Here is a 56,280-nt window from a genome sequence, read left to right as displayed (position 1 = left end):
TCTGGCGATGCGACTGTCGGTGGGAACGGTGATGGTCACGGTCGTGCCGTTCTCAGCGGTGGACGTTTCCAGGTGACCACCGAGTTGCGCGGTGAAAATGCGGATGAGCTTGGAGCCGAGTCCTCCGCCCTTGACCGGGCCATGCATGCCCAGGCCATGGTCTCGCACCATGACCCGCAGTCCCCCGTCGCCTGTGCGATCGGCACGTACTTCCACCGGCCCGGGAGCGCCTGCGTAGGCATATTTGGCCGCATTGGTCAGTAGTTCGGTGACCAGCAAGGCAAGGGTCACGGCGGTCTGGCTCGGGATAGCCGTATCGGTGGCCTCGACCGCCACCCGGCCGGACCAGCCATCGCCCCACGAAAACATGAGGTCGGCGCACAGCTCCCTGAGGTACGGCCCCAGCCGGACGTTCTGCGCATCGCTGGACCGCCACAGGTGCCGATGCACGGCGCTCACGGCCATCAGCCTGTTGACGGCCCCTTCGAACTGATTACGCACTTCGCGATCGCTGGTCTGACGCGCCTGCAGTTGCAGCATGGAATTGACGATCTGCAGGCTGTTCTGGACCCGGTGATGCACTTCCTGCATGAGCACGTTCTTTTCCGCGACCAGCGATTGCTGCTGAGCCAGCGTGTCCCGCAGCCGATCGTTCAATCGACGCAGGACCTGTTGCTGGAACAGCGCCGCCAGCGAGCGCCCCAGCTGCCGCGCGGCGTTGATTTCGGCACGGCTCCAGCGGCGGGCCGTCTGGTGGACGGTCTGCTGCCAGCTGTCGAAGGAGGACCGTGGGCAGAGCGCCGCTGGCCGGCTCTCGCCGTCGCTGTCGCATCCATCGTGAGGGGTGCCGGCCCAGGTGACGCGGGTGATTTCCTCGGCCCGGAACCACAGCAGAAGCGTGGGATCGGATTCGCCGACCGCGGTGGCCAGCACGCCGCTTGCTTGCGTTGCGTAGGGCGCTGCCGCGGCCAGCTCGCCGGCAAGATGGTGGGTGGCGAACACTTTCCGGTGCAGCGACTGCGCCAGCCAGGCGGCGAGTGCTGCCGTTTCTGCCGGGTCGGGGGTTTGTCCGTGCAGTTCGACGCGTCCGGGCGACACCAGTGCGACCCCGTTGCAAGGGACCATGCCTGCCACCCGCGCCAGGTCCAGCTCCAGCGGACGATCGGCATCCAGCGCCACGCGCAGATCGCCCAGCCACGCGGTCCGGAGGGCCCGCAGGCTGCTGCTCTGGCGACGGTGCCGGGCCTTTTCGCGGGCCTGGATCTGATGGGAGAACTCCCGCCCCAGTTGCCGACAGGCCTCGCGCACCTCGTAGGCCATATGCCTGGGCGCGCTGTGATGGCAGGCGACCAGTCCCCAGGGCTGGTTGTCCACCTCGATCGGAATGGACATCGACGAGGCCACGCCCATCGCCCGCAACCACTGCAGATGGATGGGCGAAACGCTGCGCAGGGAACAGTCGCTCATGTCGAGCGGCTCCGCGTTTGCCGAGCCCGCGGTTCGCAGGGGAGCAGGCACGTAGTGCGCGTCGGGGATGATCCTGACCTGGTTGCGCAGGTAGAACGCACGCGCCTGCCCTGGGGCGCCGCAACCCGGAAAGCGGTGGTTGAGAAGAGAGGGCAGGGCGTCGGCGCGGGCTTCCCCCACCACTTCCCCGGCTTCGTCGTCGAGAAGCCGGTAGACGAGGACGCGGTCGTAGCCGGTGAGCCGGCGTACTTCCGCCGCCATGGTGCCGAACAGCGCGTCGGCTTCTTTCGGCAGCTCGAGCGAGGCAATGGCGCGCGCCAGTTCCGAGATGCTCTGGGCAGACTCGGCCGGTGGCATGGCGGCGGGTTCGAATTCGATGATGGCGCCTTTGGATTTCGGATGGACGGTGATCTCCCAGGCGCCGGCTCCCGGTGGCTGGGGATGCCACTGGGCGACGTAGCCCGGCATCGGAGGGTCGAGCTCTTCCATCAACAGTGCGAGCGCGCGCCCCTTGCTGTCGACCAGCGCATCGATGGGCTTGCCGAGCAAGTCTTCGGGTACCAGGCCGATGGCCCGACACGTGTCTCCCGCGAGCTGAGTGACGACGCCCCGGCCATCAAGCGACAGCAAGGCGCCGTGAGGCTGTATCGCGGCCGGAAGATGAAACGGCTCCGGTTCGCACCCGCTGGCATGATGTACGTCGGGGGAAAACCCCATGGGCTCGGCCTGTGAGACCGCTTGGCGCTTGCGGTGTGGGTTGCGGGCGTACGCTTCGCCTGGTGCTTTCTACGACGGGCGTGGCGAGGAATGTGCCCCCGACTGTAGGCGAGTTTCCGCGCGAAGTATGTTCAATTGTGGACAGTGCCCTGACGGTGCGCTCACGCCGTGGTGACGTGTATCATCTTGAAATAACGTCATAAATCCGTGGGCAACGGTTTCCGCCGTGTGCTTTGTCACGGCGTCAGGGGTCTGCATGGCCAGCCAGCACGAGCGCGCGCAATCATCGGGCGAGTTGAGCGAGATCGCGCCGCCCAACAACCTGTTGCGGGCGCTGCACCAGGATGATCTGGTCCTGCTTCAACCTCATCTGGAAGCCCAGCGGGTCGAGGCGGGCCAGGTGCTCTACGAGCCCGGGGACCAGGTGCGGCATGTGTATTTCCCCTGCGGCCCGACCCTGATTTCCTTCGTGGTGCTGCTCGAAGACGGGCGCGGCATCGAAACGGCGCTCGTGGGTCGCGAAGGCGCGGTCGGCGGCATCGTCAGCCAGGGGCGGCTGCCGTCGTATTCGCGAGCCGTGGTGCAGTTTCCCGGGCCGGTGCTACGGATGGGCGCGCTGGAACTGGAACAGGCCAAGATGCAGTCGCCGACCCTGCGCAACCTTTTCGCACGTTATGCCGACTGCCTGATGGCGCAGGTGTTCCAGTCCGTCGCCTGCAATGCGGCGCACTCCATCGAGCAGCGGACCGCCAAGTGGCTGATCGCGGCCCTCGATCGCACGGGTGACCATGACGTGCCGCTGACCCAGGAGCAACTGGCTTCCATGCTCGGCGTCGGGCGCAGCTACATCAGTCGCGTCATCAAGCAGCTCAAGGACCGTGGCATCCTGGAAACCCGCCGCGGCGGCGTGCGCGTGACCGCGGCAGGCGGGCTGGATCGCGTCGCCTGTGGCTGCAACCAGGCGGTACGGTCGCATTTCGAGGAAGTGCTGCGAGGCGTCTATCCCGGGGAAGAGGAAAGTGCTGCGATCAAGGCGGAAGCCGGCGATCGGCAACCGGGGTCACGCATGGCTGGCTGACGGCCGCGGCGAGGTGCTGCGCTCGCGCGCCGGCAGGCGTTGGCAATCGCCCCTGTCATCGCCGGGAAAGAAACAGCAGGCAAGCTGCCGCGCTTTCGGACCGGGCCCGGCACATGCACATCGACGAATGGTTCGACCTTGCCGGCTTGCTGGCAACGCTTGTCCTGGTCGCACTGGTACTTGGCTGGCTCGCGTGCTCGGTCGCCGCCCCTCTGGCGTGATGGTGGCGCGGGGTGACCCGGCAGCTGTCTGCGCTCACGCCAGGATCAGAATTCCCCTACGGCGGCCGGCTCGGCGGCCGCTCATACTTCGCGCCGATCGGACCCGGCGGATGCCGACCAGGTGTCAGGGGTCACCGACAAGCCGTCCGGCCGCAGGAGCGACCGCCTGTCACAAATGCCGCGTAGCATGGGCGTCCCGCGGGCCGCCCGGTGTATGACCATGGTCCTTGACGAGAAGATCCAGGCAAGGTTGGCCGAAGCCCATCGGTTGCTGGTGCTGGAGATCGAGCATCGCGACCGCGTGCGCGCCGAGCGCCTGGACGACTCCGACGCGGAGAAGGCGGTGCGGCTGCGGCAGGCCTGCATCGAGCGCATGCAGCGGGTGCTTGCCCGGCATCATCCGGTCATCCGCCTGCGCCCGGGTTGAGCTTCGGATCGGCCGGATAGCGCTTGAGCAACCACGCCAGCACCGGCGGCGTGACCATCGCGGTTAGAAGCGACATCGCCACGATGATCGCGTAGATGCGGTCGCTGAAGACGCCGGCTGCCAGGCCCAGGCTCGCCACCACCACGCCGACCTCGCCCCGGGGCACCATCCCGAAACCGACGATGGTCGCGGCGCTGCGCCCGAGCGACAGCGACCCGAGCCAGCCTCCGGCAAGCTTGGAGACCACCGCGATCAGGGTGACGATCGCCAGCGTCCCCACCGCATCGGGGCTGGCCAGCTGGGCCAGGTCGATCTTGCTGCCGGTGACGACGAAGAAGAAGGGCGTCAGCAGGGCCAGCAGCGGCTGGGTCTGCTTTTCGAGCGTGTGCTGCTGGCGCGTTTCCGAGGCGATCATGCCGGCCAGGAACGCGCCGATGATCGCGGCCAGGCCCAGCAGGGTGGACAACCACGCCAGCCCGAGGCAGATCGCGAGCACGATGGCCAGGGGCGAGTGGGCACTGTGCGGTTTTTCCAGCCAAGCCGAATTCCATCGCATCACCCGCGCGCCACCCAGCCCGACCAGAACGACGAAGCCGATCGCGCTGCCCAGGACGGCCAGCAGCTTCACCGGTTCGAAGCCTCCGCCCCCCTGCAGCGACACCACGACGCCGAGCAACAGCATGGCAAGGATGTCGTCGATCACCGCGGCGCCCAGGATCACCTTGCTCTCCACCCGTTGCAGCGCCCCCAGCTCCTGCAGCACGCGCGCGGTGATGCCCGCGGACGTTGCGACGAAGGCAGCGGCGATGAACAGCGACTTGCCCCAGTCAAAGCCACTGCCGTGTGCCCATACGCCGCCCATGCCGAAGGGAATCAGCACGCCCAGCACGCCCACCAGGAAGGCGATCTTGCCGACCCGCTTCAGGTCCTCCAGCCGCGTTTCCAGTCCAACGGAGAACAACAGGAGCACGACACCGATCTCCGCCAGCACGTCCAGCGGCGTGCCCGGCATGACCTGATCGGGACTGATCCACCCGAGCAGGGAAGGGCCGATCACGCAACCGGCCGCGATCTCGCCTACCACGCCCGGCAGCTTCAGGCGTTGGGCGATCTCGGCGCCGATCTGGGCGGCAACGAAGACCAGGAAAAGGGTGAGCAGGATGTCGCTGGCGTGGTGCATGGTGTTCCTTGGTGACGCGGATCATGTGCGCGCAGGTGGCGACCGGAACAACACGGGCGCGCACAAGTGTGCCCCCTGCAAACCTGCTACGCGCCGTTGAGGGCCAGGTGCAGGGCGATGCTCGCTGCATAGCCGAGTGCGATGGCCCAACTCCAGCGCAGATGGCTCATGAACGTGTAGCGGCCACCGGATGCTCCCATGAGCGCCACGCCCGCGGCCGAGCCAACCGAGAGCAGGCTGCCGCCCACGCCGGCGGTGAGGGTGATCAGCAGCCACTGTGCCTCGTCCATCGGCGGGTTCATCTGCAGCACGGCGTACATGATCGGGATGTTGTCGATCACCGCCGAAAGCACACCCATGGCGGTGTTGGCCAGGGTCGCGCCGAACGTGCCGTAGAGCGTGTGGGACGCCAGCTCCAGGTAGCCCAGCGCCGCCAGCCCGCCGACGCAGCCGAATACGCCGTAGAAGAACAGCAGCGTGTCCCATTCGGCGTTGGCGATGATCCGGAAGATCGAGTAGGGCTCCTCGTCCATGCCTTGCGCCAGGGCATAGCGGCGCTGGCTGCGGTCGATGCGCGAGGCCAGCAGGTTGAGCAGGGCCAGTCCGGTGAGCATGCCGTAGGCGGCGGGCATGCCAAGCCATTGCTTGCCCAGGACGGTGATCGCGATGGTCAGCGCGAAGGTCAGGCAGATGCCGATGCCGCCGGGCTTGAGGCGCACGTTCCCCGGCACGGACTCGGGCAAGCCCCTCGGCAGCGCGAAATGCATCGCGACGGCCGGAACCAGCCAGTTGGCCAGCGCGGGAAGGAACAGCCGGAAGAAGTCGAAGAACTCCGCCTTGTGTGCCTGCCACACCATCAGCGTGGTGATATCGCCGAACGCGCTCCACGCGCCACCGGCGTTGGCGGCGACCACCAGGTTGATCAGCGAGAGCGTGGCGAAGCGAACCTGCCCACCGCCGACCGCCAGCACCACCGCCGACATCACCAGCGCGGTAGTGAGGTTGTCCAGCACCGGCGAGAGGAAGAAGGCGATGGTGCCGGTGATCCAGAACAGCGCGCGGTAACCCAGTCGCCGGCGCGTCAGTTGCGCGCGCAACGCTTCGAACACGTTGCGCTCGCCCATGGCGGCGACGTAGGTCATCGCCACCACGAGGAAAAAGAAGATCTCCGCGTACTCCAGGAACATCGCCTGGAACGCGTTGCGTGCGGCGCCCGAGCCGCCGCTGGCATCGCGCGTCTGCCAGGCGATCAGGCCCCAGATCAGCGCGGCGGCGAGCATCACCGGCTTGGACTTGGCGATCCGGATGCGCTCCTCCAGCACCACCGCCACATAGGCGAGCACGAACAGCGCCAGCGCGAGCCAGCCGGCAGGATGGCCGGTCAGGTGGAAGTTCGCGCCCGCGTCGGCAGCGAGGGCCGGACCCGGGAGACCGCCAGCCAGGGTGGCGAGGAGCAACATGGACCGCATGGAGGGCTTCCTGGAAAACGCCCGCCAAGCCTATCAGGCGCGCGCCGTCCTCAGGCCGGCACTTCCCTGCGCGCCGGACGGTCGGCGCTGAGCCGCCCGAACACACGGCTGGCCGATGCGGTGACCACCGCCAGGATCAGCACCGTCCAGCGGAACGCGGCGACGTAATCCGAATGCGCGTGGCCTTGCAGCAGCCACTCCATCAGCAGCGTGGCGAGCGCGATACCGAAGCTCATCGACAGGTACTGCGCCGTGGAAGCCATCGACGAGGCCATCGAGGCGTGCCTGATGTCCAGGTCGTGGTAGATCAGCGTGTTCATCGCGGTGTATTGCATGCCGGCGAAACCGCCGTACAGGAGCACCATCGGTGCGATCACCCAGATCGGCGTGGTGCGGCCGAACAACGCGAACGAGGCAAGCAGCACCGCCACGATCAGGGTGTTGCCCAGCAGCAGGCGACGGTATCCGAGCCTGGCCAGCGCGCGGTTGACGATCCACTTGGCACTGATCGAACCGAGCGCCTGCGGCACCATCATCAGGCCCGCCATCAGTGCCGACCAGCCGCAGCCGACCTGCAGGAACAGCACCAGCAGCAGGAACATGCCGGAGATGCCCAGCCGGGTGAACAGGTTGCCGGCCAGCGCCACCCACACGCTGCGCACCTTCAGCAGCGAGAGGTCGGCCACCGGGAACGCGGTGCGCCGGCTGTGCCAGACATAGATGACGCCGGTCAGCAGCGCCAGCGCCGTGCACTCGCCGATGCGCGACCACGCCACGTGCTCGGCGCCGACCAGCTCGGAGGCGGTCAGCAACAGCGCCGAAGCGGCGGCGAACAGCAGGAAGCCCGGCAGGTCGAAGCGGTTGGCGTGCTGCATGCGGTACTCGGGCATGTCCTGCTTGTTCATCCACAGCCCGCAGATGCCGACCGGCACGTTGATCAGGAAGATCAGCCGCCACGACGTGAACTCGACCAGCGCACCGCCCAGCAGCGGCCCCAGCACCGAGCCGAGCAGGCCGAAGGTAGCCACCGTACTCATCACCGCCACGAACTCCCGCCTGGCGATGCTGCGCACCAGCACGTAGCGGCCGACCGGCATCAGTGCCGCGCCGCCGACGCCCTGCATCACGCGCGCGGCCACCAGCTGGGGCAACGTCTGGGAAACGCCGCAGAACAGCGACCCCACGCCAAACACCGCGATCGCGGCGCCGAACACCTTGCGGGTGCCGAAGCGGTCACACAGCCAGGGACTGGCCGGGATCAGGATCGCCAGCGTCAGGACGTAGCTGGTGAGCGCGCTGCGCATGCCCAGCGGCGTGACGCCGAGTGCCTCGGCCATGGCGGGCACTGCGGTGTTGACGATGGTCGAATCCAGCGCCTGCATGAAGAACGCCGCCGAAACCAGCCAGATCAGGCCGCGATAGCGCTCGCGCGAGGACGCCTCGACCGGCTCGCCCGCGTGCAGGGGAGGGGCGGGCGTGACGGCGTCGTTCGGCATGGGGGCGCATGATACGGGCCCGGGTGCATTCGGTGCATGCATCATCGCCGGTCCGTGGCGGGCTTGCGTTTTTGCGCCGGCGTCACCAGATTCCGGGGAGAAGCCCGCGCTTTTTGCGCAGCACCTTTTCGCCTGTCCCGACCTGCCGGCACGTCGCCGGTTTTTTCCGTGGAGAACCCCATGAGCCGGCCCGCCATCGTCCTTTCCCGTCTGGATGTCGAACGCATCGAGAACATGCTCGATCGGCTGCCGGCCGGTGAAGCACAGCAACACGCGTCGCTGCGTGCGGAACTGGATCGGGCGGAAGTACGGGAACCGGGCGACATGCCGGCCGACGTGGTCACGATGAATTCCACGGTGACCTTCAGCGAGGAAGGGACCGGCGAGCGCATCACGATGTCGCTGGTGTATCCGGGCGCGGCCGGCAAGCCCGGCACCGTGTCTGTCCTCGCTCCCGTGGGCAGCGCGCTGCTGGGACTGGCGCGCGGCCAGGAGATCGACTGGCCGATGCCCGGCGGCCGGCCACGGCACCTGCGCGTCATGGAGATCGACTACCAGCCGGAGGCTTCCGGGCACCTTCATCGCTGAGGGCCGGCGCAGGTCCCGCCTACGGTTTGAAGTGGTGCACGTAGCCTACGCTGAACCCGCCCGGTAGCCAGCCGACGATCAGCGGCGAATCGCGCCGACTGGCCCACAGGCCGACGCCGGTACCGACCAGCGCGCCAACCAGCACGTCGCTCTGCCAGTGGGCATGGACTTTCATGCGCGCCACGGCGTCATAGGCGGGCAGCAGGGCCAGCGCATAGACGGCCGGGTGCTCGTCGCCGTAATTGGCGATGAAGGGCGTGACGGCGGCGGAAAGCGCGGCGACCTCGCCGCTGGGAAAGCTCTGGCCGTGCGTGAAGAAGCGGTTCGGGTCGTCCGTCTGCGAGGGGCGCTCGCGGCGGAAGGTGTACTTCAGCGCCTGGGTGCCCACGCCGGTGATGACCATGGCATCGACCGACCGCCAGAAGGTGTCGCCCAGCTTGTTGTCGTCGCCGAAGGCGATGGCGCCGGCGCCGACCGTGACGATGCTGCCGTACAGCAGGACCTTCTGGTTGCTGCGCTTCCAGATGCCGGCGTTGTCGTAGTGCAGCCGGTGGTCGATACCGAGCGGCCCGCCGTTGGCGACGGCGGTGCCGCAGACCAGGAAAAGCAGGCAGGCAAACCATCGGAACGGGCGCATGAGCTTTTCTCCCGCGGCGGTTCTGGGCCGTCGGCACCGGCACGCTAGCGCGGTGTCCTTTCGGCTTCCTTAGCGGCGACGTGCCGCGTCGATGGGCCTGTCGCTACACTCCCGCCATGCATCCGAACACTTCCGACTGGCAGGCCCGGGCCGCCGAACTGCGCGAGCGGATCGAGCAGGCGAACTACCGCTACCACGTCCTCGACGACGCCGACATCACCGACGCCGAGTACGACCGCCTGATGCGCGAACTGGAGGCGCTGGAGGCCGCCCATCCGGAGCTGGTCACGGCCGATTCGCCCACCCGCCGTGTGGGCGCCCGCGCGCGTGGCGGCTTCGCCGAGGTGCGCCACGCCTTGCCGATGTTGTCGCTCGGCAACGCCTTCGAGCAGGAAGGCGACAGCGAGCGCGAGCGTTTCCGCGAAATTGTCGAGTTCGAACGGCGCGTCGAGCAGGCGCTGGATCGGCGCGAACCGGTGTTCTCGGTCGAACCGAAGCTGGATGGTCTGGCGATCAGCCTGCGCTACGAGCAGGGCGTGTTCGTCCAGGGTGCCACGCGTGGCGACGGCGAAACCGGCGAGGACGTCACGGCGAACCTGCGCACCGTGCGGGCGATCCCGCTGAGGTTGCGCGGCACCGGCTGGCCGCGGGTGCTGGAGGTGCGCGGCGAAGTAATCATGCTGCACAAGGATTTCGAGGCCTTCAACGCGTACGCCCGCACGCACGGCGAAAGACCGCTGGCCAACCCGCGCAACGGCGCGGCGGGTTCGCTGCGCCAGCTGGACGCGGCGATCACCGCGAAACGCCGGTTGAGCTTCTTCGCCTACGCGGTCGGCGTGGTCGAAGGCGGCGAGCTGCCGGCCACCCATTCGCAGACGCTGGCGCGACTGCGCGAATGGGGCTTCCCGGTCTCGCCGGAGGCGGACGTGGCGCGCGGGTTCGATGGGCTCATCGCCTACTACCAGCGCATCGGCGCAAAGCGCGCCGAACTGCCGTACGACATCGACGGCGTGGTCTACAAGCTCGACGATTACGCGGGCCAGCGCGAGATGGGGTTCGTCTCGCGCGCGCCGCGCTGGGCCATTGCGCACAAGTTCCCGGCGCAGGAGCAGAGCACCGAGGTCGAGGCGATCGAGATCCAGATCGGCCGAACCGGCGCGGCGACGCCGGTCGCGCGCCTCAGGCCCGTGCAGGTGGCGGGCGTCACCGTCACCAACGCGACCCTGCACAACGCCGACCAGATCGCGCGGCTGGACGTACGCGTGGGCGACACGGTGATCGTGCGCCGCGCCGGCGACGTGATCCCCGAGGTCGTGCGCGTGCAGACCGAACGCCGCCCGGCCGGCACCCACCCCTGGACGATGCCGGCGCACTGCCCGGTATGCGGCTCGGCGTTGATGCGCGAGGAAGGGGAGGCCGCCTGGCGTTGCAGTGGCGGGCTGGTCTGCCCGGCGCAGCGCAAGGAGGCCCTGATCCACTTTGCCTCGCGCCGCGCGATGGACATCGAAGGCCTGGGAACCCGCTTCGTCGATGCACTGGTCGAACTGGACATGGTGCGCACGCCGGCCGACCTGTACCAGCTCACGGTCGAGCGCTTCGTCGCCATGAAGCAGGCGATCGACGAGCGCGAGGGCACCACGCCGGAGACGGTCAAGGCCGGCAAGATCGCCACCAAGTGGGCCGAGAACCTGGTCGAGGGCATCGACGCCAGCCGGCGCACCACGCTGCCACGGTTCCTGTTCGCGCTGGGCATCATGCACATCGGCGAAAGCACGGCGCGCACGCTGGCGACCTGGCTGGGCAGCCTGGAGAGGGTCCGCAGCATGCCGGCCGCCGTGCTGCGCGTGCTGCCGGACATCGGCGAGGAAGTGGCCGCTTCGATTGCCGGGTTTTTCGCGCAGGAAGGCAACCAGCGGGTGGTCGACGCGCTGCTGGCCGCCGGCATCACCTTCAGTGACGAGGCGGCCCCCTCGCCGCGCCTGCGCGAAAGGCTGGGACTGGCCGCGCTGCTCGATCACGCGAAGGTGTCCAAGCTTGGACCGAAGAGCACGCAACTGCTGGTCGAGCACTTCCCAACCCTCGAGCGCCTGCTCGCGGCCGGGGAAGCGCAATGGATCACCCACGGCCTGCCGCAGGCTGCCGCCACGAACCTGGCGGCTTTCCTGGCTGACCAAACCCACCTGGCGCTGCTGCGCGAAGCCGAGGCCGCCATCCAGCGGCTGCTGGCCGCCGTGCCACAGTCCCGGGGTACCGCCGCACCGCTGGAAGGCCAGACCGTCGTGCTCACCGGTACGCTCCCGACCCTGAGCCGTGACGAGGCCAAGCAGCGGCTGGAGGCGCTGGGCGCCAAGGTGGCCGGTTCCGTCTCGAAGAAAACCTCGTTCGTGGTGGCCGGCGAGGCGGCCGGTTCCAAGCTCGACAAGGCGCAGGAGCTCGGCGTGCCGGTATGGGACGAGGCGCAACTGCTGGCGATGCTGGCCGGGCACGACACGCCATGAAGGGCCCGGTGATGCGCGTTGCTCGGGCGTGCCGGGACATCGACGCCATCGGCGCGCAGTACGTCGGCGGCCTCGGCCTCGAAGTGCTTTCGACCTTTCGTGGCCACGACGGTTTCGACGGCGTGATCCTCGGACATCCGAAGGGGGCCTACCACCTGGAGTTCATCCACGATCACGGGGCACCGCCTGCACCGTCGCCGCCCGAGGAGCAACTGCTGGTCTTCTATCTGGAGGACGAGGAAGGCTGGGCCGCCCGCTGCCGAGCGATGCTCGCGGCAGGCTTTACCGTCGTGCAGAACGCCAATCCGTTCTGGGAGAGGAACGGGCGTACGTTCGCTGACGCGGAAGGCGGTCGCGTGGTGCTGCATCGAGGCGGCTGGCCCCGATGAATACCTGCCCGCCACAAGCGGCCTTGCGCCTGCGTGCCGAACTTTACCGGCTGCTGAGAACCTTCTTCTTCGAACGCGGCGTACTGGAGGTGGAGACGCCCATCCTGTCGGCGGCCGGCAATACCGAACCGAACATCCAGAGCTTCACCACGACCTTTCGTGGCCACGTCGATGCCGGCACGCCCGAGCGTTGGTTGCGCACGTCCCCCGAGTACCCCTTGAAGCGTCTGCTCGCTGCCGGCGTGGGCGATTGCTACGAGCTGGGCCGGGTTTTCCGCAACGGCGAGGCGGGTGGGCGGCACAATCCCGAGTTCACCATGCTGGAGTGGTACCGGGTCGGCTGGGACCACGGGCGCCTGGCAAGGGAGGTGGAGGACCTGGTACAGGCGGCGCTCGCCCTCGTCGGGCGCCGCGCCGAAGTGCGGGTGTGCAGCTATCGGGAGCTGTTCCTGGACAAGCTGGGTCTGGACCCGCTCACTGCAGCGCTCGACGCACTTCGGCAGGCGCTGGGCGAATCCTCCGTCGACCCGGAAGGACTGACGCGCGACGACTGGCTGGACCTGCTCATCACGCACCGCCTGCAGCCGGATTTTCCGCGCGATCGCATCACGGTCATCCACGACTACCCGGCGAGCCAGTGCGCGCTGGCCCGGATCCGCCACGACGATCCGCCGGTGGCCGAGCGCTTCGAGCTCTACCTCGGTCCCCATGAGCTGGCCAACGGCTATCACGAACTCAATGACGCGGCCGAACAGCGTGCCCGCTTCGAACGCGACAACGTCGTGCGCCGCGCCCGCGGACTGCGCGAGGTGCCGATGGACGCGAACCTTCTGGCGGTACTCGACGCGATGCCCGACTGCGCCGGTGTGGCGCTGGGCGTCGAACGGCTGCTGATGTGCCTGGCCGGTACCGATACGATTGCCGACGTGCTGGCCTTTCCGTTCGCCCAGGCTTGAACAGCACGTTGACGGGCGCCGGCGGCATGCGCACAGTGGCCGCTTCCTTTCCTGCGAGAAAACCGATGCGCCCCAGCGTGCCCGGCATCCTGCTCATCGTCATCGGCCTGCTTTTCCTGTTGCGCAACCTGGGCTTCGACCTGCACCTGGGTGAGCTGTTCGCCACCTGGTGGCCGCTGGCGCTGGTGGCGCTCGGGGTCGGCATGATGTTCAAGAACCGCCGCGCCTGACACCCGATGAGCGCGACCCTCGTCGGCAACACCGATCGTCGCCTCGGACGTTCGGATCTGCGAACGCTGGCACTGGCGGCGCTCGGCGGGGCGCTGGAGTTCTACGACTTCGTGGTGTTCGTGTTTTTCGCGATCCCGCTCAGCAAGCTTTTCTTCCCGGCCGACAGCTTGGCCTGGCTGGCCCAGGTGAAGGTCTACGGCATTTTCGCCGCCGGTTACCTGGCGCGGCCGCTGGGCGGCATCGTGATGGCGCACTACGGCGACAAGCTCGGGCGCAAGCGGATGTTCACGCTGAGCGTGTTCCTGATGGCGTTGCCCACACTGGGCATCGGCCTGCTGCCGGTGTATGCGCAGATCGGCATGCTGGCGCCGCTGCTGCTGTTGCTGTTGCGGGTGGTCCAGGGCATCGCCGTGGGTGGCGAGGTACCGGGGGCATGGGTATTCGTCGCCGAGCACGTGCCGCCGCGGCGGATCGGCTTCGCCTGCGCCAGCCTGACATCCGGCCTTACCGTGGGCATCCTGATCGGCTCACTGGTCGCCGCAGGCCTCAACCGGTCGTTATCGCCGCAGGCGCTGCTCGACTACGGCTGGCGCTTGCCGTTCCTGATCGGCGGGGTGTTCGGCTTCCTGGCCGTCTGGCTGCGCCGCTGGCTGAGCGAGACGCCGGTATTCGAGGCGATGCATGCACGGCGGGAACTCGTCGCAGGGTTGCCGCTGGCGCAGGTAGCGGCCCGGCATCGACCGGCAGTGGTGCTGTCGATGCTGGTGACCTGGATGCTCACTGCGGCGATCGTGGTGTTGATCCTGATGACGCCTTCGCTGGTGCAGTCGGCGTTTGGCGTCGCCGCGGCCCGCGCGTTCCTCGGCAACAACGTGGCGTCGTTCGCGCTAGCAGTGGGGTGCCTTTTCTACGGCGGCCTGTCCGACCGGATCGGGCCGGCGCGGGCACTGCTGTTCGGCGCGGCCGGGTTGCTGGTGGCCGGATACGCGTTGTACCTGGACCTGGCGGCGGGCGGTACGCATTTCGTTGCGCTGTATGCACTGGCTGGATTTGCCGTGGGCGTGGTCGGCGTGGTGCCCGTGCTGATGGTGCTGGCGTTCCCGCCCGCGGTGCGGTTTTCCGGGCTTTCGGCCTCGTACAACGTCGCCTACGCGCTGTTCGGCGGGCTCACGCCGCCGCTGATCGGGCTCTTGGTGAAGCGCTTCGGCGTATTGGCGCCGGCTCACTACGTCGCTGCCACCGCCGTGCTCGGGATGGCGGTGGCGATGGTGTTGCTGCGTCGGCAGCGATCGACCCTGTAGGAGCGCACCTGTGCGCGACCGCGGACACCCCGGTCGCGCACAGGTGCGCTCCTACAGGAAGCCGCGACTAGAACTCGAGCTCCTGCGCCGCGCACAGGTAGTCGACCATCGGCGCGACACGCTTGAAGCTTTCGACCGCCCACGGCAGCAGTTCGGACGAGCAGGCGAACGCGTCGTCGAAGTTCTCGCCCGCGGCATAGTCCTTGCGCTTGAGGTCGTCGACAAGTTCGTGGCCGGGATCGAAACCGCGCGGCGGGCGGCTCAGGCTTTCGCCCCAGAAGCTCAGGCCTTCGAAGGCCTTGCCGCGGGTCGCACGCTTCCACGCCTCCGGATTTTCGGCCAGGAAGCCGCGGATGTTCTTGAGCGTGTCGGACTCCGGGTGCCACATGCCGCCGCCGGTGAAGCAGTCGCCCGGCTCGATGTGCAGGTAGAACGAGGGCGCCGGGATCTCGTGGCGGCGCGCATGGAAGAAGCGCGAGCCTTGCCAGGTCTTGTACGGCAGCTTGTTGTTGGAAAAGCGCGTATCGCGATGGATGCGGAACAGCGAGCCACCGTTCCTGCGTGCGTCTGCGCGGTAGTGCGGGCTGATCTTCGCCAGCGGGGCGGCCATGTCGGCGATCAGCGCCAGGAACGGCTCACGCACGTGGCGCTCGTAGTCGGGCTTGTGCGCGGCGAACCATTCGCGGCTGTTGTTGCGGCCCAGGGCACGCAGGAAGCGGAAGGTGGCGGGGGTGAAATAGGGCATCTGCCGATTATCGGTCATCCGTGCCCGCCTGGAGGAGCGCCGGCGGGCGCGACCCCACCGGTGGCGCGAGGCGGAGGTCCCGCGGGTCGCGCCCGAGGCACGCCTACAAGAGGTCGACGGCCATCGCCGGGATCGGAGCGAGTTCACGACGCCAGGCTTCGAGCTGGTCGAGCAGGGCAGTCTGGTCCGGCCGCTCCTGGCGCAGCACGGCGATGCGCGCAAGGTAATCATCCAGCGTGCGTGCGGTGAGCGGGGTGGGGCGTGTGAGACGCCTCAGCCTGAAGGCCTCCCAGCGCGCCTGCTCGTCCGCATCCAGGCTGTCGGGCCAGTTGCGTGCGCGATAGCGGAACAGAAGCTCCGGGTAGCGCGGGTCGCGGAACGGGAAGCCGCGCCGGCCCAACTGCTCCGGCGGCGTGGCGCGGACCTCGGCCAGCAGGCGCTTGTCGGCATCGGGCAGGAAGCCGCCGTAAAGCGCGAGTTCCGGATCTTCCGGCGCGGCCATTTCGGCAGAGCGGGCGAATACCCGGCGCAACTTGTCGACAAGGCCGTCGGCCGTGCGCAGCAGAGCGTGGTGGCGCAGGCAGCGCGGCAGGTCGAGCTTGAGTCGACCATGGTCCAGATCACGCAGCACCGACAACGGAGCCAGCGCCGGAGCACGGTTCGCGCGCACGGTGCGCAGCGGGATGCGCTCGATGCCCTCGGGCAGGTCCGCCCGCGCTGTGAAGATGCGGTCGGCGATGTCGTCCTCGTCCAGGTCGATCCAGGTCGCCGGGTCGGTGTCCAGGTCGTAGACAATCACCTCGCCCGCGCGGGAGGGATGCGGCGCCAGCGGCGCGATCACGGCCAGGCAGTGCCGGCTGGACGGGTAGCGCGAGGACACGTGCACCAGCGGCGTCATGCCCGCCACGTCGAGCAGGCCGAACACCTTCTGCTTGCGCCGGAGGTCGAAATGCCACTCCCACAGGCGCGGCTGGCGCACGCGGATCAGCCGCGCCAGGTCGATCAGCGCGTAGACGTCCGACAGCGCGTCGTGCGCGCGCTCCTGCCTGAGGTGGTTGGCCGTGGCCAGGTGTTCGAGCTTGAAACTGGGCGTGCCGTCCTCGCGGGTGGGCCAGACGATCCCTTCCGGGCGCAGCGCCTGGCACATGCGCACCAGGTCGATCAGGTCCCAGCGCGAGTTGCCGTTTTCCCATTCGCGCCCGTACGGATCGAAAAAGTTCCGGTACAGCAACTGCCGTGTGAACTCGTCGTCGAAGCGCAGCGAGTTGTAGCCCACGCCGCAGGTGCCAGGTGCGCCGAGCTGTTCGTGCACGCGGGCGGCGAATTCGGCCTCGGACACGCCCTCGCGCTCGGCCTGCTGCGGCGTGATGCCGGTGATCAGGCAGGCGTCCGGATCCGGCGCCATGTCGCGCGGCGGGCGGGCGAAGAACATCACCGGCTCGCCGACGATCTCCAGCTCCGCCGTGGTGCGGATGCCCGCGAACTGCGCCGGCCGGTCGCGCCGGCTGTCGGCGCCGAAGGTTTCGTAGTCATGCCAGAGGAAGGTCTGCATGGCTTCGATCATCGCATGGCACGGGGCCGTGGGCGGGCGCCTGCGCTAGACTGCGCGCTCCAAGGAGGACGCATGAACCAAGCGAACGACGACAACCTGATCTGGATCGATCTGGAGATGACCGGCCTGGATACGGACAACGATTCCATCCTGGAAATCGCCACCATCGTGACGGACAAGGAATTGAACGTGCTGGCCGAGGGGCCGGTCTTCGCGATCCGCCACGAGGTCGACCGGCTGGAGTCGATGGACAGCTGGAACCGCAACCAGCACAGCAAGTCGGGCCTGTGGCAGCAGGTGCTCGATTCGACCACCGACCACGCCCAGGCCGAGCAGGCCACGCTGGAATTCCTCAAGACGTGGACGCCGGCCGGCAAGTCGCCGATGTGCGGCAATTCGATCTGCCAGGACCGGCGCTTCCTGCACCGGCAGATGCCGCGCCTGGAGCGGCACTTTCACTACCGCAACCTCGACGTCTCGACACTCAAGGAGCTTTCGCGTCGCTGGTCGCCGCAGATCGCGCGCGGCCTGAGCAAGGAGTCGGCGCACACGGCGCTGTCGGACATCCGCGATTCGATCGACGAGCTGCGCTATTACCGCCAGCACATGGGCGCCCTGGGCGGGCAGGCCTGAGCGATCGATGTTCGACAACCCCTTTGCCACCGTGCTCGACTGCGCCGGCCGCGACCTGGTGCTGGATCGCCCGCGCGTGGTCGGCATCCTCAACGTCACGCCTGATTCGTTCTCCGATGGCGGCGCCTTCGCCGATACCGACGCAGCCCTGGCGCATGGCCTGGCGATGGCGGAGCAGGGCGCGGACATGCTGGACGTCGGCGGCGAGTCCACGCGGCCGGGGGCCGACGACGTCCCGGTCGAGGAGGAATTGCGCCGTGTGATCCCGGTGATCGAACAACTGGTCGCACGCACCACGCTGCCGATCGCCATCGACACCTCCAAGCCCGAAGTGATGCGCGCGGCGGTCGCCGCCGGCGCGGGCATGATCAACGACGTCTATGCGTTGCGCCGCGAGGGTGCGCTCGATGCGGCCGCCCAGCTGCGCGTGCCGGTCTGCCTGATGCACATGCAGGGCGAGCCGCGCAGCATGCAGGACGATCCGCAGTACGACGACGTGGTCGGCGAAGTCCACCGCTTTCTCACCGACCGCCTGTTCGCCTGCGAACTGGCCGGCATCGACAAGCGGCGCGTGCTGGTCGATCCAGGTTTCGGTTTCGGCAAGACACTCGAGCACAACCTGGCGCTGCTGCGTGCGCTGGAGCGTTTTGCCGACCTGGGCGCGGGTGTCTACGTGGGCCTGTCGCGCAAGTCGATGATCGGCACGCTCACCGGCCGTCCCTCCGGCCAAGCCCGCGCGGCCGGTTCCGCTGCCGCGGCGTTGATCGCCGTACAGCGTGGCGCGCGCATGGTGCGTGTACACGACGTCGCGCAAACCGTCGATGCGCTGGCGATCTGGCGTGCAGTGCGCGAAGGCGACACGCCGCCGCGCCGTGATACGCGTCCGCCGGCTCCACGCTGGCCAGACGAAGACTGAGATATCTAGGTGACGCCCGCCCCGTGGCGCCACCACAAGGAAAGCTGATGAGCACACGCAAGTATTTCGGCACCGACGGAATCCGTGGCCAGGTCGGGCAATGGCCGATCAGTGCCGATTTCATGCTGCGCCTGGGCCGCGCGGCCGGCGCGGTGCTCGCTCGCGGGTCGACCCGCAAGCCGATGGTGTTGATCGGCAAGGACACGCGCGTGTCCGGCTACATGTTCGAGGCGGCGCTGGAGGCGGGCCTGGTCGCCGCCGGCGTGGACGTGGGCCTGCTCGGCCCGATGCCGACGCCCGCCGTGGCCTTCCTCACCCGCTCGATGCGCGCGGCGGCCGGCATCGTGATCAGCGCCTCGCACAATCCGCACACCGACAACGGCATCAAGTTCTTCTCGGCGATGGGCGAGAAGTTTTCCGACGAGATCGAACAGGCAATCGAGGAGGAGCTGGACGCCGAGTTCGTCACGGTATCTTCCGAACAGCTTGGCAAGGCAACGCGGGTGGCCGATGCGGTGGCCCGCTACGCCGAGTACTGCAAAGCGACCGTACCGGAGGAGTTCACTCTGCGCGGCACGAAAATCGTGCTCGATTGTGCGCACGGCGCGACCTACCAGGTGGCGCCCAAGGTATTTGCCGAACTCGGCGCCGACGTGACCGCCATCGGCGACAAGCCGGACGGCTTCAACATCAACCGCGACGTCGGCTCGACCCATCCGCAGGCATTGCAGCAGGCGGTGCTGGCGCAGAGCGCCGATGTCGGCATCGCCTTCGATGGGGACGGCGACCGCGTGATCCTGGTCGACCGCAACGGCACCATTGCCGACGGCGACGACATCCTCTACGTGCTTGCACGCAGCCTGTTCGCGCGCGGTTGCCTGCGCGGGCCGGTGGTCGGCACGTTGATGAGCAACTACGGCCTCGAGCAGGCGCTGGCGGAACTCGAAGTGCCGCTGATCCGCGCCAACGTCGGTGACCGCTACGTGCTGCAGCAGCTGAAGGCCAATGGCGGCATGCTCGGTGGCGAGACCTCCGGCCACATCCTGTGCCTGGATCGCGCCACCACCGGCGACGGCATCATCGCCGCGCTGGCCGTGCTGGAGACCCTGGCCGCGTCGGGCCAGGACCTGGCGCTGGCGCGCCGGGGTCTGCAGAAGCTGCCGCAGGTGATGGTCAACGTGCGTGCGCCCGGTGCGCGCGAGGCACTGGCAAGCGATACCGTGCGCCATGCGCTGACCGAGGTCGAGCGCACGCTGCAGGGACGCGGGCGCGTCGTGCTGCGCGCGTCGGGTACCGAACCGCTGGTGCGGGTGACCATCGAGGGTGCCGATGCGGGCGAAGTGCAGCAGTTGGCCGGCTGGCTGGCCGACGCCGTAAAATCCGCCGCGCATGTGCACATGACGGAAAACCCATGAAGCAAGTCCCCACGCTCGACATCCGCCGCTACGAGACCGACCGCGACGCCTTCGTCGCGGAACTGGGCGCGGCCTACCGCCAGTTCGGCTTCTGCTGCATCAGTGGGCACGGCATCCCGCGCGAACTGATCGACGGCGCCTACCAGGCTTTCGAGCAGTTCTTCGCGCTGCCGGCGGAAACCAAGATGAAGTACCACGTGCCCGGTTCCGGTGGCGCGCGCGGCTATACCCCGTTCAAGGTCGAGACGGCCAAGGACAGCCGTTTTCCCGACCTCAAGGAGTTCTGGCACGTCGGCCGCGAGATCGCCCGCGACTCGAAGTTCGCCGACGTGATGCCGCCCAACCTCTGGCCCGAAGAGGTGCCGCAGTTCAAGCCTTTCGGCTACGGCCTGTACGAGGCGCTGGACCATCTCGGTACGCGCGTGTTGCGCGCGCTGGCGCTGCACATCGGCTTGTCCGAGAACTACTTCGAGGACAAGACCGACCAGGGCAACTCGATCCTGCGCCCGATCCACTACCCGCCGATCACCGAGGAAAACATTCCCAACGTGCGCGCAGGCGCCCACGAGGACATCAACTTCATCACCCTGCTGGTCGGCGCCAGCGCCGAGGGGCTGGAAGTGTTGAGCGAGGGCCAGTGGCTGCCGATCACCACCGAGGGCGATGCCATCGTGGTCAACATCGGCGACATGCTGCAGCGCCTGACCAACCATGTGTACCCGTCGACCTCGCACCGCGTGGTCAATCCGCAGAACGAGAACGCGCGCAAGCCGCGCTATTCGGTGCCGTTCTTCCTGCACCCGAATCCCGACGTCGTGCTCGACCCGCTGCCCGAATGCGTGACGCCGGACAATCCGAGCCGTTACGACACCTCGCTGTCCTCGCACGAGTACCTGATGCAGCGGCTGCGCGAGATCAAGCTGATCTGACGAGACCGCGCTGAAGGATCCCTCCCCCCGCACGCGGGGGAAGGATCCCGAAGGGCGGATGGGGCAACCGAGCGCGCGCCACCAGACTGGCGGCAGCGAAATGAGCTAGCGCTGCGAAGGTGGATCGCGTCGAGCAGTTGCTGGCGGCACCTTCCCCCATCGGGGGTAGAAGGCTCGCCAGGGCATCCGGCCCGCTACCTGCCCGCTACGCCATCCAGAAAAACACGGCGGTCATGCGCTTGCTCGCCATGTCCTCCAGCCCCCAGTACGCACTGGCGCTGTGCACGATATTGGCCTTGTAGACCAGCAGCCGGTTGAACCGGTGGGCCACGCGGACATCCTCGGCAAACGCATTGGGCATCACGAAACGGTTACCCAGCGCATCGACCAGGTTGCGATGCGGCGGCGCCACCATGTTGCCGCCCAGCTGGCCGTTGGGCATGCGTTGGCGGAAGAAGCTGGTGCCGCAACTGTCGGGCACCGCGGGGTTGAGGTACAGCACGGCCGCGTAGCGGCAGAGGTTGAGCGAATCGGTGTGCGGCTTGACCGCGCCTTCGACCGCGCCGACCACCTGCACGCAGTTGTGGTTGAGCTTCTGTCCGGCCTCGGTCTCGCCGACCCAGAGTTTCTTCGCACCGGTGACGCGCCTCACCTGGGCCTCGACGATAGCCAGTTCGTCCAATTCCAGCGCCGGCATGGTGCGCATCCCGGGCCAGACTTCGCCGGTGGTCGGGAAGCCGTACTCCCAGTCGGTCCGGGCCAGGCAGCGCTCGCGTACTGCCTTCGCGTCGGGCAGGACATCGTCGATCACCCAGTAATCGCGACCCTCGGTGGGCTTGCGGTAGGGAAGCGGGCGCATCTGGGTCGGGAACAGGCTCATGGCGGTCTCGCGAGCGGCAGGCGGGGGACGTTAGCGCAGTCGAACGGCATTGGCGCGTCAATCGAGTTGTCGGTAGCGACGGGACTCGCGTGCCGACAGCCACAGTGCCAGGCGGTCGGGCGTCAGCTTGGCCAGCGCCTTGATCGCCCGGTTCACGCGCCCGGTGACGTGCACGGCCTTGCCGCGCTCGACCGCTTCGATGCCCTCGCGTACCACGGTATCGGCGTCCTGCCACATGAAACGCGGCAGCTTGCCGACCAGCGCGCGGGTGCCGGTCACGTCATGGAATTCCGACCGGGTGAAGCCGGGACACAGCGCACAGACGTGCACGCCGTTGTGCCGGTTCTCCAGCGCCAGGGATTGCGAGAACTTGATCAGGTATGCCTTGCTGGCCGCATACAGCGTGTGGCCGGCCGATCCGGGCACATGTCCCGCCAGCGAGGCCACGTTGAGGATGCGGCCGTAACCACGCTCGCGCATTCCCGGCAGCAGGCGCCATGCCAGCTCGGTCGGTGCGCTGAGCAGCACCTGCAGGAAGTCCGCGTGCACGGGCCAGTCATTGGCATCGAACGTGCCCGGCACGCCATAGCCGGCATTGTTCACGAGCCAGTCGACCACCAGGCCCTGCTCCTGCAGGGCATCGACCAGCTGGCGCGGCGCGGTCGGATCGGCCAGGTCGGCAGGCAGGACGTGCGCCCGTGCGCCATGGCGCTCGTGCAGGTCTTCCGCCAGAGCCTGCAGGCGCTCGGTACGGCGCGCCACCAGCACGAGGTCGTGCCCTCGCGCCGCCAGTTCCCGGGCGAAGGCGGCGCCGATTCCGGCCGAGGCGCCGGTGACCAGACTGAGGGGGCGATCGGCGGGCATCGGCGTTTCCACGGAGCAGGTTCCGGCATGATCGCCGAGCGCGCGATCGGCGGCCAGCACCCGTTTGCCGGGCTGCAGGGCGGTCGCTATGCTTGCCGCTTTTCATCGGAAGGCATCGCATGCGCAGGAAACTCGTCGCCGGCAACTGGAAGATGCATGGCAGCCGCTCGATGGCGGAGGCCCTGGTGGCCGAGATCGCCGCGCAGCGCCCGCAGGAGGCCGACGTCCTGGTGTTCCCGCCTTTTCCGTACCTGGCCGAGCTCACTGCGCGCCACGGCGCCAGCGGCATCGGTTTCGGCGCCCAGGACGTCAGTGAGCACGAAGGGCAGGGCGCCTATACCGGCGAGGTATCGGCGGCGATGCTGGCCGATGTCGGCGCGCAGTGGGTGCTAGTGGGCCATTCCGAACGCCGCCAGTACCACCGCGAAAGCGACGGACTGGTGGCGCGCAAGTTCGCCGCCGCCTGCGTCGCGGGCCTCACTCCGATCCTGTGCATCGGCGAAACGCTGGACGAGCGCCAGGCCGGGCAGACCGAGGCGGTGCTTGCGCGCCAGCTCGGCGCCGTCTTCGCGCACTGCGGCATCGCGCCTTTCTACACCGCCGTGATCGCATACGAGCCGGTGTGGGCGATCGGCACCGGCCAGACCGCCTCGCCGGAACAGGCGCAACAGGCGCACGCGTTCATTCGTAGCCAACTGGAACGTGAGGATGGTATGATTGCCCGTCTGACCCGGCTGCTTTACGGCGGCAGCGTCAAGGCGGCGAATGCCGCGGCATTGTTCGCGCAGCCGGACGTGGATGGGGGCCTGATCGGCGGTGCTTCGCTCACCGCGACCGATTTCCTCGGCATCTGCGCCGCAGCGCATTGAAGCCTACGGATTCCTACAGAACATGTTCGTCATCTTCAGCGTGTTTTACATCCTGATCGCCGCGGCGATGATCGTGCTGATCCTCATGCAGCGCGGCGCCGGCGCCGACGCGGGCTCCGGTTTCGGCGGCGGCGCGTCGGCCACGGTATTCGGTGCGCGCGGCTCGGCCAGCTTCCTCACCCGCGCCACCGCGGTGCTGGCGGCGCTGTTCTTCCTGCTGAGCCTCGGCATGGGCATCTACCTGAGCCGCAACGGCGCGCCGCAGGCGGAGCAGGCCGACCTCGGCGTGATGTCCGGGCTTGCCAAGAAGCCCGCGCCCGCCCAGAATGCGCAGCCCGCGGCTCCGGCCAAGAGCAACGGCGACGTGCCGCAGGCTCCGGCGAGGAGCAACAGCGATGTGCCGACTGCCGGCGCTCCGGCAAAGTCGGACGTTCCCGCCCCGGCGGGTTCGACGAAGTAATACGCAACACACCTGCCCAGGTGGCGGAATTGGTAGACGCACTACCTTGAGGTGGTAGCGCCGAGAGGCGTGGGGGTTCGAGTCCCCCCTTGGGCACCAACAACGAAGCGGTCGTCATCTCCGCTCCCGAAAAACCCGCCACACGGCGGGTTTTTTGTTTGCGTGGCACGCGAACGCTTGCATTGCGGAGAGCGGCCACCTACTTTTCTTTCACTATTCCCAAGGAGGGCTTGAAGTGATCAACATCGTGCTCGTGGACGATCACGAACTGGTACGCACCGGCTTTCGCATGATCCTGCAGCAGCAGCCGGACGTACGCATCAAGGGTGAGGCAGGGACGGCGGAAGAGGGGTTGCGGCTGATCCGCACGCTGGCGCCCGACGTGGCGCTGGTCGACGTACACATGCCGGGGATGAGCGGCATCGAACTGACCGAGCGGGTGATCCGCGCCAAGCTCAACACCCACATCATCATCATCACCGTGGTCGACGACGCGCGCTTTCCCAAGCGCCTGCTCGACGCGGGTGCGCTGGGCTATCTCACCAAGGGCTGCTCGGCCGACGAGTTGCTGGTGGCCGTGCGCCAGGTAGCCAGTGGGCGTCGTTACCTGGCCCCGGCGGTGGCCCAGCAACTGGCCCTGGCCACGCTCGACGGCAATAGCGGCTCACCGTTTGACGCGCTGTCCAGCCGCGAGCTGGAGGTCGCCATGATGCTGGTCCGCGGCAAGCCGCTGACGGTGATCGGCGACCAGCTCAACCTCAGCCCGAAAACCGTCTCTACCTATAAGCAGCGCCTGATGGAAAAGCTGCAGGTCGAGCACGTCATCGGCCTCGCGCACCTCATGACGGTGCACGGGCTGCTCGACGCGCCCAACCAGGTCGGGTGAGGCACGCCCCAAGGCCGCCCTGCAAGCAGGGCGGGCCTTTCCCTCATGTGCGAGGCGCTTACCAGGAGTGCGCGCCGGGGTACACCACGATGGGCCGCCTGACGCGGACAAGAAAAAGCCGGACATGCGTCCGGCTTTTTTTCATGCCTCGATTTTGACCGTCAGCCCTGGGCTGCATCCCGCGGCGGGTGCCGGTCGCTCGGCGGCTCCTGCTCATCCTGCTCATCCGTCGCTTCGGTAGTCGGAAGCTCTGACGGGCGGGGAGCGTGTGCAAGCAGGTCGCCCTGCTTCGGGAGCACAGCAGGCGCTTCGAAGGCGGCCGACTGTTGCTGGTCTTCCGCATCGGCCTGGGTCTGCGCTGCTGCGGTGGCTACTCCCTCGGTGGCCGACGTCGAGGCATCGGTGGCCACGACCGGCGTCGCGGGCGCGTCCTCCACTGCCCCCGGCATGGCGTCGGCGGGCGGAGCCGCAGGAAGGGGGTCCTCAACGGGCGCTGCCGCGGCCGGCGTCATCGATGCAGGCGTGGATTCCTCGACGGCAGCCGCTGCCGGAATCGGCGGGAGCGGGGGGAGATTGAACGCGGTGGGCGCCGGCGCCGGCACGACCGCTTCAGGCAGCCTGGCTTCGACCGGCTGCGATTCGGCCAGCGGCTGGACCGCCGGTGCCGCCTCGGCCTGGGGCGATCGCGGTTCCGGCGTGACGGTCGCGGCCTTTGCGGCGGCCACGGCCGTCGGTGCGGCAGAAGCGATCGACGAACGCTGATCGGCCTTTTTCACCGGCGTATCGGACTCGTTCCCCTCGCGATCCTCGTCATCCAGCTCATCGAGCTGGGGCGACGCCGAATGCTGGACGATCGTTCCGTCTTCGTGGCGACGGCGGCGGCGACCACCACGACGGCCGCGGCGGCGACGCGGCTGGCCGCCTTCCGACTCGGGTTTGGTTTCCGGCGCCGCGGCATTGGCATCGGTCTGCGCAACGATGGGCGTCTCGATCTCCTTCATCGGATCGATCGCCGGCGAAGACTCCGCCGTGGCGGCCGGCTGTTCCGCCTGCGCCGGACGCGGGGCGCGTTCCGGCCTGGCCGGCGCCTGCTTGCGCGGTTCCTGGTTGTCGTTGCCGGCCGACGGGGCAGGGGCCGGCTTGGGCTGGCGCGGCTGCTGTTCCCTGGCCTGCTGCTGCGGCTGGCGCGGACCGGCCTCGTTGCCGCGCTGGCGCGGGTTCTTGCCAGAGCCGCCCTTGGGCTGCTGCTGCGACTGGCTCTGGTCCCGACGCGGGTTGCGCTGCGCGTTCTGGCCCTGCTGCGGGCGGCCGCGCTCGTCACGGCGACCCTGGCGCGCAGCCGGTTGCGCGGGTTGCTTGCGCTCGCTGGTTTCCGTCGACGCCGGCGTGGCGCTGCCGCGGAACCATCCCAGCAGGCGCGAAATCACGCCGCCCTGCGGAGCCGGCGCACTGGCCGGACGCGGACGCGGCGCCGCCGCGGGGGCTGGCGCCGGGGCTGGCGCTTCCTCGCGCACCGGCGCCGGGGTGGCCGGCACGATACCGCTCACCGCAGGCTGTTCGGAGCTTCCCAGGGTCTGGCCCATCTTCGGCACCGGTGCAGCCTCGACCGCGGTCAGGCGCTCGTAGCTGGGCTTGCTGTGTTCACCCATGTCCGCTTCGCGGATGCGCTGGATCTCGATGTGCGGGGTCTCGAGCTTGTCGTCCGCGACGATGACCACGTGCACCTTGTTGCGCAGCTCGATCTCGACCACGCTGGCGCGCTTCTCGTTGAGCATGAAGTTGGCCACCGCCGGCGGGGCCTGCACCAGCACCTGGCCGGTGTTGTCCTTCATGGCGTGCTCTTCGATCAGGCGCAGGGTCGAGAGCGCCAGCGATTCGATGCCGCGGATGTGGCCGTGGCCTTCGCAGCGCGGGCACACGATCTGGGTGGCCTCGCCCAGGCTCGGGCGCAGACGCTGACGCGACATTTCGAGCAGGCCGAAGCGGCTGATGCGGCCGATCTGGACGCGGGCGCGGTCGAGCTTGAGCGCGTCCTTCAACTTCTCTTCGACTTCGCGCTGGTGGCGCGGGCTGTCCATGTCGATGAAGTCGATGACGATCAGGCCGCCGGCGTCGCGGATGCGCAGCTGCCGGGCGATCTCCACCGCGGCCTCGCAATTGGTGTTGAACGCGGTCTCCTCGATGTCCGAGCCCTTGGTGGCCTTGGAGGAGTTGATGTCGATCGCGGTCAGCGCCTCGGTCTGGTCGATCACGATCGAGCCGCCGGACGGAAGGCGGACCTGGCGGTCGAACGCGCTCTCGATCTGGGTTTCGATCTGGTAGCGCGAGAAGAGCGGGGTGTCGTCCTTGTAGAGCTTGAGCTTGCGCAGGGCGTTGGGCATCACCTGCTGCATGAACTCGCGCGCGTCGTTGTAGAGCGACTCCTCGTCGATGAGGATCTCGCCGATGTCGTTGCGCAGGTAGTCGCGCAGGGCGCGGATGAAGAGCTTCGATTCCTGGTAGATCAGGAACGGCGCCTTCTGCTTGGCCGCGGCCTCGGAAATCGAGCGCCACAGGGTCAGCAGGTAGTCCAGGTCCCACTGCAGCTCTTCGGCGTCGCGGCCCATGCCGGCGGTGCGCACGATCAGGCCGACGTCTTCCGGAACGGTGAGATGGTCGAGCGCTTCCTTCAGTGCCTGCCGATCCTCGCCTTCGATCCGGCGGGAGACGCCGCCGGCCTTCGGGTTGTTCGGCATCAGCACCATGTAGCGGCCGGCCAGGCTGATGAAGGTGGTCAGCGCCGCACCCTTGTTGCCGCGCTCTTCCTTCTCGACCTGGACGACCAGTTCCTGGCCTTCCTTCAGCAGCTCGCGGATGCTGGACTTGTTCGGGTTCAGGCCCGGGGTGAAGTACTGGTCGGCGATTTCCTTCAGCGGCAGGAAACCGTGGCGCTCGGCGCCGTAATCGACGAAGCAGGCTTCCAGGGATTGCTCGACGCGGGTGATGCGGCCCTTGTAGATATTGGCCTTTTTCTGCTCGCGGGAGGGAATCTCGATATCGAGGTCGTACAGCGTCTGGCCATCGACAATGGCCACGCGCAACTCTTCACGCTGAGTTGCGTTGATCAACATGCGCTTCATTGTAGTTTTCTTCCTTCGGCCTGGCCGCGCGTCGCGTGCCACGGTGGCGCCTAACTCAGGCTGCCTGCCGGGATCGCGCCGCTGCGGGTGGCGGCAAATAAAACCGGCATCGTCCGACACCGGGGTGATTCGTGGCACGCGCTTCGCCGTCTCGCCACCCCCTGGCGGCGGACAACGGCATCCCGAACCGTTACGATATTTGGGAGTTTACGGCCGGCTGCCGGGGTGGCCACCGGCGCAATCCTCGCCTTTGGTCGCGGACGGGCGTCCCCGCCACGAACGAACTCGAAGGGGGACATAAAGCGCCCGCCGAGTATCCTATTACCCCAGGTTTTTTTCAATGCAGACGGTAACTTCCCATGACGCACCTCAAGGTGTGCGTCAAGTCGATATCGGCCCCGAGCGCGACGGCCAGCGGATCGACAACGCCTTGATGACCCTGCTCAAGGGGGTGCCCAAGAGCATGATCTACCGCCTGCTGCGCACCGGCCAGGTGCGCGTGAACGGCAAGCGGGCCAAGCCGGATACGCGTCTCAGTGCCGGCGATATTCTGCGGATTCCACCGGTTCGCACGGCCGAGAAGGCGCCCGAGCGAGGGCCGTCCGCCGACATGGTGGCCGCGGTCGCCGAGGCGGTGATCTTCGAGGACAAGCATTTCCTGGCGATCGACAAGCCTTCGGGCATCGCCAGCCACGGCGGGTCCGGCGTCAGCCACGGGGCCATCGAACTGCTGCGGGCCGCCCGCCCGGAGCAGCACCTGGAGCTGGTCCACCGGCTCGACCGGGATACCAGCGGCGTGCTGGTGTTCGCCAAGACCCGCGCCGGGCTCACCGGGCTGCAGGCGGCGATCCGTGCCGGTCAGGTGACCAAGCAGTACCTGTGCCTGATGGTCGGCCACCCGCCCAAGGCGCGTTTCGACGTCAACGCGCCGCTCTTGAAATCCGTGCTCCAGGGCGGAGAACGGATGGCAAGAGTGTCCGATAACGGCAAGCCGTCATTGACTTTTTTCCGCGAAATGGAGCAGCTCACCGGCGCTCGCCTGATGCAGGCGACGCTGGGCACCGGGCGCACCCACCAGATCCGCGTGCACGCCGCCCACATCGGCCATCCGTTGGCCGGGGACACCAAATACGGCGATCGCGAGGCCAACAAGCGCTTCCGCGAGAAGGGCCTGCAACGGCTGTTCCTGCACGCCGCTCACATGGGATTCGAACTGGAGGGGCGTGCCTATGGCTTCTCCGCGCCGCTGCCGGAGGACTTGAAGAAAGTCCTTGATGCCCTTGGCGATAAAGGAAAAAGCAATCGCTGGCTCAGGCCAGCAGCGCCTCGACCCGGGCCGCGCAAACAAAATCGTTGAGCGAAAGACCGCCCACGTCGTGGGTGGACCACAGCACCTGGCAATGGCCGTAACCGGCCTCGAGGTCGGGATGATGATCCTCTCGGTTGGCCATAAAACCGACCGCGTTGATGAAACCCAGCGTGCGGTGAAAATCGTCGAAGCGGAAGTCCTTGACGATGGCCTTGCCATCGTTCGCGAGCTGCCAGCCGGGTAGCTGCGCCAGCAATTCCTGCGCCTGGTCTGGCGTGATCGCGTGTTCCTTGCCCTTGCGCGGCTGGCAATGCTGGTTGGCGAGGTCGTTGCGGTTCATTGCGGGCTCCGGCCATGGAAAAAGACGAGGGTCCGAGTTGCGCGGGAAAAAGTCAAAACGCACATTGCAGGAGCCCGCTTGCGAGCGATGCTCTCCAGTCTGAACGCCAGGCATCGCCCGCAAGCGGGCTCCTACAAAAAGCGGGGCATCCGGACTTTTGGGTGAAACAGGACTAAAATGGTGCTGTTTCCGCCGGGCATCCCCACCGGCGCTGGAGAGTCCGTTCGATGATCGATATTTCCGACCGCGCGCAGCAGCATTTCCGCCGCCTGCTGGCCCAGCAGGGCGATGAGCTGGGCATCCTGCTGCGCGTGACCGCGCCGGGCACCCCGGCCGCCAACTGCGAGCTGGAGTTCTGCGAGCCGCGTGATCTCGGCGGCAACGAGTGGCTGGTCGAGTGCGAAGGGTTCAGCTTTTACCTGGAAGGCGACAGCGCGCGCTGGCTGGACGGCGCCAGCGTCGACTACGAGCCCAATCCGACCGGTGGCCAGCTCAACATCCGCGCGCCGCGCATCAAGGGGGAGATTCCTGGCGCGGATGCGGGCTTGATCGAGCGGGTGCGCTATGTACTCGAGGCCGAGATCAATCCACGGATTGCCTCGCATGGCGGGCGCGTGAGCCTGCTGGAGGTCACTTCGGACGGCGCCGTCCTGCTCCAGTTCGGCGGCGGCTGCCACGGCTGCAGCATGGTGGACGTCACGCTCAAGAACGGCGTGGAGAAGACGCTGCGCGAGCGGGTGCCGGAGATCACGGCGGTGCGCGATGCGACCGACCACAGCGGTGGGCGCAATCCGTACTACAAGGAACACGCCGGCAGCTCGGCGATGGGGTGAGACCTGGTCGGCGAAGAGGTGCTTTTGCTCCCTATCCCCTCCGGGGAGAGGGCTGGGGTGAGGGGCCGGGGCTCGCGATGATCTCCATCAGAAACGTCAGCGGGGCTTCTTCCCCCGACCGGCAGGCTGGCGTCTGAATCCGTGCATGGCGGTCGCGCACAGGTGCGCTCCTACAGGGTTTCCGCCCAGCCTTGGCCGCTCACCTCAACCCTCTCCCCGGCGGGAAGAGGGCGCGAACGAAAAAGGCCCGCTGGAAGCGGGCCTTTTGTTTTTGCTCGATTGGAGCTGGCTTACTTGTCGCCCTGGATGTGCCCGTCCAGCGTGTGCAGCTTGGTCGGCAGGCTGGAGAAGTAGGCGGCGACGTCTTCGATGTCCTGGTCGGACAGGGTGGCGACGAAGCCCTTCATGATCGGGTTGTTTCGGCGGCCGTCCTTGTACTCGTGCAGCGCCTGCTGCAGGTACAGGTTGTACTGGCCGGCCAGGCGCGGGTACTGCGGGTCGACCGCGTTGCCGTCGGCACCGTGGCAGGCGAAACAGGCGGCGGCCTTGGTCTTGCCGTTGTCGACGTTGCCTTCGGCCAGCAGCGCAGTGGAGGACAACGCCAGCACGGCGCCGAAGAAGAGCAGGGTGAGCGCACGCTTCATGCGGGATTCCTTCGAGGCTTACTTGGCGAGGCTGGAGAGATAGGCAGCGATGTCGTCGATGTCCTGGTCGGACAGACTCTGCGCCTGCGCCATCATGGTCGGATGCGTGCGATCGCCGGTCTTGTAGCCGTGCAGCGCGTTGATGATGTACTGCTCGTTCTGTCCGGCGATCTTCGGCACCGGATAGTCCGGGTACGCATTGGTGTAGCCGTCGATACCGTGGCAACCGTTGCAGGTGTAGACCAGCTTGCGGCCGTTGGCCTTGTCGCCCGCGGCGTGGGCGTTGCCAGCGGCGAGGAGGGCTGCGGCCACGGTCAGGCCGAGCAGTTGCAGTCGAATCATCGAGTCATTCCCACGCTTGGGGTACAAAGTCGCGGAAGTATAGTGTCTGCTTCACGCGACGGACAACTTGACGCAGCGCCCTGATGCAAATCAGGCGCATGGCGAGGCTCCCGTCACGCGCCCGGAGCAGTCCTCAGAACAGGCTCTTGAAGATCTGGATGCCGGCCGCGTATTCGCCGATCACGGTGCCCGCGCTGACCAGGATGAAGTTGAGCAGGGTCCGCGCCACGCGGTTCTTCCACCAGCCGGTCCACTCGGCGATGTCGTCGCGCAGTGTCTCGAAGTCGGCCACGCGCGGGCGGCGGATCCACGCTTCGGCCATGGCGCTGATGCCACCGGCGGGAATACCGGGCCGGAACGGCTTGATCGGAGCGGCGATGAAGGCGGCCAAGATGCTCAGCGGATGCCCGCCTGCCGCCAGGGCGCCCAGCGCGGCGCAGCCGCCGGTGAACAGGACCCAGTTGCGCAATGCCAGCGCGCCCAGCGAGGGATTGCGATGGAACGCATACGCGATCGCCGCGAACACCAGCAGCACCAGGCCCAGCGCCAGCCACTTCGGCCAGCGCGCCTTGGGCGGCAGCTTGGCCAGTTCGGCGATGCGCCGGGCCGGCGGCTCGTGCTGCTGGCGCAGGTGTCCGCACAGGCCCTTGAGGTGGCCGGCGCCGATCACCACCAGCACGCGGCGCACGGCGGGCGCGCCCTGCGCCTGCTCGCGCAGGCGCGCGGCCATGTATTCATCGCGCTCGCCGATCAGGCTGTTGTAGAGCGGTGCGGAATTCTGCGCGAACTCCCCGAACGCGCTTTCCAGCAGGTCGCCTTCCTTGAGCTTTTCGATCTCCTTCTCGTCGACCTGCTCGCGCTCGAACACGCTGGCAATCAGGCCACCGAGCAGGCCGAAGCGCGCCCACGTGCCGACGCTGCGCCAGGCGCGCTTGAGCGTGGTGCCGACCTCTCGATCGATCAGCCAGACCGGCAGGTTGGCGCGCTCGGCACCGTCCATCGCGGCCTTCATCTCGGCGCCGGGCTGGATGCCGTACTGCGCGGCCAGCCGCTGCTGGAAGGACGACAGCACCAGGCTTGCCGCCACCATGCCGACCTTGCCCTGGCGGATCACCTGGAACAGGTCCATCTGCTTGAAGGCATCGGGATTGCGCATGCCTTCGGCGCGGCTGGGACAGAGCTCCACCGCGATCGCGTCGAACGCCTCGTTGGCCACCAGCGCCTCGACCGCCGCCACGCTGGCGCGCGAGACGTGCGCCGTGCCCAGCACCACGTATTCCACGCCGTCGCGGGTGACGCGCTCCAGGGGCTGGTCGAGCAGCGGGTCGGGCAGGGCGACGTCGGAATCGGGGAGGGTCATGCGGGGTCCGGGATGCGGGTGGTGGGCGGCAAGCCCACCCTACAGGGGTGTTTCACAGGGTGGGCTTGCGCCCACCGATTTCAATCCCGATAGCGCTTGAGCAGGTCACTGTAGGCATCGATGCGCCGGTCGCGCAGGAACGGCCAGATCCGCCGCACGTGTTCGCTGCGCTCCAGGTCCACGTCGACCACCAGCAGCTCACGCCCGTCGGTACCGGCCCTAGCGAGAAACTCGCCCTGCGGCCCGGCCACGAAGCTGGTGCCCCAGAACTGGATGCCCGCGCCCACGCCGGACGGATCGGCTTCGTACCCGGTACGGTTGCAGGCGAGCAGCGGCAACCCGTTGGCTACGGCGTGGCCGCGCTGCACGGTCACCCACGCCTCGCGCTGGCGGTCCTTCTCCGCCTGCTCGTCGCCCGGGTCCCAGCCGATCGCCGTCGGATAGAGCAGTAGCTGAGCCCCGGCCAGCGCCATCAGCCGTGCGGCTTCCGGATACCACTGGTCCCAGCACACGAGGACGCCCAGCCGGCCGACCGAAGTGTCGATCGGCTCGAAGCCCAGGTCGCCCGGCGTGAAGTAGAACTTCTCGTAGAACGCCGGATCGTCCGGGATGTGCATCTTGCGGTACTTGCCGGCGATCGCCGCGGAGCGATCGAACACCACCGCGGTGTTGTGGTACAGCCCCGTGGCGCGCTTCTCGAAGATCGAGGCGACCACGACGAGCTTGAGTTCCTGCGCGAGCTTGCCGATGCGCTCGGTGCCCGGACCGGGGATGGTTTCGGCGAGCTCGAACTCGTCGACGCACTCGCGCTGGCAGAAGTACGGACCGTTGTGCAGCTCCTGCAGCAGTACGAGCTGCGCGCCCGCCGCGGCGGCTTCGCGCAGTCCGGCCTCGATCGCGTCGAGGTTCGCGTCGCGGCTGCCGCGGTTGGTTTCCTGCAGCAGCGCCACCTTGAGTGTCTTGCCGGTCATGCCTGTCTCTTGCCTTCGAGTCGAGACAGGCAGTTTAGCGGAGCGGGGCGATGCGGTTGTCGCCAAAGCGTTGGCGGGCGGCGTGCGTTCAGCCCAGCAAACCCGCTGGCAGCTGCATGGTGATGCAGTGCAGGCTGCCGTTCTGCCAGATCAGCGGACGGCAGGGCACCTGCACCACTTCGCGCCCCGGGTAGGCCGCCCCGATGATGCGGGCCGCCTCGTCATCGGAGGCATCGCCGTAGGCAGGCACGAGTACCGCGCCGTTGATCACCAGGTAGTTCGCATAGGAGGCGGCCAGCCGGCGGCCTTCGTCCAGGATCGGCTGCGCCCAGGGCAGCGGGGAGAGGCGATACGGCTTGCCCTCGGGCGTGCGCAGCGCGGCCAGCTCGGCAGCCATGCGTTCCAGCTCCTGGTGGTGCGGGTCGGCCGGGTCGTCGCAGGCTTGGAACACGATGCGCTCGCCCGGCGCGAAGCGGGCGAGGGTGTCGATGTGGGCGTCGGTGTCGTCGCCCTCGAGGTAGCCGTGGTCCAGCCACAGCACGCGCGGTGCATGCAGGCTTTCGCGCAGGATCGCATCCATCGCCTCGCGCGACTGCTCGGGGTGGCGCTGGTGCAGGCAGCGCCAGGTGGTCAGCACGGTGCTGCCGCCGTCGCTCTCGATGCCGCCGCCTTCCAGCGCCCAGTCCACGCGCTCGTGCGCTGCCGGGCCGAATACCCCGGCAGCGACCAGGCCGGCGACCAGCGCATCGTCCTGCTCGGCCCCGAACTTGCCGCCCCAGCCGGTGAAGCGGAAATCCGTGAGCTGGAAGCCCTGCGCGGAAACCAGCGTGATCGGACCGGAGTCGCGCAGCCAGGTGTCGTCGTACGGAAGCTCGACGAAGCGGATGCGTTCGAGGTCCACGCCCGAGCCACGCAGCGCGCCTTCGGCGGCCGCGCGTACAGCCTCGTTCGCGACGATCACGACCAGCGGCTGGAAGCGGGTAACCGCGGCGGCCAGCGCGGTATAGGTGGTATTCACCTCGGCCAGGCGCTCGGCCCAGTCGGTGCCTTCATGCGGCCAGGCGATCAGTACCGCGTCCTGCGGTTCCCATTCGGCCGGCAGGCGCAGGTTGGGGGAGGAGGTCATCGCGCGCTCGCTTGAAGTTTAAGAAACGGCGAAGTGTAGTTGACCGGCTGACACGGAGCGATGAGGCACGAACAAAAACGGACCCCCGCCTTGGCGGGGATCCGTTGTCCTTGCTCCCGGCGCGGTTTACTGCGCCGTCGCGGGATCGTGGTTGTTTCCGGCCGGGGTGTTGAGCACCGAATGGATCACGTGGTCGTGCTCGAAGTACACGATGAACGTCTTGTAGTCCCAGCGGTTGATGACCGGGTGCTTCTGGCTGTCGCCACCGCGCGGCTGCAGCTTGCGCTGGGGCGCGCCGTAGCGCTTCTCCACCTGCGCCATGGTCATGCCGCGGGTGGGCAGGTTCATGCCCTGTTCCTGCTGCACGCGATGGATCAGCAGGCTGTCGCCCGCGTGCGCGGCCATCGGCGCGCCGAACGCGATCGCGGCGAGCATCGCCAGACCGCCAGTGAGCTTGACCATGATTCCCCTCTCCACAAAGGTCCTGTGCGGCGCCGTTGTAGCAGATGTATGACAACCGCGCCACGGCGATCGCTGGCCTCTGCGATGGGCTAGGCATTCGAAGCCCGGCTATCATGGCGGGTCACCCGCGCACGTTCCCTCCCGATGATCGCGTTCCGCCATTTTGCCCTCCGCCGCGGCAGCCGCCTGCTGCTCTCCGACATCGATCTCACCATCCAGAGCGGTTGGCGCCTGGGCGTGATCGGCCGCAACGGCTGCGGCAAGTCCAGCCTCTTCGCGGTGCTGCAGGGACGGCTGGAGTCCGATGCGGGCGAGCTGGATATGCCGGCGAAGCTGCGCCTGGCCTCCGTAGCGCAGGAGACGCCCGCGCTGCCGGATGCCGCACTGGACTATGTGCTCGGTGGCGACGAAGAAGTCGCGGCCGCCCTGCGCGAGGAGGCCGACGCCCAAGACCGTGGCGACGCCGAAGCCATGGCCCGCGCCCACCATCGCATCGAGGAACTGCACGGCTACGACGCCCGTGCCCGCGCCGGCCGCCTGCTGCATGGCCTCGGGTTCGCGCCGGAGACCCACGAGCGGGCGGTGAAGGAATTCTCCGGCGGCTGGCGCGTGCGCCTGAACCTGGCGCGGGCGCTGATGGCGCCGTCGGATCTGTTGCTGCTCGACGAGCCGACCAATCACTTGGACCTGGACGCCGTGCTTTGGCTGGAAGAATGGCTGCGCCGCTACCAGGGTACGCTGCTGGTGATCTCGCACGACCGCGAGTTCCTCGACGCGGTGACTTCGCACACGCTGCACCTGCACGAGGGCAGGGCGCGGCTGTACACCGGCAACTACAGCGCCTTCGAGCGCCTGCGCGCCGAGCAGTTGCGCCAGCAGCAGATCGCGCACGAGCGCGAGCAGGCCGAGCGCGCGCACCTGCAGTCGTTCGTCGACCGCTTCAAGGCGAAGGCGAGCAAGGCCAAGCAGGCGCAATCGCGGATGAAGCGGCTGGAGAAGCTGGCTGGCACCGAAGCGGTGCGCGCGGAGCGGCCGTTCCGGTTCCAGTTTGCGGTGCCCGAGCGGTTGCCTGATTCGATGTTGCAGTTGGAAGAGGCGTCGGCCGGTTACGCGATTCCGCTCCCTCTCCCCGCCGGGGAGAGGGCTGGGGTGAGAGGCGGGGCTCGCGGGGATGTTGGTTCAGAGCATGCTTCGATGGTGATCGAGGCAAGCCTTGACCCCTCACCCCAACCCTCTCCCCAGGGGGGAGAGGGGGCGAACGTCGTCCTGGCGGACGGGCATCATCTTCAAAAGACGGTCCTCTCGGATGTTCGTTTTCGTCTTGAAGCCGGCGAACGCATCGGCCTGCTCGGCCCCAACGGCGCCGGCAAGTCCACCCTGGTCAAGACACTGGTCGGCGAGCTGCCGCCGCTGGCCGGCGAGCGCAAGGCACACAAGGACCTGAAGATCGGCTACTTCGCACAGCACACGGTCGAAAGCCTGCGCGAGGGCGCCAGTCCTTTCGACCACCTGCAGGACAAGGCACCGGGCGTGGCCGCGCAAGAGTTGCGCGACTTCCTCGGCGGCTGGAACTTCGCTGGCGACCGCGCCTTCGAGTCGGTCGACGGCTTCTCCGGCGGCGAACGCGCGCGCCTGGCGCTGGCGCTGATCGCCTGGGACAAGCCCAACCTGCTCCTGCTCGACGAGCCGACCAACCACCTGGATCTGGACATGCGCGAGGCGCTGGCCGACGCGCTGGCCGACTTCGACGGCGCGTTGGTACTGGTCTCGCACGACCGCCACCTGCTCGGTCTGGTCTGCGATAGTTTCTGGCGCGTGGCCGACGGCGTGGTGGAGCCCTTTGACGGTGACCTGGACGACTACGCCCGCTGGCTGCGTTCGCGCGGTGCGGCCGCAAAGAGGGCCAACGAGCCGGCTGCGCCCACCGGGTCCGCCGCCGACCGCCGCCGTGCCTCCGCAGCCCAACGCGAACAGGACAAGGCGGCCAAGGCGCGCGTCAAGAAGATCGAAGCGCGCGTCGCGACGATCGATGCGGACCTGGCCGCGCTGGACGCGAAGCTGGCCGATCCGGCCACTTACAACGGCCCGACCGCCGAGCTGATGAAGCTCGGCCAGCGCCAGGGCGACCTGCGTCGCGAGAAGGAAGCGCTCGAAGCCGAATGGCTGGAGCTGTACGAGCAACTGGAGGCGGCCAGCGCATGAGCGTGGAACTGTGGCTGCCCGCGCTCGCGCGCTTCGAGCCCGCGCATCCGCTGCGCCGTCTGCTGGCCCGCGCCGATCGCCTCGATGACGGCCCGCGGGGGTACCTCGCCGGGCTGACCGCATGGTTCGACGCCCCCCCACCGCTACCCGCCGGTGCGCTCACCCGGCAACTGGCGGCTGGCGATGCCGGTGACGCGCTGTGGATTTGCGCCGACCCGGCCTGGGTCGAGCCGGACATGAACGGTGCCCGCCTGCTGGCCTGCGGGCAGATGCAGCTCACTGCCGCGGAGGCGGCCGAGTTCGCCGAGCCGCTCGCGCCGCTGTTCGAGGAACAGGACATGCGTCTGGAGCTGACCTCTCCCGATCGCTGGCACCTGCGACTGCCGCAGGGGACGGCGGTACCCGAATTTCCCGCACCCGAGCAGGCACTGGGCGAAAACCTGCTGCAGCACTTGCCTCAGGGGCCGGATGGTCGCCGCTGGCGGATCCTGCAGAACGACATCCAGGTGCTGCTGCACCAGCATCCGCTGAACGTGAGGCGTCGCGCCGCCGGGCAGCCACCCGTCAACAGCCTCTGGCTGTGGGGAGCGGGTGCGTTGCCAGCGACCGTGGCGACGTCGCTCCGTGGCGTGGTCAGCGACGATCCACTGCTGCGGGCGCTTGCGGCCGGCGCAGGGATCGCACACCGCCTGCGCACACCCGCCTCCGGTGCGCGGGAAACCGCCGCAGTGGGGATGGCTCCCGCGGACGCCGCCGCGCACTGGCTGATCGACCTGCAGGATCTCCCCGCGCAATCGATCGCCGACGCATGGTGGCCCATGATCCACACGCTTGCCCGCCAACGTCCGTTGCGGCTGAGCTTCGCCAGCGGCGAGCGTGGGGAACTCCGCCCCTGGCATCGCTGGCGCTTCTGGCGCGGCGGCAGGGCATGAACACACCGACGCTGCGTCGCCGCTCGCTGCTGGGTGCGCCCGAGGGCTGGAGCGAGGCGGTCCATCCGGTGCTGCGCCAGGTCTATGCCGCACGCGGCGTGTTGCATCCGGGCCAGGCCGAACACCGCCTGCGCCACTTGCTGGCGCCGCAGGCGCTGGGTGGGCTGGATCGCGCCGTGGCCTTGCTGATCGAGGCGATCGAAGGCGACTGGTCGATCGTCATCGCCGGCGACTACGACTGCGATGGCGCGACGGGCACGGCCGTGGCCGTGCGCGGGCTGCGCCTGCTCGGCGCGCGGCGGGTGCATTACGTGATCCCCAACCGCTTCGTTCACGGCTACGGCCTCAGTCCGGCGCTGGTCGCCTCGCTGGAGCCCGCGCCGCAATTGATCGTCACCGTCGACAACGGCGTGGCCAGCGTCGCGGGCGTCGCGGCGGCGAAGGCGCGCGGCATCCGCGTGATCGTTACCGACCACCATTTGCCAGGAGAGCGGTTGCCGGCAGCCGATGCGCTGGTCAATCCCAACGTGCTCGAAGTGCGCGCGTGCGGGCATGGCGAGCCGGCGTGCGAAAGCTGCGCCAGCGATGCGCGCATGAACCAGGGCTTCCCCAGCCGCGCGCTCGCCGGTGTCGGGGTCGTGTTCTATCTGCTGCTCGCGGTGCGGGCGGAGCTGCGCGGGCGCGGGGCTTTCGCCGCGGGCAGGGAACCGGACCTCGGTAGCCTGCTCGACCTGGTCGCGCTCGGCACCGTGGCCGACCTGGTACCGCTCGACTTCAACAATCGCGTGCTGGTCGAAGCGGGTATCCACCGCATCCGCAGCGGCCGCGCCTGCCCCGGCATCACCGCGCTGGTGGAGGCGGGCAGGCGCAGCCTGGCCGGCGTCTGCGCCAGCGACCTCGGCTACGCGGTGGGTCCGCGCCTCAACGCCGCGGGGCGACTGGAGGACATGCGCCTGGGCGTCGAATGCCTGCTGACCGATGACCCGGTGCAGGCGCGCGCGCTGGCGGAGCGATTGAGCGCCATCAACCAGGAACGGCGCGATTTGCAGGAGGCGATGGTCGCCGAGGCCGAAGCCATGATCGGCGCGCTGGGCCTGGAGGGCATGGGCGAGCGCACCGGCGTGAGCCTGTACGAGCCGACCTGGCACGCGGGCGTGGTCGGTCTGGTGGCATCCAAGCTCAAGGAGCGTCTGCACCGTCCGGTGATCGCCTTCGCGCCCGCCGACGAGGACCGGCCGGACGAACTGCGCGGTTCCGCGCGCTCCATCGCCGGCTTCCACGTGCGCGATGCGCTTGCGGCGATCGACGCGCGCCTGCCCGGGTTGATCGAGCGCTTCGGTGGCCATGCCATGGCCGCCGGTTTGAGCCTCAAGGCCGCCGATTATCCGCGCTTCGCCGAAGCCTTCGACGTCATCGCGCGCGAGTGGCTGGACGAGGAGCGCCTGCAGGCCGTGCTCTATACCGATGGCGAACTGCCGCCCGGCACCTTCACCCTGGACCTTGCGCGCCAGTTGCGCGACGGCGGCCCGTGGGGGCAGGGCTTCCCCGAGCCGCTGTTCGACAACCTGTTCGAGTGCGCGCAATGGCGCCTGATGGGCGAGCGGCACTGGCGACTGAGCCTGCGCGATCCGCGCGATGGTGCCGTGCACGAGGCAGTGATGTTCAACGTGCGCGCGTCGGCGCCCCCGCCCAGACTGCGCGCGGTGTATGAGCTGACGATCAACGAATGGCAGGGCCGGGAAAGTGCGCGCTTGCTGGTGCGCCACGTCGAGCCGGCCTGAGTATCGGGCACTTCGATCAAACGCCGTTCGCGCCGCATCGGCGCAGGGCGTGCCGACGCCCGCGGAACAAGGGCGTCGGCCGCCAATGTCCCGGGCTTTCACGCACCCAAGCTTGCATAGCCGCGCCCGCCGCGCTTGGATGGGGTTCCGACCACGCGGAGAGACTCCATGATCGAGCAGATGACCGACCTCCCCGCCGGCGCGCTGGGCTTCACCGCGCGCGGCAAGGTAACCGCGGCCGACTACGAGAACGTGTTCGTGCCGGATGTGGAGGCCGCCTTCGCGCTCAACCGCAAGTTGCGCCTGCTGTATCACGTCGGGCCCGAATTCACCGGTTTCGAGCCGGGCGCCATGTGGGACGACACCAAGCTCGGTTTCCGTCACTGGAGCGGCTGGGAACGCATCGCGCTGGTGACCGACGTCAACTGGCTGCGGCTGGTGGCCCGCACCATGGGGTTCACCGTGCCCGGCGAGTTCCGCCTGTACCGCAACGAGCAGCTGGCCGAGGCCAAGTCCTGGATCAGCGAATCGTTCCGCGAGCACCACGCCTGACCGGCGCACATCCGCTTGCGCCCCTGACCGAAAACTGCTCCACTCGTCCCATGTCCACGCCGACCGCCCGTTCCATCCCCGCCACCGCGCCCTGCGCGGCACGCGTGCGGCCGGCCCTGGAAAATCGCTCGAACAATAATCGTCGCCTGCACAAGGGGGCCTGCGCGTAGCCGTCAGTTCGAGCAAGAAACTACGCGACGAAGGCCCGCCCCGTGCGGGCCTTCGTCGTTTTCGGGCCACGTGATCGAAAGGTTGCGCGCTCTTGTCAGGAGTGCGGGCATGGATGCCCGCTTTGGCTTTCGCGATCGTGGACGATCGCAAAGGAGAACATCATGTGCGGCATTTTCGGCATGTTCGACCTGGCGCCGGGCGACGACCTCGCCGCCTTGCGCCGGCAAGCGCTGGAGCTTTCCCAGCGCCAGCGCCACCGCGGGCCGGACTGGTCCGGCGTGTTCATCGACGCCGGCGCGATCCTGGTGCACGAGCGCCTGGCCATCGTGGATCCGGCCAGCGGCTCGCAGCCGCTGCGCTCGCGCGACGGCGCGCTGGCGCTGGCGGTGAACGGCGAGATCTACAACCACGGCGAACTGCGCCTGGGTAGCGGCTACGACTTCACCACCGGCTCCGACTGCGAGGTGATCAACGCGCTCTACCGGGACGGCAGCGACCCGGTCGAGTGGATCGCCCGCCTCAACGGCATCTTCGCCTTCGCGCTGTGGGATGGCGCCGCGCAGCGCTACCTTCTCGCCCGCGACCCGCTCGGCGTCTGCCCGCTGTATTGGGGCCATGACACGGCGGGCCGCCTGTGCGCAGGCTCCGAGATGAAGGCGCTCGCCGGCGTGTGCGCGGACGTCGCCGTGTTCCCACCGGGCCATGTCTATGACAGCGCCACCGGCCATTTGCGTCGCTATTACGAACGTCCGTGGCGCGCGTACGCGACGACGCAGGGCAGGGCGCCGGGCGACCTGCGTATCGCGCTGGAGCAGGCGGTCCAGCGCCAGCTGATGACCGACGTACCGTACGGCGTACTGCTTTCCGGCGGGCTGGATTCCTCGCTGATCGCCGCCTGTGCCGCACGCTTCGCCCGCGAACGCGTCGAGGACGGCGGCCAGAGCGAAGCCTGGTGGCCGCGCCTGCATTCCTTCGCCATTGGCCTGGAAGGCTCGCCGGACCTGGCCGCTGCGCAACTGGCCGCCGAGGCGCTGGGTACCGTGCACCACGGCTTCGTCTACACCTTCTGGGAAGGGCTGGACGTGTTGCCGGAAGTGATCCGCCACATCGAAAGCTACGACGTCACTACCGTGCGCGCCTCCACGCCGATGTTCCTGCTGGCTCGGCGCATCAAGGCGATGGGCGTGAAGATGGTGCTCTCGGGTGAAGGGTCCGACGAGCTGTTCGGCGGCTACCTCTACTTCCACAAGGCGCCCTCGGCCGAAGCCTTCCACGAGGAAACCGTGCGCAAGCTCGACGCGCTGCACCGCTACGACTGCCTGCGCGCGAACAAGGCGATGATGGCCTGGGGCGTGGAAGCGCGCGTGCCGTTCCTGGACCTGGCGTTCGTCGAGGCGGCGATGGGTTTCGACGCGCGCTTCAAGATGGCCGGCCCCGGTCGGATCGAAAAGGCGGTGCTGCGCGAGGCCTTCGCCAGTGTGCTGCCGGATGCCATCCTGTGGCGCCAGAAGGAGCAGTTCAGCGACGGCGTGGGCTACGGCTGGATCGACGGCCTCAAGGCGCATGCCGGGCAGGTGGTGAGCGACCGCGAATTCGCCGCGGCCGCGGCACGCTGGCCGCACAACACGCCGGCCACCAAGGAGGCCTACCTCTACCGCGCGTTGTTCGAGAAGTGCTTCCCCGGCGAGGCCTGCGCGGCCACGGTGCCTGGCGGCAAGTCGATCGCCTGCTCCTCGCCCGCAGCCTTGGCGTGGGACCCGTCCTTTGCAGGCCGCGCCGATCCCTCCGGACGTGCCGTGCAGGGCATCCACGCCCAGGCGCTCGCGCCCGCGTCCCTCGCCACCGTGTAGGTGCGCGGCTGTGCGCCCAGGCAGGCATTTGCCTTCGCTCGGGCGCCTCGGTGTGAAGCCTTTGGGCGAGGTCCGGGCATGGCGGTCGCGCACAGGTGCGCTCCTGCAGGGGATGCAGCAGCCGGGCACCCGGCGGATCGCCGGCCGTGCGCCGGCTTACGCCTGGTCCCTTCCCACGCGAGGCACGACCATGGCGCTGATGCCCTTCGCGGCCCCACTCGCGGATCGCTACGGCATCGCCTGGGTGGTCAACTGCGATCGACGGGCCTAGCGCCCCATCTGAATGCGGAACGCCTCGACCACCGTCAGCAAGGCACGCGTGCCATAGGGCTTGGCCAGGTAGGCGTCGTACCCCGGCTGGCGGGGCAGGTGGTCCTCGGGGATGGCGGTGGTGAGGATGATCGGGCGTTCGTAGCCGGCCGCGCGCAGGCGCTCGATCATTTCGAGGCCGCTCAGGCAGGGCATCATGAAGTCGGTGACGATCAGCTCGGGCAGCTCCTGCAGCGCGATCTCCAGCCCCTCGCAACCATCGCAGGCCACGGTTACATGGTAGCCCGCCTCCTCCAGCACGGTGGCGGCGACCAGCGAGACGTCCGGTTCGTCCTCGACGAGAAGTACCCGCAGCATGTCAGCCTGCTTCCCGGATCGCGGCTACCCGCGGATCGGGGCCGAAGGCAATGCCGTGTCCGTCGACATGGAACTCGTGCGTGCGGGGGTCGAAGTCGCTGTCGCGCAGCTTGATGACCGAAAGGTAGCGACGGAACGCATTGGCGCGCCGCCCGGTGTTGAGCAGCAGCACGTTGTCGACCATCGCCGAGAGCTCGTCGGTGGGCATCAGCGCCTGGTCGAGCTGCATCTCGGGGATTTCCGACGTGTAGACCACGCTCGCGCCCAGCGCGCCCAGCTGCATGCTCAGCGCGTTGATCACGTAGGGCATGCGGTCGGGAATCACCAGGCTGTCGCGGATGGCCACCAGGCCATCGATGAAGACGCGCTTGACCTTTCGTGCGCGGGCGCGATTGACGATGTCGCGGATCAGCTCGTCGACCACGTTCTCCGCCGGCGGCAGCCAGCGGATGTCCAGCGCACCCTGCCGGATCGGGCTATCCAGGTCGATGGCGATGCTGCGCGCCTTCTGCAGCAGGTGCGCCGGGGTCTCGTAGAAGCCGAGCATCAGTCCCGGCTCCTGCTCGGTGGAGAGCGAAAGGAAGTGCAGCCCCAGGGTGGTCTTGCCCGCACCGGTGGGACCGACCAGCAGCGTGGCCGAACCGGCCGGCAGGCCGCCCTGGAGAAGGGTGTCCAGCCCGGCGTGTCCCGACGCCACACGATGCCGCGAAGCGTTGGCCGCCGGTGTCGCTTCCAGCGTGCTCTCGACGCGGGGGAACACGGCGAGCCCTTGCTGTGTGATCCGGACCCGGTGCTTGCCCGGGAGGATCGCCGCGCCGCGGTGCTTGCGGACCTGGATCGTGCGGTAGGCGCGGAAGCCGCTGGTCTCGTCGCTCAGCTCGATCCAGCCGTCGACCATGGTGTGCTCAGGGCAGCTCGAATCGCGATTCTGGTGGGTGAGCATGACCAGTACCGCATCCGCCATGCCGGCCACGCCCTGCAGCGCATGGATGAACGCGCGAAACTCGTTTTCCGATGCAACCGACTGCGCCACGAACGTGCCGTCGAGCACCATCGCCGTGGCGCGGTGCCGCTTGAGCTCGTGCTGGACCAGCTTGAGCAGCCCGGGCAGGCCCTCGCGCTCGAGCACGCCGTAGCCGCTGATGTACTGCATCGCGTCGGGCAGTGCGCTGCCCTCGAAAAAACCCATCTGGCTGACGTAGTTGAGCATCCGCGAGCTCGATTCGGCCAGCAGCGTCATGTAGAGCGCTCGTCCGCCAGATCGTACGTGGGCGTAGCAGAACTGGTTGGCGAGGATCGTTTTGCCCGCGCCCGGCGGCCCCTGGATGATGTAGGCCGACCCGCGGAGGAAGCCGCCGTCGGTCAGTTGGTCCAGTCCCTCGATGCCCGTCGAGAATTTTTCGATCACGTTCCCCTCCACGCCTGGCCTGCCCGGACAGCGCACGCTGTTTCCGATGCGGGCTAATCGTGCATGGTAGCCGCAGGCGAGCGCCGAGAGGAAAAAACCAGCATGGCGTGGCCCAGGCTGCTTGGAGCCGCCCGTTCCTGCATGCATCGCGCACCTGTCCAGCCGGGTTCGGCGGTTGCCTTGACCGCCCTTTGACGCGTCCAGCTATTCACTTCTCCGGCCCCTAAAGGCAGGAGCCCGGGCGGGAGGAAACGGCAGTGTGCGGCGCAGATGCCCGACTGCCGTTTTTGTGTGCCTCACGCCCGAAGCACAGATGTTGATTGCGTGTCATGGGCCTCGTCCCACGACCGTTCGGCCGACCCGGATGTCGCGCCGGCCGGGCGCGAGGCCCGGGTCTCCACGGAGAAGATCATGATTTCCAGAAGGCGCTTCCTTCAGTCTTCGCTTTCGCTGGCGTTGGTTCCGCTGTTGCCGCGGGTGGCCATGTCCACCTCCGTGAGCGTGCGACCCAGCTGGCAGGTGTTTTGCCTCACTCCCCAGTTGCAGTCCTTCTACAACGCGGTCGCCTCGATGAAGGCGGTCAAGGACAGCACCAACCCGAACAGCTGGGCGTACTGGGTCGAAACGCATCGGGCGAACTGCCCGCACGGCGTGTCGTACTTCCTCGCCTGGCACCGCGGCTTCATCCATCGCTTCGAGGCGAAGCTGCGGGAGATTTCCGGCGACGCCAGCCTGGTGCTGCCGTACTGGAACTACTACGACTCGCCGGCCATCCCCCCGGAGTTCCTGGATCCTGCCTCGCCGCTTTACCGCGGCGACCGTACCGGCACCGACGTCAGCGGGGCGCTCAGCTACGATGCCTTCGCCGATACCGTGCTGCGCTTCCAGCGCGGCAAGACGCACGCGTTCGAGACCATCATCGAATCGCGGCCGCACAACCTCGTGCACAACCTGATCGGTGGAGCGATGTCCTCGATCAGGATCTCGCCGAGGGATCCGGTGTTCTGGGTGCACCACGCGAACATCGATCGACTGTGGGTCGCATGGCTGAAGGCCGGTGGCGGTCGCAAGGAGCCCCTGACGACCAACACCTACTGGTCGGGCAACCTCTATTACGGCCCGGCCGTGGCTGGCATGCCGCGGGTGTGGACCGCCGACACCACGACCTATCTCGGCTACCACTACGACGATGAAACCATGCCCACCCAGTCGAGCAGCGCCGCGCTGGCCGCCAGCGCAATGAGCGGCAGCGCCACCCCGCTGCGTCCCGCCACCCGCGTGAGCGTGCCGTTCGGCAAGTCGCGCGCGCTGTCGCTCGACGAGCAGTCGCTCAACGTCGACGTCGCACTCAGCGCGACCGACGCCGCCCGCGTGCGTTCGCTCATGCTGCAGCCGGCGGCCGCCGGTTCGGCCGGAGACGGGCCGGTGCGTGTCGTCCTCGATGGTGTGCACCTGACCGGCCTGGGTCACAAGGGCGGGTACTTCTACAACGTCTATCTCAACCTGCCTGCACAGCCCGGTACGGGCAAGGCTGCGGGTGCCTATCTGCTGGGCTCGGTGGGCGCGTTCGAGATCAGCGTCGCCCAGATGAAGGCGAGCATGAAGGGCATGCACGACATGTCGGGCATGGCGGGCGCGGCAGCCTCGCAGGGCCATGGCGCGCGGCTGGTGTTCCCGGCCACCGACGTGCTGCAGAGGATCTGGCCGGACAACCTGGACAAGCTCAGCGTCTCCTTCGTGCGCGTCGACGGGAGCAGGCACCCGGCGAAGGGCGTGGTGATGAAGGTCGACGCGTTCCGGGTCGAGGCCGATCCGTCGATGTGACCGCGTGGCGTGCCGGCGCATCCGGCGCGCGCCACGCTGTTGGACGACAACACGGCACGGGCGCCGCGAGGACGGCGCCCGTTGCGTTTCAGGCGTACTGCATCTTCACCGTCATGCCGCCATCGATCACGAAGTGCTGGCCCGTGACGAACGCCGATTGCGCGGACAGCAGGTAGACCGCCAGCGCCCCGATGTCCCGTGGCGTGCCCACACGCCCCGCCGGATGTTGGGCATGGTCCCTGCGACTGAGTTTCGGTGCGTGGCGCTCGGCGGGCTTCTGCCAGGCGGCGGTGGCGATCCAGCCCGGCAGGATCGCGTTCACCCGAACCGATGGCCCGGCGCTGACTGCCAGCGCGTGCGTGAAAGCCAGCATGCCGCCCTTGCTGGCCGCGTAGGCCTCGGTGTCCGGCTCGGACTGCAGTGCGCGGGTGGAAGCGATGTTGACGATCGCGCCGCCGGCTTCGGCCAGCGCGGGCAGGGCGTGCTTGCTGCACAGAAAAGTGCCGGTGAGGTTCGTTGCGAGGTAGTGGTTCCAGTCCGCCAGCGAGAGCGAGGCCAGCGGCGCGCGGTGCGGGTCGGCGATGCCGGCGTTGTTGACGAGTCCGTCGATGCGCCCGAAGCGCGCGAGCGCCGCCTGCACCCAACGCTGCACGCTGGCCTCGCGCGCCACGTCCAGCGAGGCGAACGCCGCCCGCTCGCCCACGTCCCATTCGGCCAGGCAGGCGCGCCCGGCCTCCTTGTCCAGATCGCCGACCAGTACCCGGCCACCCGCGCCAAGGACCGCCTGCGCGATGCCGCGTCCGATCCCCTGGGCGCCGCCGGTGATCAGTACCACGCGATCCTGGAGCGGTCGTGCGTCGTAATCGTCGATGGCGGGGGCGGCGGTCATGGGCGTGTCCTTGTCGAGGGAGGTCGCGGATGCGGTCCGAGCTTGTGGCCGTGTTCGTGATGCGGCCGTCGCCCTCGGCTCCGCACGACGGCCGTATTACCATGCAGCGCCGCCGTGGAGGCGGCATCCGGGGGAATCGATGAATCGGCCTGTCTCCATCCTCGCGTGGTTGCTCGGCTTCGCCGTGCTCGACCTTTACGTCAACCTGGTGCCGCGGCTTGTCGGCGTGGCGGTACCGGTGTGGTTGGCCTACGTGGCCGGTTTTTTCCTGCTCGTCTTCGTCGTGTGCCGCGTTGCCCTTGGGGTCGAGCGCATGGCGTCGCTTGGCCTGGATCGGCCGGCCGGCTGGTCGCGCTGCCTGTGGACCGGCTTCGCCATCGGCTTTGGCATCTGGGCGTTGAAGAACCTCGTGTTCCTCGCGATGGGCAAGTTCGAGCTTGCCGGCTGGCGCGATACCGCATTCGCGTTGCCGTTGCTGGGCAAGGCGCTGTTCGCCATGTTCCTGGCATCGGCCATCAATGATCTGATGATCCGCGGCTACGGCCTGGCCTTCTGCCGGCGCTTCGGGCTGCTGCGCTGGTATGTCCCGTTGACGGTGCTGGTCTACGCGCTCGACGACTCCTGGAACGAGGGCATCGACCCGGGGAACCTGCTGTTCTCCGCCATCCTCGGCCTCTCGCTGGCCTGGAGCGTGGTCAGGACCGGCACGCTGTGGATGAGCATAGGCATCCATTGGGGCGGCAATGTCTGCTACCGGCTGGTCGCGGGCTTCGACGGCCAGGGCGCGCCGCGCCTGGAGCACGTCATCGATGGCGCGCGCTTCGATTACGCCGCTCTGGCGGTGACCGCGCTGATGTTCCCGCTGGTCGTCCTGGCCACGCGGTGGGTACCGGGCCGCTCCCTCGCTTTTCCGGAGCGGGCTGGGGTGAGCGACGGCGGCTCGCGCGAGCGCTAGTCGTCCGCGATACGCACCACCAGCTTGCCGAAGTTTCGCCCCTCGAGCATGCCGATGAACGCCTGCGGCGCGCTCTCCAGACCGTCGACGACATCCTCCCGATACCGGATCTTTCCCTGCCGGACCCACTCGCCCATCGCCGCCAGGAACTCCCCGAAGCGCGGGCCGTAGTCATCGAAGATGATGAAACCCTGCATCCTGATGCGCTTGGTGAGCAGCGTGCGCATGAGCAGACCCAGGCGATCGGGCCCGGGCGGCAACCTGGTGTCGTTGTACTGGGCGATCAGTCCGCACAGCGGCACGCGGGCCCTGGTGTTGAGCAACGGCAGCACGGCGTCGAACACGGCGCCGCCGACGTTTTCGAAGTACACGTCGATGCCTTGCCGGCAGGCCGCTTCCAGTTGCTGGGGAAAATCCTTCGCGCGGTGGTCGGCGCAGGCGTCGAAGCCCAGTTCGTCCACCACGTACCCGCATTTCTCGTTGCCGCCGGCGATGCCCACGACGCGGCACCCCTTGAGCCTGGCAATCTGGCCGACCACCGAGCCCACCGCGCCGCTGGCCGCGGCCACCACCACGGTCTCGCCCGGCTTCGGCTGGCCGATGTCCAGCAGTCCCATGTAAGCGGTGAACCCCGGCATGCCCAGCACGCCGAGCGCCAGCGAGGGCTGCGCCATGCCGGGGTCCAGCCGGCTCAGCCCCCGGCCATCGGAAAGGGCGTAGTCCTGCCAACCGCCGTAGGCGAGCACGAGGTCGCCGGCCTGCCAGTCCGGGTGCCGGGACGCCAGCACCCGCGCAACGGTGCCACCGACCATCACGTCGCCCACCGCCATCGGCGCGGCATACGACTCGGCATCGCTCATGCGCCCGCGCATGTAGGGATCGAGCGAGAGGTAAAGATTGCGCAGCAGCAGCTCGCCCTCTCCGGGTTCGGGCACCGGCCGCTCGGTCAGGTCGAAGTTGGCCGGGGTCGGCGCGCCGACCGGGCGCGAGGCGAGCGTGATCTGGCGGTTGACGGAAGCAGGGGATGGCATGGCGGGCCCGCGCGTTGAGTGGGGTCGCCCAGCTTCGGACAGTCGCCGTGGCGCCCGCGTGCAGCAGCGCACGCGCCGGCCATGGCAGGCAGAGGATGGGCTTGGGCCGATCCTACGGCAGGCGCATCGTCCCGGTATCGATATAGCGCTGGTGCCAGGACAGCGCCTCGGTCAGCAGCGACGGCGATTGCTGCCCGTACGAGTGCGCCCGGGCCCGCTCGAAATAATCGGCCAGGGCCGGGCGGTAATCCGGATGTGCGCACTTGTCGATGATCGAGCGCGCCCGCTGCTTGGGCGACAAGCCGCGCAGGTCGGCCAGGCCCTGCTCGGTGACGATCACCTGCACGTCCTGCGGGATGTGGTCGACGTGGCTGGCCTGCGGCACGATCGCGGAGATCCGCCCGTCCTTGGCCGTCGAGGGCGTCATGAAGATCGAGATGTAGGCGTTGCGCGCGAAGTCGCCCGAACCGCCGATGCCGTTCTGGATGCGCGAGCCCATCACGTGGGTCGAATTGACTGCGCCGTAGATGTCCGCCTCGATCATCCCGTTCATCGCCAGGCAGCCGAGCCGGCGGATCACTTCCGGATGGTTGCTGATCTCCTGCGGCCGCAACAGGATGCGCTCCCGATAGCGCGCCACGTCGGCGTTGAAAGCGGCTGCCGCCTCGGGGCTGAGCGAGAAGCCGGTTGCCGAGATGACGCCCAGCCGGCCGGCCGCCAGCAGGTCGAGCATGCCGTCCTGGATCACCTCGGTGTAGGCATTCATGCGCTCGAACGGACTGTCGACCAGGCCGCCGAGTACCGCGTTGGGGATGTTGCCCACACCCGACTGGATCGGCAGCAATGCTGCCGGCAGCCGCCCGACCTTCACCTCGTTGCGCAGGAACTCGAGCAGGTGGCCGGCGATCGCGCGGGCGGCCGCATCCGGCGCCCTGAACGGCAGGTTGCGGTCGGGTGCATCGGTTTGCACCACCGCGACCACCTTGTCCGGATCGCAGCGCAGGTAGGGTTGGCCGATGCGGTCGCCGGGACGCAAGATCGGGATCGGCACGCGGTTGGGTGGCAGCGCGGTGCCGTAGTAGATGTCGTGCATGCCATCGAGCGCTGCGCTCTGCCAGCGGTTGACCTCCACGATCACCTGGCGCGCCTGGTCGATCCAGGTCTTGTTGTTGCCGACCGAGGAGGAGGGCACCAATGCGCCATCGGCCGTGATGCCACTGACCTCGATCACCGCCGTGTCCAGCGTTCCCAGGAAACCCTGCCACGCCATCGGCGCGACCTGGCTCAGGTGCAGGTCGAAGTACTCCATCCGCCCGGCGTTGATCTGCTCGCGTACCAGCGGATCGGAGTTGTAGGGCAGGCGGAACTCGATGCCCTCGGCCCGGGCCAGCGCGCCATCGAGCTCCGGCCCGGTCGAGGCGCCGGTCCACACCCGCACGCGGAACGGCCGCCCGGCCGCGTGCTCGGCCTCGATCCGCGCGGCCAGCGCCATCGGCACGGCCTTGGGGTAGCCCGAACCGGTAAAGCCGCTCATGCCCACGGTGCTGCCGGGTGCAATGAACCGGGCCGCCTCGGCGGCGCCCATCACCTTGGCGCGCAGCCTGGCACATTCGATCCGGCTCCCGTCGCTCATCGGTCCTCCGCGGCTGGCTGGTCCAGGCAAATAGGGATACACCGCCGGGCGCGTTGGTGACGTGTTCAGGGCACGGGCCCCGGGCCGGGACAGCGGGGGTGCCGTGCGGGATAATCGCCTGCTGGATGGCGTGCAGCGGGGCATGGGCACGTCCGTAGATGAACCGGGGGGTGCTTGCGTTCAGCCCGTCGCGCCGCTTTACGGGCGTGTGTGATATCAACGCGCGCTTGACGCGAACTCCGAGCGACAAGGTGACCATTTGAACAGAATGACCGAACAAGCCTCCGTAGGCGTGGCCGGACTGGACGATGTACTCAGCGGCGGCCTGACCAAGGGCTGCCTGTTTCTGCTGGAAGGCAGCCCGGGCACGGGCAAGACCACCCTCGGCCTGCAGTTCCTGCTGGCCGGACGGGCCGCCGGGGAACGCGCGCTCTACGTGACCATGTCCGAAACCGAAGACGAGCTGCGCAACACCGCCGCTTCGCACGGATGGTCGCTCGACGGGGTGGAGATCTTCGAGCTGGTGCCGCCGGAGAATCTTCTCGACGAGGCGCAGCAGCAGAGCCTGCTGTATTCCTCCGATCTCGAACTGGGCGAGACCACCAGTCGCATTTTCCGGGCGTTCGAGCAGATCCGCCCCGACCGGGTGGTGCTCGACAGCCTGGCCGAGATCCGCCTGCTTGCGCAGGGCTCGCTGCGCTACCGCCGCCAGGTGCTTTCGCTGAAGCACTACTTCGCGCAGTCGCGGGCCACCGTGCTGATGCTTGACGACCTGACCAGCGACACCACCGACCGGACCGTGCACAGCGTCGCCCACGGCGTGATCCGCCTGGAAGAGCTGTCGCCCGACTACGGTGCCGAGCGCCGGCGCATGCGCGTGCTCAAGTACCGGGGCCGGCAGTACCGCGGCGGCTACCACGATTTCGTGATCCGCCGCGGCGGGCTGCAAGTGTATCCACGCCTGGTGGCAGGCGAGCATGGCGAGGACTTCGTGCGCGACCAGCTGCCCTGTCCCTCGCCCCAGTTCAGCGCGCTGCTCGGCGGTGGCATCGAGCGGGGTTCCAGCGTGCTGGTGCTGGGTCCGGCCGGTACCGGCAAGTCGCTGATGGTGCTGACCTTCCTCGCCAAGGCGGTGGAGCGTGGCGAGCGCGCCGCGATCTTCATCTTCGACGAGGAGCGGGCGCTGTTCCTCCAGCGCGCGCTGGGCGTGGGCATCGACATCCAGGGCATGGTCGACGGCGGCGGGCTGGTGATCGAGCAGGTGGATGCGGCCCAGATGACCCCCGGCGAGTTTTCCGCCCGTGTCCGCGAACTGGTCGAGCAGGGCGTGCAAACGGTGGCGATCGACAGCCTCAACGGCTACCAGGCGGCGATGCCCGAGGAGCAGGCGCTGGTGCTGCACATCCACGAACTGCTGCAGTTCCTCAACCGGCGCGGCGTCACGACCTACCTCACCGTCGCCCAGCACGGGCTGGTCGGGGATATGAAGACGCCCGTTGACGTCACCTACCTGGCGGACACGGTTATCCTGCTTCGCTACTTCGAAGCCCAGGGCCGCGTGCGTCGTGCGATCTCCGTGGTGAAAAAGCGCGCCAGCGCACACGAGGACACCATCCGCGAGTACCAGATCGGCCGCGGCGGCTTCTTGCTGGGCGAGCCGCTGGTGCAGTTCCAGGGCGTTCTGCGTGGTATCCCGAGCATCGCCCCGGGCGATGCCGAAAGCCGCCTGCTGCCGGACCGCGCGTGATCCCACATCTTTCCGAGCGTGCCCTCATCCTGGCGCCCCATGGCCGCGACGCCCATGTCGCGGCCGCGATCCTCGGGGAAGCGGGCATCCGTTCCCTGGTGTCCTCTTCCCTTGGTGGGCTGGTGGCCGGCATGGACGCCGGCGCCGGGTTCGCGCTGGTCACCGAGGAAAGCCTGCGGGAGGCCGACCTGCGCCCCCTCTGCGATTGGCTGGAAGGCCAGCCGGAGTGGTCCGACTTTCCGTTCATCCTGGTCACGCATCGTGGCGGCATCGAGCGCAACCCGGCCTCCGCCCGCCTGCTGGCGGTGCTGGGCAACGTCACCTTCCTGGAGCGGCCGTTCCACCCCACCACGCTGGTAAGCCTGGGGCAGGCCGCCCTGCGTGGGCGCAGGCGACAATACGAAGCCCGCGCGCGCCTGGCCGCACTGCACGACAGCGAGCAGCGCTTCCGGGCGGCGGTGCGGGCGGTACAGGGCGTGTTGTGGACCAACAACGCGCACGGCGAGATGGAGGGCGAGCAGCCCGGATGGGAAAGCCTGACCGGGCAGGACGCGGCCGAATCGGCGGGCTTCGGCTGGGTCAAGGCGCTCCATCCGGACGACGTGCAACCGACGCTTGCCGCCTGGCAGGAGGCACGAGCAGCACGCCGCATGTTCAGGAGCGAGCACCGCCTGCGCACCCGCGAGGGCGCATGGCGCACCTTCAGCGTGCGTGCCATTCCCACGTTCGACCGCAGCGGGGAGATACGCGAGTGGGTCGGCGTGCATACCGACGTAACTGACCAGCGCGCCACCGAGCAATCGCTTCGCGAACTGACCGCCACGCTCGAGCAACGCGTGATCGAGGAAGCCGCCGCCCGCGAAGATGCGATGGCCAAGCTGCACGAGGCGCAGAAGCTCGAGACCATTGGGCAACTGACCGGCGGCGTGGCGCATGACTTCAACAACCTGCTGATGCCGATCACCGGCGCGCTCGACATGCTGCAACGCCGGTTCGGCGAGGCCGACGCGCGTGCCGGCCGCCTCATCACCAACGCGCTGCAGTCGGCCGAGCGCGCCAAGCTGCTGGTGCAGCGCCTGCTCGGATTCGCGCGGCGACAAAGCCTGGAAACCCAGGCCGTCGAGCTGGCCGGATTGCTCGATGGCATGCGCGACCTCATCAAGAGCTCCGTCGGTTCGACGATCATCCTGCGCACGGACTTTCCCCCCGATCTGCCGCAGGTGCTGGCCGACCCCCATCAGCTGGAACTGGCGATCCTCAATCTCTGCGTCAACGCACGCGATGCCATGCCCAGGGGCGGTACGCTGACGATCGAGCTGGCACGCATGGTTTCGGCTCCGGCGCCGAACCTTCCAGACACCGGCTACGTCCGCGTCGCCGTGACCGACACCGGCATGGGCATGGACCGCGAAACCCTCTCGCGGGCCATCGAACCGTTCTTTTCCACCAAGGAAACCGGCCGCGGGACGGGCCTGGGTCTGTCCATGGTGCACGGTCTGGCTGCCCAGCTCGGCGGTCACTTCGCGATCGACAGCACGCCTGGCGTGGGCACGCGCGTGGAGCTGTGGCTGCCGGTCACCGCCTCGACCCCGTTGGCGCAACGGCGCGACGCCGACGAGTGCCGCGTCCCGGTACCAAGGCGCCCGCTGGACGTGCTGCTGGTCGACGACGAGCAACTCGTGCGCGACGGCACCGCTGCCATGCTGCGCGAACTGGGCCATGGGGTGGTCGAAGCCAGCGGTGCGGGCGAGGCGCTGGACAAGTTGCGCGAAGGCCTTCGCGTCGATCTGGTGGTGACCGACTACAAGATGCCGCGCATGGACGGTGCTGAACTGGCGCGTCATCTGCACATCTCCCGGCCTGACCTGCCTGTCCTGCTGATCACCGGTTACAGCGGCCACGCGGAGGGCACCCGCGGCCTGGCGCGGCTGGGCAAGCCATTCCGCCAGGCGGATATCGCCGTGGCCATCGAAGAACTCGTGCATCCCAAGGAAACGCGAACGGCGCAGGCTGGCGGGGCTGCCTAGGTTCGGCAGGCGTCACGCTTCCTTGGCGCCCGCTTAACTTCGAAGTCACAAGTCTTGCATCCCCGGCGGGGGTGCGGGCGCATGGAAAAACTGATCGTCGCAGTGCTGTCCAGGAAGCGGCCTCCCGCCGTGGCGGGCTACATCGTGTCGTTCGGGCTGGTCCTGGCGGTACTGGGGCTGGAGCAACTTTTCACGCCGGCGCTGCACCGCTATCTGCCGTTCCTGCTGGTCGTGTTTTTCGCGTCGATCATCTTCGGCAGGCCCATCGGCCTGTTCACCACCCTGTTCAGCGCTTTGCTCGGCGACGGGGTCATCGGCCTGGTGCTCCATCGCCGCTCGCCTGCTGCCGATGAAGTGTTGTTCTTCGTGCTTTTCGTCGCGGTCGGCGCAGCTACCGCGGTAGTGATCGACGCGCTGCGCTCGGCCGTGTGCAAGCTGCTGGACGCGGAGGCGGAAACCTCGTTGCTCCTGGATGAACTGGCGCATCGCACACGCAACGACCTGATGATGATTGCCTCGGTGCTGGGCCTGCAGGCCATGCGCCAGAGCGATCCGCACGCGCGCCAGGCCCTGGAGTCGGCCGTCGCCCGTGTCCGGGTGATCGCCGAAGCGCAGGAGCGCCTTCGCAAATCCGGCAAGCATGGCGAGGTGGAAGTCGCCTCCTACCTGCGCGCACTCGGCCACGGCCTGGCCGAACTCCTGCGTGACGTCCGCCCGATCCGCGTCCGCGTCCTGGCCACACCGATGTTCGTGGACGCCCCTGTCGCCGTCTCGATCGGCCTGATCGCCAACGAACTGGTCACCAACGCCTTCAAGTACGCCTTCCCGGACGGGCAGGGCGGCACCGTGCAGATTACCCTGCAACCCTCCGCCGAAGGCGTTGTGCTTAGCGTGGAAGACGACGGCGTCGGCGTCCCGCCAGCGAAGAAGGACGGCCTGGGCACCCGCCTGGTGCAACTGCTCACCTCGCACCTGGGCGGGACGGTCCAGAGCATGCCCCGCGAGCGCGGGCATGGCGTGAGGGTGCTGCTGCCAGTCAAACCCGTCGTACCACCGGCCAGCGCAACGGAATGATCGGTCGTGGGCTTGATGAGGGGCACTCCGCCAGTGCGCCGGTCGTCTGCAAGCGTGTTGCGCTTGCGACATCGGGCTGCGCACCCGCCAGGTGTCTTTCAGGCCATGGCAATCACTGGCGTCGCCGGCGGCCTCGCAACCGTAAGCTCCCCCGTTAGGCAGACATCTCGAAAGTAGAACTTTCTGGCATCGTTCCCGAGCCAGGAGGTTCCATGAAGAAGTCGAAGTTCACCGAGACGCAGATCGTCTCGATCCTCAAGCAGGCCG

49 protein-coding genes and 1 tRNA gene (1 of these 50 only partly in view) are annotated in these 56,280 nt (G+C 68.2%); 28 read left to right on the top strand and 22 right to left on the bottom strand.

What is annotated here, in order from left to right; all coding sequences use genetic code 11:
- A protein-coding gene (locus ACFWZU_RS13650; RefSeq protein ID WP_439702092.1) for a histidine kinase dimerization/phosphoacceptor domain -containing protein crosses the window boundary here: on the bottom strand, nt 1–2,184 show its 5' portion. The gene continues 36 nt to the left of window position 1, outside the view; the window shows 2,184 of its 2,220 coding nt (coding positions 1–2,184); its start codon is at nt 2,182–2,184; its stop codon lies beyond the left edge, outside the window.
- Nucleotides 2,185–2,440: 256 nt separating this feature from the next.
- On the opposite strand from ACFWZU_RS13650, the gene ACFWZU_RS13645 reads away from it, so the two are divergent.
- Nucleotides 2,441–3,262, top strand: coding sequence for a Crp/Fnr family transcriptional regulator (locus tag ACFWZU_RS13645; RefSeq protein ID WP_439702091.1), 822 nt, complete (start codon nt 2,441–2,443; stop codon nt 3,260–3,262).
- 435 nt (nt 3,263–3,697) lie between these two features.
- On the top strand, nt 3,698–3,910 hold the full coding sequence (locus ACFWZU_RS13640) for a hypothetical protein (protein ID WP_439702090.1): 213 nt from the start codon (nt 3,698–3,700) through the stop codon (nt 3,908–3,910).
- Here the strand turns inward: ACFWZU_RS13640 and ACFWZU_RS13635 are convergent.
- The 3 genes from ACFWZU_RS13635 to ACFWZU_RS13625 form a co-directional block, all read right to left on the bottom strand.
- Nucleotides 3,888–5,090: a cation:proton antiporter gene (locus ACFWZU_RS13635; RefSeq protein WP_439702089.1), complete on the bottom strand. Its 1,203-nt coding sequence runs from the start codon at nt 5,088–5,090 to the stop codon at nt 3,888–3,890. The genes ACFWZU_RS13640 and ACFWZU_RS13635 overlap by 23 nt on opposite strands.
- A gap of 86 nt (nt 5,091–5,176) precedes the next feature.
- Nucleotides 5,177–6,559 carry a sodium:proton antiporter NhaD gene (nhaD, locus tag ACFWZU_RS13630; RefSeq protein WP_439702088.1) on the bottom strand — a complete coding sequence of 461 codons (1,383 nt, stop codon included), beginning with the start codon at nt 6,557–6,559 and terminating at the stop codon, nt 5,177–5,179.
- 50 nt (nt 6,560–6,609) lie between these two features.
- Nucleotides 6,610–8,055, bottom strand: coding sequence for an MFS transporter (locus ACFWZU_RS13625; protein ID WP_439702087.1), 1,446 nt, complete (start codon nt 8,053–8,055; stop codon nt 6,610–6,612).
- A gap of 180 nt (nt 8,056–8,235) precedes the next feature.
- On the opposite strand from ACFWZU_RS13625, the gene rnk reads away from it, so the two are divergent.
- The gene (gene rnk, locus ACFWZU_RS13620; protein ID WP_439702086.1) at nt 8,236–8,643 is read left to right on the top strand and encodes a nucleoside diphosphate kinase regulator; all 408 of its coding nucleotides are present in this window, start codon (nt 8,236–8,238) and stop codon (nt 8,641–8,643) included.
- A 19-nt stretch (nt 8,644–8,662) separates the two neighbouring features.
- Here the strand turns inward: rnk and ACFWZU_RS13615 are convergent, their stop codons facing one another.
- The gene (locus ACFWZU_RS13615) at nt 8,663–9,280 is read right to left on the bottom strand and encodes a phosphatase PAP2 family protein (RefSeq protein WP_439702085.1); all 618 of its coding nucleotides are present in this window, start codon (nt 9,278–9,280) and stop codon (nt 8,663–8,665) included.
- A gap of 116 nt (nt 9,281–9,396) precedes the next feature.
- On the opposite strand from ACFWZU_RS13615, the gene ligA reads away from it, so the two are divergent.
- The 5 genes from ligA to ACFWZU_RS13590 all read left to right on the top strand — a co-directional run bounded on the left by ligA (nt 9,397) and on the right by ACFWZU_RS13590 (nt 14,655).
- Entirely contained in the window at nt 9,397–11,778 is a 2,382-nt protein-coding gene (gene ligA, locus ACFWZU_RS13610) for an NAD-dependent DNA ligase LigA (RefSeq protein ID WP_439702084.1), read from the top strand.
- Nucleotides 11,775–12,167: a VOC family protein gene (locus tag ACFWZU_RS13605; protein WP_439702083.1), complete on the top strand. Its 393-nt coding sequence runs from the start codon at nt 11,775–11,777 to the stop codon at nt 12,165–12,167. The genes ligA and ACFWZU_RS13605 overlap by 4 nt, the downstream gene beginning before the upstream one ends.
- The gene (epmA, locus tag ACFWZU_RS13600; protein WP_439702082.1) at nt 12,164–13,123 is read left to right on the top strand and encodes an EF-P lysine aminoacylase EpmA; all 960 of its coding nucleotides are present in this window, start codon (nt 12,164–12,166) and stop codon (nt 13,121–13,123) included. The genes ACFWZU_RS13605 and epmA overlap by 4 nt, the downstream gene beginning before the upstream one ends.
- 65 nt (nt 13,124–13,188) lie before the next feature.
- Nucleotides 13,189–13,353 (top strand): LiaI-LiaF-like domain-containing protein, encoded by a 165-nt coding sequence (locus tag ACFWZU_RS13595; protein WP_439702081.1) that lies wholly within the window; start codon nt 13,189–13,191, stop codon nt 13,351–13,353.
- A 6-nt stretch (nt 13,354–13,359) separates the two neighbouring features.
- On the top strand, nt 13,360–14,655 hold the full coding sequence (locus tag ACFWZU_RS13590) for an MFS transporter (RefSeq protein ID WP_439702080.1): 1,296 nt from the start codon (nt 13,360–13,362) through the stop codon (nt 14,653–14,655).
- A 67-nt stretch (nt 14,656–14,722) separates the two neighbouring features.
- On the opposite strand, the gene ACFWZU_RS13585 is transcribed toward ACFWZU_RS13590, so the two are convergent.
- Both ACFWZU_RS13585 and sbcB read right to left on the bottom strand, forming a co-directional pair.
- Nucleotides 14,723–15,418, bottom strand: a complete 696-nt coding sequence (locus ACFWZU_RS13585) for a DUF2461 domain-containing protein (protein ID WP_439702079.1) — start codon at nt 15,416–15,418, stop codon at nt 14,723–14,725.
- A gap of 85 nt (nt 15,419–15,503) precedes the next feature.
- Nucleotides 15,504–16,952 (bottom strand): exodeoxyribonuclease I, encoded by a 1,449-nt coding sequence (gene sbcB, locus ACFWZU_RS13580; RefSeq protein ID WP_439702078.1) that lies wholly within the window; start codon nt 16,950–16,952, stop codon nt 15,504–15,506.
- Nucleotides 16,953–17,024: 72 nt separating this feature from the next.
- Here sbcB and orn point away from each other — a divergent pair, with 72 nt between their 5' ends.
- Genes orn through ACFWZU_RS13560 form a run of 4 tightly spaced genes read left to right on the top strand, consistent with a single transcriptional unit; the run spans nt 17,025 to nt 20,845 of the window.
- Nucleotides 17,025–17,585, top strand: coding sequence for an oligoribonuclease (orn, locus tag ACFWZU_RS13575; protein WP_439702077.1), 561 nt, complete (start codon nt 17,025–17,027; stop codon nt 17,583–17,585).
- Nucleotides 17,586–17,592: 7 nt separating this feature from the next.
- Nucleotides 17,593–18,501 (top strand): dihydropteroate synthase, encoded by a 909-nt coding sequence (gene folP, locus ACFWZU_RS13570; protein WP_439702076.1) that lies wholly within the window; start codon nt 17,593–17,595, stop codon nt 18,499–18,501.
- 47 nt (nt 18,502–18,548) lie between these two features.
- Entirely contained in the window at nt 18,549–19,916 is a 1,368-nt protein-coding gene (glmM, locus tag ACFWZU_RS13565) for a phosphoglucosamine mutase (protein WP_439702075.1), read from the top strand.
- Nucleotides 19,913–20,845, top strand: coding sequence for an isopenicillin N synthase family dioxygenase (locus tag ACFWZU_RS13560; protein ID WP_439702074.1), 933 nt, complete (start codon nt 19,913–19,915; stop codon nt 20,843–20,845). The genes glmM and ACFWZU_RS13560 overlap by 4 nt, the downstream gene beginning before the upstream one ends.
- Before the next feature lie 205 nt (nt 20,846–21,050).
- On the opposite strand, the gene ACFWZU_RS13555 is transcribed toward ACFWZU_RS13560, so the two are convergent.
- Both ACFWZU_RS13555 and ACFWZU_RS13550 read right to left on the bottom strand, forming a co-directional pair.
- Complete coding sequence (locus ACFWZU_RS13555) at nt 21,051–21,725, bottom strand: DUF6445 family protein (protein WP_439702073.1); 675 nt, start codon at nt 21,723–21,725, stop codon at nt 21,051–21,053.
- A 57-nt stretch (nt 21,726–21,782) separates the two neighbouring features.
- Complete coding sequence (locus ACFWZU_RS13550) at nt 21,783–22,589, bottom strand: SDR family NAD(P)-dependent oxidoreductase (protein WP_439702072.1); 807 nt, start codon at nt 22,587–22,589, stop codon at nt 21,783–21,785.
- A 119-nt stretch (nt 22,590–22,708) separates the two neighbouring features.
- Between ACFWZU_RS13550 and tpiA the strand changes: the two genes are divergently transcribed.
- The 4 genes from tpiA (at nt 22,709) to ACFWZU_RS13530 (ending at nt 24,804) form a co-directional block, all read left to right on the top strand.
- Complete coding sequence (gene tpiA / locus ACFWZU_RS13545; RefSeq protein WP_439702071.1) at nt 22,709–23,458, top strand: triose-phosphate isomerase; 750 nt, start codon at nt 22,709–22,711, stop codon at nt 23,456–23,458.
- A 22-nt stretch (nt 23,459–23,480) separates the two neighbouring features.
- A complete protein-coding gene (gene secG / locus ACFWZU_RS13540; RefSeq protein ID WP_439702070.1) occupies nt 23,481–23,918 on the top strand; it encodes a preprotein translocase subunit SecG in 438 nt (145 codons plus the stop codon).
- Nucleotides 23,919–23,932: 14 nt separating this feature from the next.
- Nucleotides 23,933–24,017, top strand: a tRNA-Leu gene (locus ACFWZU_RS13535).
- A gap of 136 nt (nt 24,018–24,153) precedes the next feature.
- A complete protein-coding gene (locus ACFWZU_RS13530; protein WP_231325814.1) occupies nt 24,154–24,804 on the top strand; it encodes a response regulator in 651 nt (216 codons plus the stop codon).
- Nucleotides 24,805–24,965: 161 nt separating this feature from the next.
- Here ACFWZU_RS13530 and ACFWZU_RS13525 read toward each other — a convergent pair whose 3' ends face one another.
- Nucleotides 24,966–27,923 (bottom strand): Rne/Rng family ribonuclease, encoded by a 2,958-nt coding sequence (locus tag ACFWZU_RS13525; protein WP_439702069.1) that lies wholly within the window; start codon nt 27,921–27,923, stop codon nt 24,966–24,968.
- A gap of 340 nt (nt 27,924–28,263) precedes the next feature.
- Here ACFWZU_RS13525 and ACFWZU_RS13520 point away from each other — a divergent pair, with 340 nt between their 5' ends.
- Nucleotides 28,264–29,280 (top strand): RluA family pseudouridine synthase, encoded by a 1,017-nt coding sequence (locus ACFWZU_RS13520; protein WP_439702068.1) that lies wholly within the window; start codon nt 28,264–28,266, stop codon nt 29,278–29,280.
- Here the strand turns inward: ACFWZU_RS13520 and ACFWZU_RS13515 are convergent.
- Nucleotides 29,234–29,572 (bottom strand): 4a-hydroxytetrahydrobiopterin dehydratase, encoded by a 339-nt coding sequence (locus ACFWZU_RS13515; protein ID WP_439702067.1) that lies wholly within the window; start codon nt 29,570–29,572, stop codon nt 29,234–29,236. The genes ACFWZU_RS13520 and ACFWZU_RS13515 overlap by 47 nt on opposite strands.
- A gap of 227 nt (nt 29,573–29,799) precedes the next feature.
- On the opposite strand from ACFWZU_RS13515, the gene ACFWZU_RS13510 reads away from it, so the two are divergent.
- Nucleotides 29,800–30,405 (top strand): NfuA family Fe-S biogenesis protein, encoded by a 606-nt coding sequence (locus ACFWZU_RS13510; protein WP_439702066.1) that lies wholly within the window; start codon nt 29,800–29,802, stop codon nt 30,403–30,405.
- 290 nt (nt 30,406–30,695) lie between these two features.
- Here ACFWZU_RS13510 and ACFWZU_RS13505 read toward each other — a convergent pair whose 3' ends face one another.
- The 6 genes from ACFWZU_RS13505 to ACFWZU_RS13480 form a co-directional block, all read right to left on the bottom strand.
- Nucleotides 30,696–31,049 (bottom strand): c-type cytochrome, encoded by a 354-nt coding sequence (locus ACFWZU_RS13505; RefSeq protein ID WP_439702065.1) that lies wholly within the window; start codon nt 31,047–31,049, stop codon nt 30,696–30,698.
- Nucleotides 31,050–31,067: 18 nt separating this feature from the next.
- The gene (locus ACFWZU_RS13500) at nt 31,068–31,391 is read right to left on the bottom strand and encodes a c-type cytochrome (RefSeq protein WP_209618251.1); all 324 of its coding nucleotides are present in this window, start codon (nt 31,389–31,391) and stop codon (nt 31,068–31,070) included.
- Between the two features lie 133 nt (nt 31,392–31,524).
- Nucleotides 31,525–32,751, bottom strand: coding sequence for a TraB/GumN family protein (locus ACFWZU_RS13495; RefSeq protein WP_439702064.1), 1,227 nt, complete (start codon nt 32,749–32,751; stop codon nt 31,525–31,527).
- Nucleotides 32,752–32,831: 80 nt separating this feature from the next.
- Entirely contained in the window at nt 32,832–33,722 is an 891-nt protein-coding gene (locus tag ACFWZU_RS13490; RefSeq protein ID WP_439702063.1) for a carbon-nitrogen hydrolase, read from the bottom strand.
- Between the two features lie 88 nt (nt 33,723–33,810).
- Entirely contained in the window at nt 33,811–34,848 is a 1,038-nt protein-coding gene (locus ACFWZU_RS13485; RefSeq protein ID WP_439702062.1) for an agmatine deiminase family protein, read from the bottom strand.
- Nucleotides 34,849–34,974: 126 nt separating this feature from the next.
- The gene (locus ACFWZU_RS13480) at nt 34,975–35,310 is read right to left on the bottom strand and encodes a hypothetical protein (RefSeq protein WP_439702061.1); all 336 of its coding nucleotides are present in this window, start codon (nt 35,308–35,310) and stop codon (nt 34,975–34,977) included.
- 144 nt (nt 35,311–35,454) lie between these two features.
- Between ACFWZU_RS13480 and ACFWZU_RS13475 the strand changes: the two genes are divergently transcribed.
- The 5 genes from ACFWZU_RS13475 to asnB all read left to right on the top strand — a co-directional run bounded on the left by ACFWZU_RS13475 (nt 35,455) and on the right by asnB (nt 42,798).
- A complete protein-coding gene (locus tag ACFWZU_RS13475; RefSeq protein WP_439702060.1) occupies nt 35,455–37,512 on the top strand; it encodes an ABC-F family ATP-binding cassette domain-containing protein in 2,058 nt (685 codons plus the stop codon).
- A complete protein-coding gene (locus tag ACFWZU_RS13470; RefSeq protein WP_439702059.1) occupies nt 37,509–38,444 on the top strand; it encodes a phosphoglycerate mutase in 936 nt (311 codons plus the stop codon). Before ACFWZU_RS13475 ends, ACFWZU_RS13470 begins: the two co-directional genes overlap by 4 nt.
- Nucleotides 38,441–40,225 (top strand): single-stranded-DNA-specific exonuclease RecJ, encoded by a 1,785-nt coding sequence (gene recJ, locus ACFWZU_RS13465; protein ID WP_439702058.1) that lies wholly within the window; start codon nt 38,441–38,443, stop codon nt 40,223–40,225. The genes ACFWZU_RS13470 and recJ overlap by 4 nt, the downstream gene beginning before the upstream one ends.
- A gap of 168 nt (nt 40,226–40,393) precedes the next feature.
- Nucleotides 40,394–40,777, top strand: coding sequence for an STAS/SEC14 domain-containing protein (locus tag ACFWZU_RS13460; protein ID WP_439702057.1), 384 nt, complete (start codon nt 40,394–40,396; stop codon nt 40,775–40,777).
- Between the two features lie 332 nt (nt 40,778–41,109).
- Nucleotides 41,110–42,798, top strand: a complete 1,689-nt coding sequence (gene asnB, locus ACFWZU_RS13455) for an asparagine synthase B (protein ID WP_439702056.1) — start codon at nt 41,110–41,112, stop codon at nt 42,796–42,798.
- Between the two features lie 267 nt (nt 42,799–43,065).
- On the opposite strand, the gene ACFWZU_RS13450 is transcribed toward asnB, so the two are convergent.
- Together ACFWZU_RS13450 and ACFWZU_RS13445 are read right to left on the bottom strand one after the other, a co-directional pair.
- Entirely contained in the window at nt 43,066–43,425 is a 360-nt protein-coding gene (locus tag ACFWZU_RS13450) for a response regulator (RefSeq protein ID WP_439702055.1), read from the bottom strand.
- Nucleotide 43,426: 1 nt separating this feature from the next.
- Nucleotides 43,427–44,833, bottom strand: coding sequence for an RAD55 family ATPase (locus ACFWZU_RS13445; RefSeq protein WP_439702054.1), 1,407 nt, complete (start codon nt 44,831–44,833; stop codon nt 43,427–43,429).
- Nucleotides 44,834–45,316: 483 nt separating this feature from the next.
- Between ACFWZU_RS13445 and ACFWZU_RS13440 the strand changes: the two genes are divergently transcribed.
- Nucleotides 45,317–46,657, top strand: coding sequence for a tyrosinase family protein (locus ACFWZU_RS13440; protein WP_439702053.1), 1,341 nt, complete (start codon nt 45,317–45,319; stop codon nt 46,655–46,657).
- A gap of 88 nt (nt 46,658–46,745) precedes the next feature.
- On the opposite strand, the gene ACFWZU_RS13435 is transcribed toward ACFWZU_RS13440, so the two are convergent.
- Nucleotides 46,746–47,546 carry a glucose 1-dehydrogenase gene (locus ACFWZU_RS13435; RefSeq protein WP_439702052.1) on the bottom strand — a complete coding sequence of 267 codons (801 nt, stop codon included), beginning with the start codon at nt 47,544–47,546 and terminating at the stop codon, nt 46,746–46,748.
- A gap of 139 nt (nt 47,547–47,685) precedes the next feature.
- Between ACFWZU_RS13435 and ACFWZU_RS13430 the strand changes: the two genes are divergently transcribed.
- Nucleotides 47,686–48,501: a CPBP family intramembrane glutamic endopeptidase gene (locus tag ACFWZU_RS13430; protein WP_439702051.1), complete on the top strand. Its 816-nt coding sequence runs from the start codon at nt 47,686–47,688 to the stop codon at nt 48,499–48,501.
- On the opposite strand, the gene ACFWZU_RS13425 is transcribed toward ACFWZU_RS13430, so the two are convergent.
- Both ACFWZU_RS13425 and ACFWZU_RS13420 read right to left on the bottom strand, forming a co-directional pair.
- Nucleotides 48,498–49,532: an NADP-dependent oxidoreductase gene (locus ACFWZU_RS13425; RefSeq protein ID WP_439702050.1), complete on the bottom strand. Its 1,035-nt coding sequence runs from the start codon at nt 49,530–49,532 to the stop codon at nt 48,498–48,500. The two genes, ACFWZU_RS13430 and ACFWZU_RS13425, sit on opposite strands and share 4 nt — an antisense overlap.
- 112 nt (nt 49,533–49,644) lie before the next feature.
- Entirely contained in the window at nt 49,645–51,165 is a 1,521-nt protein-coding gene (locus ACFWZU_RS13420) for an acetyl-CoA hydrolase/transferase family protein (RefSeq protein ID WP_439702049.1), read from the bottom strand.
- Between the two features lie 268 nt (nt 51,166–51,433).
- On the opposite strand from ACFWZU_RS13420, the gene ACFWZU_RS13415 reads away from it, so the two are divergent.
- From ACFWZU_RS13415 to ACFWZU_RS13405, 3 genes are all read left to right on the top strand, one after another.
- Nucleotides 51,434–52,912 carry an ATPase domain-containing protein gene (locus tag ACFWZU_RS13415; protein ID WP_439702048.1) on the top strand — a complete coding sequence of 493 codons (1,479 nt, stop codon included), beginning with the start codon at nt 51,434–51,436 and terminating at the stop codon, nt 52,910–52,912.
- The gene (locus ACFWZU_RS13410; RefSeq protein WP_439702047.1) at nt 52,909–54,939 is read left to right on the top strand and encodes an ATP-binding protein; all 2,031 of its coding nucleotides are present in this window, start codon (nt 52,909–52,911) and stop codon (nt 54,937–54,939) included. The genes ACFWZU_RS13415 and ACFWZU_RS13410 overlap by 4 nt, the downstream gene beginning before the upstream one ends.
- A gap of 81 nt (nt 54,940–55,020) precedes the next feature.
- Nucleotides 55,021–56,013, top strand: coding sequence for a sensor histidine kinase (locus tag ACFWZU_RS13405; protein ID WP_439702046.1), 993 nt, complete (start codon nt 55,021–55,023; stop codon nt 56,011–56,013).
- Nucleotides 56,014–56,280 lie beyond the last annotated feature (267 nt).

The sequence above is a fragment of the Frateuria sp. GZRR33 genome (genome assembly GCF_051900425.1).
GTDB lineage: Bacteria > Pseudomonadota > Gammaproteobacteria > Xanthomonadales > Rhodanobacteraceae > Frateuria_A.
This window is presented reverse-complemented; position numbering and strand designations above follow the sequence as displayed.

Coding starts and splice junctions, on each gene's coding strand:
- ACFWZU_RS13435 (WP_439702052.1), bottom strand. CDS start 47,546: ATGACCGCCGCCCCCGCCATCGACGATTACGACGCACGACCGCTCCAG.
- ACFWZU_RS13560 (WP_439702074.1), top strand. CDS start 19,913: ATGAAGCAAGTCCCCACGCTCGACATCCGCCGCTACGAGACCGACCGC.
- ACFWZU_RS13645 (WP_439702091.1), top strand. CDS start 2,441: ATGGCCAGCCAGCACGAGCGCGCGCAATCATCGGGCGAGTTGAGCGAG.
- ACFWZU_RS13415 (WP_439702048.1), top strand. CDS start 51,434: ATGACCGAACAAGCCTCCGTAGGCGTGGCCGGACTGGACGATGTACTC.
- nhaD (WP_439702088.1), bottom strand. CDS start 6,559: ATGCGGTCCATGTTGCTCCTCGCCACCCTGGCTGGCGGTCTCCCGGGT.
- ACFWZU_RS13605 (WP_439702083.1), top strand. CDS start 11,775: ATGAAGGGCCCGGTGATGCGCGTTGCTCGGGCGTGCCGGGACATCGAC.
- ACFWZU_RS13450 (WP_439702055.1), bottom strand. CDS start 43,425: ATGCTGCGGGTACTTCTCGTCGAGGACGAACCGGACGTCTCGCTGGTC.
- asnB (WP_439702056.1), top strand. CDS start 41,110: ATGTGCGGCATTTTCGGCATGTTCGACCTGGCGCCGGGCGACGACCTC.
- ACFWZU_RS13590 (WP_439702080.1), top strand. CDS start 13,360: ATGAGCGCGACCCTCGTCGGCAACACCGATCGTCGCCTCGGACGTTCG.
- ACFWZU_RS13440 (WP_439702053.1), top strand. CDS start 45,317: ATGTCCACCTCCGTGAGCGTGCGACCCAGCTGGCAGGTGTTTTGCCTC.
- ACFWZU_RS13480 (WP_439702061.1), bottom strand. CDS start 35,310: ATGGTCAAGCTCACTGGCGGTCTGGCGATGCTCGCCGCGATCGCGTTC.
- ACFWZU_RS13510 (WP_439702066.1), top strand. CDS start 29,800: ATGATCGATATTTCCGACCGCGCGCAGCAGCATTTCCGCCGCCTGCTG.
- ACFWZU_RS13555 (WP_439702073.1), bottom strand. CDS start 21,725: ATGAGCCTGTTCCCGACCCAGATGCGCCCGCTTCCCTACCGCAAGCCC.
- ACFWZU_RS13525 (WP_439702069.1), bottom strand. CDS start 27,923: ATGAAGCGCATGTTGATCAACGCAACTCAGCGTGAAGAGTTGCGCGTG.
- orn (WP_439702077.1), top strand. CDS start 17,025: ATGAACCAAGCGAACGACGACAACCTGATCTGGATCGATCTGGAGATG.
- ACFWZU_RS13490 (WP_439702063.1), bottom strand. CDS start 33,722: ATGACCGGCAAGACACTCAAGGTGGCGCTGCTGCAGGAAACCAACCGC.
- secG (WP_439702070.1), top strand. CDS start 23,481: ATGTTCGTCATCTTCAGCGTGTTTTACATCCTGATCGCCGCGGCGATG.
- ACFWZU_RS13520 (WP_439702068.1), top strand. CDS start 28,264: ATGCAGACGGTAACTTCCCATGACGCACCTCAAGGTGTGCGTCAAGTC.
- ACFWZU_RS13500 (WP_209618251.1), bottom strand. CDS start 31,391: ATGATTCGACTGCAACTGCTCGGCCTGACCGTGGCCGCAGCCCTCCTC.
- ACFWZU_RS13470 (WP_439702059.1), top strand. CDS start 37,509: ATGAGCGTGGAACTGTGGCTGCCCGCGCTCGCGCGCTTCGAGCCCGCG.
- ACFWZU_RS13515 (WP_439702067.1), bottom strand. CDS start 29,572: ATGAACCGCAACGACCTCGCCAACCAGCATTGCCAGCCGCGCAAGGGC.
- ACFWZU_RS13405 (WP_439702046.1), top strand. CDS start 55,021: ATGGAAAAACTGATCGTCGCAGTGCTGTCCAGGAAGCGGCCTCCCGCC.
- ACFWZU_RS13550 (WP_439702072.1), bottom strand. CDS start 22,589: ATGCCCGCCGATCGCCCCCTCAGTCTGGTCACCGGCGCCTCGGCCGGA.
- sbcB (WP_439702078.1), bottom strand. CDS start 16,952: ATGCAGACCTTCCTCTGGCATGACTACGAAACCTTCGGCGCCGACAGC.
- ACFWZU_RS13460 (WP_439702057.1), top strand. CDS start 40,394: ATGATCGAGCAGATGACCGACCTCCCCGCCGGCGCGCTGGGCTTCACC.
- tpiA (WP_439702071.1), top strand. CDS start 22,709: ATGCGCAGGAAACTCGTCGCCGGCAACTGGAAGATGCATGGCAGCCGC.
- ACFWZU_RS13635 (WP_439702089.1), bottom strand. CDS start 5,090: ATGCACCACGCCAGCGACATCCTGCTCACCCTTTTCCTGGTCTTCGTT.
- ACFWZU_RS13625 (WP_439702087.1), bottom strand. CDS start 8,055: ATGCCGAACGACGCCGTCACGCCCGCCCCTCCCCTGCACGCGGGCGAG.
- ACFWZU_RS13495 (WP_439702064.1), bottom strand. CDS start 32,751: ATGACCCTCCCCGATTCCGACGTCGCCCTGCCCGACCCGCTGCTCGAC.
- ligA (WP_439702084.1), top strand. CDS start 9,397: ATGCATCCGAACACTTCCGACTGGCAGGCCCGGGCCGCCGAACTGCGC.
- ACFWZU_RS13430 (WP_439702051.1), top strand. CDS start 47,686: ATGAATCGGCCTGTCTCCATCCTCGCGTGGTTGCTCGGCTTCGCCGTG.
- ACFWZU_RS13585 (WP_439702079.1), bottom strand. CDS start 15,418: ATGACCGATAATCGGCAGATGCCCTATTTCACCCCCGCCACCTTCCGC.
- ACFWZU_RS13420 (WP_439702049.1), bottom strand. CDS start 51,165: ATGAGCGACGGGAGCCGGATCGAATGTGCCAGGCTGCGCGCCAAGGTG.
- ACFWZU_RS13615 (WP_439702085.1), bottom strand. CDS start 9,280: ATGCGCCCGTTCCGATGGTTTGCCTGCCTGCTTTTCCTGGTCTGCGGC.
- ACFWZU_RS13640 (WP_439702090.1), top strand. CDS start 3,698: ATGACCATGGTCCTTGACGAGAAGATCCAGGCAAGGTTGGCCGAAGCC.
- rnk (WP_439702086.1), top strand. CDS start 8,236: ATGAGCCGGCCCGCCATCGTCCTTTCCCGTCTGGATGTCGAACGCATC.
- ACFWZU_RS13505 (WP_439702065.1), bottom strand. CDS start 31,049: ATGAAGCGTGCGCTCACCCTGCTCTTCTTCGGCGCCGTGCTGGCGTTG.
- ACFWZU_RS13595 (WP_439702081.1), top strand. CDS start 13,189: ATGCGCCCCAGCGTGCCCGGCATCCTGCTCATCGTCATCGGCCTGCTT.
- glmM (WP_439702075.1), top strand. CDS start 18,549: ATGAGCACACGCAAGTATTTCGGCACCGACGGAATCCGTGGCCAGGTC.
- recJ (WP_439702058.1), top strand. CDS start 38,441: ATGAACACACCGACGCTGCGTCGCCGCTCGCTGCTGGGTGCGCCCGAG.
- ACFWZU_RS13475 (WP_439702060.1), top strand. CDS start 35,455: ATGATCGCGTTCCGCCATTTTGCCCTCCGCCGCGGCAGCCGCCTGCTG.
- epmA (WP_439702082.1), top strand. CDS start 12,164: ATGAATACCTGCCCGCCACAAGCGGCCTTGCGCCTGCGTGCCGAACTT.
- ACFWZU_RS13425 (WP_439702050.1), bottom strand. CDS start 49,532: ATGCCATCCCCTGCTTCCGTCAACCGCCAGATCACGCTCGCCTCGCGC.
- folP (WP_439702076.1), top strand. CDS start 17,593: ATGTTCGACAACCCCTTTGCCACCGTGCTCGACTGCGCCGGCCGCGAC.
- ACFWZU_RS13485 (WP_439702062.1), bottom strand. CDS start 34,848: ATGACCTCCTCCCCCAACCTGCGCCTGCCGGCCGAATGGGAACCGCAG.